Consider the following 53,678-nt stretch of genomic DNA (forward strand, 5'->3'; position numbering starts at 1 on the left):
CCCCCCCCCCCCCCCCCCCCACCAGGAGCGGCGCCCGAGTGCGCTCGTGTCTTCGCCGTCCTTCCGCCGCGGGGTCGCGGCTCCGACCGCGACCGCGGTCGCGACCGCGGGGACGGCCGCTTCGGCCGGTGGGTCCTGGATGGTGGTCATGCGACGACCTCCTCGTCGTTCGCGCGGTCCTGAACAGGGGATGGATCGGACGGGAGGCCCGTGGCGGGGCCGCAACGGGCCTCCCGTCCGATCACTGGTTCAGCTGGTCACTGCGTGCCGAGCTGGCCGGCGATGGAGGACATCGTCTCCTTGCCGGAGGTCTGCCCGTTCACCGCCTGCAGCGCGTACTGCGTGAACAGCTGGGAAAGCTGGTCGCTCTGCTTGTTCCCGAGGAGCGGCGAGGACTTCGCGAGCCCTGCCTTGAGCGCGGCCTCGGCGCCGTCGATGCCGGCGCTCGAGTACCACGCCGACTGGGCAGCGGTGCGGCCGGGGAAGGCTCGTCCCGCTTCGGCGAGCGAGGTCAGGACCTTCTCGCTGGTCATCGTCTGGACGGCCTTGAACGCCTGCTCCGGGTACTTGCACTGCTTCGAGACACCGAAGCCGGAGCCAGCGGCGAAGGTCGACGGACCGGACGTCCCCGCGGGGAGCGTCGTGACCCCGAGGTCGAACTTCACCTTGGCCTTCTGGCTGATGAGCGACCACGGACCGTCGGTGTACATCGCGACCTTGCCGGCGGCGAAGTCGTTGCCCGGCGTCGACGCATCCGACGACGCCTGCGTCGCGTAGCCCTTCTCCACCAGTGTCGAGAGCCAGTCGAGGCCGTCCGCGAACTTCGCGTTCGACGCGTCGAGCTCGCCGTCGGACGTGATCACCCGGCCACCGTTGTAGCCGTAGACCATCGACTCGAGGTTGAGGTCGCCCACCGTCGAACCGAACATGGTGACGCCCTTCGCCTTGAGCGCGGCGCCCGCCGCCTCGAAGTCGTCGACGGTCCATCCCGGCTTCGGCTCGGCCACGCCCGCCTTCGTGAAGACGTCCTTGTTGTAGAACATCATGATGGGCCCGGTGTCGTAGGGCAGGCCGTAGAGCTTCCCGTCGACCTTCATGCCGTCGAGCGCGGTGCTGTCGAACGCGGACAGGTCGGTGCCGTCCTTCTCGGCGAGGTCGTCGAGCGGCAGCAGCGACGACGTGTAGTTCGCGGTGCGGAGCGACTGCATGCTCACGACGCACTGGGCGCCGCCCGCGCTCAACTGCGTGCTGAGCTTCGTGAAGTAGTTCTCGAACGGCGCGCCCTGGATCGTCAGGGTGATGTCGTCCTCGCTCTTCACGGTGTCGGCGACCTTCTGCCAGGCGGCCTTGTCCTCCTTCCCGGCGATCCACATGGACCAGGTCAGGGCGTCCTTCGACTGGCTTCCGCCGGCACTGCTGCCGGAGGAACAGCCGGTGAGCACGAGGGCCGCGGCAGCTGCTGCCGCGAGCCCGGTGATGATGCGTCGTCGTTGCATCGGAGTCTCCACTTCGTCGTGGTGATGGGGTGTGTGGGGTGGATTGCTGGCTTGCTGGCTTGCTGGATCAGGCGACGCGGACCGCGTCGGGGACCGTCTCGGTGTCGACGACGACCCAGGCCGGGCCGTCCGGGAACGCGTAGGTGTCGAGGGAGTCGGCGAGCATCTCGGTGCCGGCTCCCGGAGCGGTCGGCGGCCAGTAGCGGCCGCCGTGGACGTCCACCGGGGTCACGAAGTGCTCGTGCAGGTGGTCGACGAACTCGATGCAGCGGGTGTCGAGGTCGCCCGTCAGCGCGACGGCGTCGAACATCGACAGGTGCTGCACCGCCTCGCACAGGCCGACCCCGCCGGCGTGCGGGCACACCCGGACGCCGTGCTTCGCGGCGAGCAGCAGGATCGCGAGGTTCTCGTTGACCCCCGCGACCCGGGTGGCATCGATCTGCAGCACCGACATCGACCCGGCCTGGATGAGCTGCTTCGCGATCACCCGGTTGGCCATGTGCTCGCCGGTCGCGACCGGGATCGGGGCGATGCGCCGGGCGATCTCGGCGTGCCCGAGGACGTCGTCGGGGCTCGTGGGTTCCTCGACCCAGGCAAGGTCGAACGGGCTCAGCCGTTCGATCCAGGTGACGGCCTCGTCGACGTCCCACCGCTGGTTGGCGTCGACCGCGATGCGGATGTCGGGGCCGACCGTGGCGCGGGCGATGCCCATCCGGCGGACGTCCTCGTCGAGGTCGCCGCCGACCTTGAGCTTGATCTGCTCGAAGCCCTCGTCGACGGCCTCGCGGCAGAGCCGAGCGAGCTTCTCGTCGTCGTAGCCGAGCCAGCCCGGGGTCGTCGTGTACGCCTGGTAGCCCTGCGCTTCGAGCCGGGCCCGACGGGTCGCGCGGTGCGGTTCGGCAGCCCGGAACAGCTCGAGCGCCTCGTCCGGGGTGATCGCGTCGGTGAGGTACCGGAAGTCCACCAGTTCGACGAGTTCCTCGGGGCTCAGGTCCGCCAGCAGCGCCCACAGCGGCTGTCCCGCGCGCTTGGCTCGGAGGTCCCAGAGCGCGTTCACCACGGCGCCGATCGCCATGTGCATGACGCCTTTCTCCGGGCCGAGCCAGCGCAGCTGCGAGTCGTGGACCATCGCGCGCCAGGTGCCGCCCATGTCGGCGAGGACCGCTTCGGCGTCGACGCCGACCACGTGCCCGCGCAGGGCGGCGATCGCGGCTTCCTGCACCTCGTTGCCGCGGCCGATCGTGAACACGAAGCCCGTGCCGACGTGTCCGTCCAGGGCGTCGGTCGTGATCTCGACGTACGCGGCGGAGTAGTCGGGCGCGGGGTTCATCGCGTCGGATCCGTCGTGCTCCCGAGAGGTCGGGAAACGGATGTCGCGCACGTGCAGACCGGTGATGCGGCTCATTCGTGTCTCCTGCCGTCCGGTCTCCGTCGACCGAACGAGGCAATCAAAACATCGGATGTCTCGCGCGTCAAGAGAACTCTTCGTCACGTTCTGGTCTCGAACGGGGCCGAGTCGTCGGATGGCTGCGCGGCTTGCGCTTGCGTGGCCGATCCGCCAAAGCGACAGATCCCCGCCAACTGTTCGCGGAGATCTGTCGCTTTCGCGGAACCGTCGACAGCGGAGCACGCGCATCTGTCGCTTCGGCGGGGCGACCGAACCACGGACGGGAGGCACGGTGTGGGTCGGACCCGCACCGCGCCTCCCGTCCGTGGTCGCGCTTCAGGCGGAGGCGAGCCGGCCCATCTCGGCCACCACGCCGCGGAGGCGGTCCGCCAGCTCGTCGCGCGAGCCGTCGGCGAAGCGGTGTGCCGACTCGATGAGCGCCGCCATGACGAGCGTCACCGCGGTCCGTGCGGAGTCCACGTCGGTGCGCTCGGCGGCGACCGTGAACACGGCGAGCCGGGCACGCGCCATCCACTGTAGCATCGCGGGCACCATCTCCGGTCGCGCCTGCACGAGTTCCTTCATGCGACGGCGGTCCGCCGGCAGTGTCACCGTCCGGGCGACGAGGTCGCAGAGGTCCGACACGAGCGGGCCCTCCGCGGTCAGGAACGCCTGTCGTGCCGCCTCGGGCACCGAGCTCTCGGGGAGCCCGAGTGCCGCCTCGCCCTTCGACGGGAAGTAGTTGAAGAAGGTGCGGGGCGAGACGCCGGCGTCGGCGCAGATCTCCTCGACCGTCACGCCGGCCAGGCCCCGGTCGGAGACCAACGCCAGCGCGGCCTGGTGGATCGCGTGCCGGGTCTGCTGCTTCTTGCGTTCCCGCAGGCCACTGTCGCCTGCCGGGTGCGATTCGATCGTGCTCACTGCTGCTCCTGGTGCGGGTCGGGGCCTCCCGTCTGGTGACGAGAGGCCCCGGTAGCCGGTCCTACGCGCGGTCCCGCTGCACGGGGATCGATCCGGTGACGGGCGCCGTGGGCGACCCCATCGTGTCGGCCGCCTTGACGGCCTGCACCTCGAGGTCGTCGGCGGTGCCGGCCTGGTCGGCCTGCTCCTGCAGGGCCGAGCTCTTGCGGAGCGGCGGCGCTTTGAAGAACCAGCTGAGGATGAACGCCAGCAGGATCACGGCGAAGCCGACCCAGTAGACGGTCACGGCCGACGCGTTGAAGCCGGTCATGAACGGCTTGGTCAGCGCCGGGGTCGCACCGTTGAGGTAGGACGTGTCGCTCGTCTCGCTGCTCGAGCTGCTGCCGTCGCCGGCCCCCTTGTCGATCTGCTTCGACAGTTCGGGGGCGAGCTCACCAACCCAGTACGAGCGCTGCGAGGCGTCGGACCAGTCGACCACGAGCTTGCCGTCCTGCACGCTGGCGTGCGCCTTGTCGGCTGCGGCGGTGAGGGCCTGCTGCTGCACGGCCTCCGGAGCGCCGGTCGTCGCAGCGGTGACCTGCGCGGTGGCCTGGTCGAGGCCGGACTGCACCTGCGACTTCACCGGGGTGACGATCGGGTTCCAGATCTGCTCCATGACGCCCGCGTTCGCCTTCGCCGTGGCGACGGTCGGGTTCAGAGCGGCGTCGAGCGCACCGGACAGGTTCTTCTGGTCCGCGGTGGCGTGCAGGATGTTCGCCGGCATGATCGAGAACAGGATGCTGAGCAGCACCGCCGTACCGAGCGTTCCACCGATCTGGCGGAAGAACGTGGCGGACGACGTCGCCACACCCATGTCCCGCGGCTGCACGGAGTTCTGCGAGGCGAGGGTGATGCTCTGCATGAGCTGCCCGAGGCCGAGGCCGATCAGGAACATGCCGATCATCAGGAACCAGAGCGGCTTGTCGATCGTCATGAACGTCAGGACGACGTAGCCGACCGAGACCAGGGCCGTGCCGATCACCGGGAAGATCCGGTAGCGACCGGTGCGGGCGACGATCTGCCCCGAGGCGATCGAGGCGATCATCAGACCACCGATCATCGGCAGGGTCGCGAAGCCGGACTCCGTCGGGGTCAGCCCCGTGACGATCTGCAGGTACAGCGGGATGGTCAGCATGGCGCCGAACATCGCGAAGCCGACCAGGAACCCGAGGATCGTGGCCATCGAGAAGGTGCCCGAGCGGAAGAGCTTGAGCGGGATGATCGCGTCGTCCTTCATCAGGGTCTCGATCACCAGGAAGGCGACGAGCCCGAGCGCACCGATCACGTAGCAGGCGATGGCGCCGGCCGAACCCCAACCCCAGGTGCGGCCCTGTTCGGCCACGAGCAGGAGCGGGACGAGCGTCGCGATCACCGAGGTGGCACCCCACCAGTCGATGCGCGGCTTCGCCTTGGCGTCACCGAACTTCGGCAGGTGCAGGAAGGTGATGACCATCAGGAGCGCCGCGACGCCGATCGGCACGTTGATCAGGAAGACCCAGCGCCAGCCGGTGACACCGAGGATCGTGCTCGCGCCGGCGAACAGGCCACCGATGAGCGGGCCGATCACGGACGAGATGCCGAAGACCGCGAGGAAGTAGCCCTGGTACTTGGCGCGCTCACGCGGGGCGAGGATGTCACCCATGATCGCGAGCGGCAGCGACATCAGCGCACCGGCACCGATGCCCTGGAAGGCACGGAACGCGGCGAGCATGATCATCGAGGTCGACATCGTCGAGAGCAGCGAGCCGAGGATGAAGACCGCGATGCCGAAGATGTACAGCGGCCGGCGGCCGAAGACGTCGGAGAGCTTGCCGTAGATCGGCGTCGTGATGGTCGACGCGATCAGGTACGCGGTCGTGACCCACGCCTGCTGGTCGAGGCCGTGCAGGTCGTCGCCGATGGTGCGGATAGCGGTGCCGACGATCGTCTGGTCGAGCGACGACAGGAACATGCCGGCCATGAGGCCGTAGATGACGAGCAGGATCTGACGGTGCGACATGATCGGCTTGCCCGGCGTGCTGGCCGGGGAGTCGTGTCGTCCGCGCGACACCTCGACGGGTGCGGTGGCAGTAGACATGAGGGTCCTTCAGGGGTGCGTGGTGGTCGTCGTGCGGGCAAGGGACGCCGGAGCGTGTGTGGCGGGCCGTCGAACGGCGGGTCAACCTTGCAGACGCTGCAACTTTACATCATCAGCACGTTTGCTGCCAACGCAAACTTGCCGTCCGTGCACGTTCGTGAACGGCTTCTCAGGTAGCGTCGTCGGCCATGGGGCGAACTGCGTGGACGGACGTGCCGGCGATCCTGCGCGACCGGGTGGAGCAGACCCTCGGCGGAGCGGTGACGACCACTGAGTCCCAGACGGCCGGGTGGTCGCCGGGGAGTGCCGACCGAGTGGTCACGGCGACGGGGCGACGGGCGTTCGTCAAGACGGTCTCGCGATCGCGGAACGCCGATTCCTTCGCCCTGCACCGCCGGGAAGCCCGGGTGGTGGCGCAGCTGCCGTCGACGGTGCAGGCACCACCCCTGCTGGACGCCTTCGACGCCACCGTGGACGGCGACGAGTGGGTCGTCCTGGTCCTCGACGACATCGAGGGCAAGCACCCCGGGGCAGCACTCGACGGCAGCGACACCGCGGCGGTGCTCGATGCGCTGGACACCCTGCCGCCGGCGACCGGCGACCTCGGCACGCTCCCCCGGATCGCCGACGACCTGCGCCACGAGTTCGGCGCCTGGGACCGGATGCTCGGCGACCCGACCCTGGCCGACCGGGTGGCCGAGGTCGTGCCGGCACACGTCCTCGCCGCCGGACCCGCGATCGCCCGAGCCGCCGACCGAGCAGCGGCACTCGTCGACGGCGACCACCTCGTGCACGCCGACTGCCGTGCCGACAACCTGCTCGTCGACGGTTCCGGGGTCGTCTGGGTCGTGGACTGGCCGTGGGCGAGCATCGGCGCGCACTGGCTCGACCCGCTGACCTACCTGATCGACACACTCGTCCGCGGCGAGGACAGCGACGTCGAGCACCACCTCGCCACCCACCCGGTGTTCGCCGGCCTGCCCGCCGCGACGGTCGACGCCGTCCTCGCTGGTCTCGCCGGACTGTTCTTCGAGCACGCGCTGCCGCCGGCACCGCCGAACATGCCGACCATCCGCGACTTCCAACGCCGCGAAGGTCTGGCCGCGGCGGAGTGGTTGCTCCGCCGGTGGGACACGACACCGCACTGACGACGGGCGACGAGCAACAGGCGTCGGGTACCCCGTCTGTCCAGCAAGCGCGGCGCCACGGAGCGTACGGTCCCCCGCATGACTGATGAGCACCGCACTCCGCGTCCCGAAGACGACGCCGCGCGCCTCGGTCTCGTCGTCGTCGGAGAGGCAGCAGCGCTGCACTCCGGTGACGAGGCGGCACTGGACGCGAGCGAGCAGAACATCCGCGACACCATCGACGAGATGATCGACGAGCCCCTGACCCCACGCCAGGAGCAGGTGATCGAACGTCTGGCATCCGCCGGCGGGACCCTCACCGCCGGACTCAGCGGTGCGCTCGCGGCGCAGACCGGACGGAGCGTCGACGACATCCTCGAGGGCGCGGCCCGCAGCGTCGTGTGGCAGCAGCGGCTCGCCGACCAGCGCGATGCCGCCGGTGCCGCGGACCCGCGCGGCGGCGGCCAGCGCGAGGACGCCGGTGGCCAGCAGCGCGAGCGCCGGGACGAGAACGGGCGCGACGAGGACTGATCCTCGCCACGCCCGCCCCGGGTACCGCTGAGGACTACTCGGTCGGCTCCGCGACAGCGGTGGACTGCTCACGCACGACGGCCCGAGCGGCAGCCTGCCCCGTCGTCGAACTCTTGACGATGTCACTCAGGGTGAACCCGGCGGTCGTCCCGAGCAGGGCGTCGACCTCGCTGAACTGGCTCACGATGCTCTTCGACAGGGCGCCGGCGCCGTCGGAGGACACCACGGTCAGCTTGTCGATGTTGCCCATCGGCGCCGCGAGCTCGCGGGCGATGCTCGGCAGGGTCTCGATGGCCTTGACGCGCAGGACGGCCTCGGAGTGCTGTGCGAGTGCGTCGGCCTGCGCCTTCGTGGCGTCTGCCTCGGCCTGACCCTTGGCGCGGATCGCATCGGCCGCTGCCTCACCTTCGGCACGGGAGGCGTCGGCGGCGAGCTTGCGCGCCTCGGACTCGGCCTTCGCCTCGGCGGCGATCGCTTCGGCGGAGATCCGACGGGCCTCGGCCTGGGCGCGGGCCGTCTCGACCTGGGCCCCGGCGGCCGCTTCGGCCTCGACGCGGGTCTTGCGCGCCTGCGCCTCGGCGACGGCGGAGACCTCGGACTCGAGCTCGGCACGGCGCAGCTCGGCACGCTTCTGCGCGGTGATCTGCTCCTGCTCGACGACGCCCTGCGCCGCACGGGCCTGGGCGAGCGGACCGGCGGCTGCGGCCTCGGCCGATGCCCGGTCGGCGTCGAGCTGCAGTGCGGCACGTCGGATCGCCAGGGTGTTCTCGGCTTCGGCGATGGCCTGGTCGGCGGTGGCACGGGCTTCTCGCGCTTCGCGGTCGGCCTGCGCCTCGGCGTTCTCCGCCTCGAGCCGGACTCGGGCGCGCTCGGCACGACCGAGGTCGCTGATGTACTCGTTGCGGTCCGAGATGCCCTTGATCTCGAAGGAGTCGACGTCGAGGCCCTGGCTGTGCAGGGCCTCCTTCGCCACGTCGAGCACCGCGACGGTGAGCTGGTCGCGGTTGCGGATGATCGTGGACACGTCGGTCGCACCGATCGACGCACGGAGCGATCCCGACAGGACCTCGCGCGCGAAGTCGTCGATCTTCTTCTCCTGCCCGAGGAACCGCTGCGCGGCCGCCCGGATCGAGGCGTCGGTCTCGCCGACCTTGACCAGCGCGACCGCTTCGACGTCGATCGTCACGCCGCGGGAGTCCTGCGCGTTGACGTTGATGTCGATCGCCCGGGAGCTGAGCGAGAGCTTCGCGACCTTCTCGAAGAACGGTCGGACGAGGACGCCGGCGCCGAGCACGACCTTGATGCCGGACTCGACGGTCTCGGTGCCGTCGTCGTTCTTGACCTTGCGCGAACGCTTGCCGGTGATGATGAGCGCTTCGTCGGCGCCGGCGTTGCGGTACACGACCTTCGCGTAGATCAGCGCGATCACGGCGAGGACGATGATCCCCACGATGATCAGCGGGATGGCTCCGAGCGCGAACAGGACTTCCATGACTCCCCCTCCGGACCAGGCGCCAGCCTGGATTCCGCATCTGTTGTTCCGTTGGGTCCCATCCTACGAGCCGTCGATGACGCGCGGCGGCCGGAGGAGCGTGTTTGGCAGCTTTTCCGGTCAATTTGACCTCTTTGTGACAGACTTCCCTGCCAGGAGGTCCCATGGTCCAGCGATCGTCACCCCGCCGCCGACAGCAGCTCGTGTCATTCGGTGAGAACATCCGCCGATGGCGGTCTGTCAACGGCATGTCCGCTGCGGAGTTGGCCGAACGGGCTGCGGTGACGCGCGACACGTTGCGAGCGATCGAGACCGGCACCGGTGGGCGCATCGATTCCCTCTTCGCAGTCCTCGGCGCACTCGGGATCGCAGACACCACGATCGAGGCGATCGACCCGTTCCGGAGCGAGACGGCGCGCGCTCGGATCGATGACATCCTCCGCAGCGGCGGTGCCCTGTGATTGACGAATCGGTCGAGGTCTGGACCGGCGAGTCCGCGGAACCACGTCGCGTGGGTACCTTGCGCCCTTCCTTCCAGGGCTTGCGGACGCTGGCCTCGTCGTCGTTCGAGTACGACGACGACTTCCTCCGACACGGTTGGCAGGTCTCCCCCGACCTCCCACTCCGCCCCGGTCGGACGTACACGGCCGACAGCCAGACCCTGCCCGGTGCGTTCAGCGACGCGGCTCCGGACGAGTGGGGACAGAAGCTGATCCGCGCAGACCACGCCGCGCGACGACAGCGAGACCCGTCACTTGCCGCTCGGCTCGGCGAGTTCGACTACCTCCTCGGCGTCGCGGACCACACCAGGATCGGAGCGCTCCGGTTCCGGGTGGGTGGCTCCTGGTCGTCTGCGGAGACCGGGGTCGCGAACCTCCACGACCTCGCCCGGATCCTCGCCGCTGCCGCTCGGTACGAGGACGACGAGGCAACCGACGAGGACATCGCGTACCTCGGTGACGTCGCGACCTCTCCCGGCGGCGCTCGGCCGAAGGCGAACGTCCTCACCCCGCGCGGGACGCTCGCGATCGCGAAGTTGCCGCACTCGAAGGACGGCCGCTTCGACGTCGAGCGCTGGGAAGGAGTCGCGCTCACCCTCGCGACGGATGCCGGGCTCAGGGCGCCGGTGTGGTCACTCGTGGGACCGGAGTCCGGACGTGCCGTCCTGCTCTCCGAGCGCTTCGACCGAGACGGCTCCGGGGACCGACTCGGGTACATGTCGGCGCGGACGGCGCTCGAGCTCGGCGCCCACGACGACGGGTCACGACTGACCTACGAGGACCTCACCGACGTCGTCGACCACTGGAGTTCGGCTCCCGCAGCGGACCTCCGCGAGATGTTCGGCCGGATCGCGTTGTCCGTCCTCGTGAACAACGTCGACGACCACTGGCGGAACCACGCCTTCCTCCACACGCCCACCGGGTGGCGGCTCTCGCCAGTCTTCGACGTCAACCCGAGTCGACAGCGCGGGGTGATCGACTCCCGGGCGATCTCCCCGTCGGACGACCCCAGGTCCCGCGACCTGCGGAACCTGCTCGACATCGCGGACGCCTTCCGGCTCCGGCGCCCGGACGCGGAGCAGGTGCTCCAGCGTGTCGCGGGCGCGGTGGCGGGGTGGGACCGGGTCGCGGCCGGCGTCGGGATCGGTGGGGACGAGCGGGAAGCGATGCGCGTGGCCTTCGACTCGCCCCAACTGGACTGGGCGCTGGGGCTCTAGACCAGGACGGACAGGAGGCGCGGTGCAGGATCACCTGCAGCGCGCCTCCTGTCGATGGTCGCGTCAGCGCCTACGCGCCCGGACGCCACCAGTCGTCGAACGGGGTCGCCGGCACCTGGCGCTTGTGCTCGGTCGCGCGGTACCGCGACTCGATCGCCTCGGCGACCTCGAGCGGCACGTCGTGCCCCTGCAGGTAGGCGTCGATCTCGGCGTAGGACAGCCCGAGGTTCGCTTCGTCGGTCTGGCCGGGCGTCTCGTCGAGCAGGTCCGCGGTGGGGGCCTTCTCGTACAGGCGGGCGGGCGCTCCGAGGTGCTCGAGCAGCTGCCGCCCCTGGCTCTTCGACAGGCCGGTGAGCGGCGTCAGGTCGACGCCGCCGTCGCCGTACTTCGTGAAGAAGCCGGTGACCGCCTCGGCCGCGTGGTCGGTCCCGACGACGAGCAGTCCGCGCTGGCCGGCGACGGCGTACTGGGCGACCATGCGCATCCGGGCCTTGACGTTGCCCTTCACGAAGTCGCTCAGCTCGACGCCCGAGGCAGCGGTGTCGAGCATGACGCCGTCGACGCCGTGCTCGATGTTGACGGTGATGCCCGGGTCGGCTGCGATGAACTGCAAGGCGAGCTGGGCGTCGTCCTCGTCGGCCTGCACGCGGTACGGCATGCGGACGGTCGTGAACTCGGCGGGGTGGCCCTCGGCACGGAGGGACTCGACCGCGAGCTGGGTCAGGCGCCCGGCGAGCGTGGAGTCCTGGCCGCCGCTGATCGCGAGCAGGAACCCCTTCGCGCCGGTCGTGAGCAGGTAGTCACGGAGGAACCCGACACGGCGGGCGATCTCCTGCTCCGGCTCGATGGTCGGCTGGACGTTGAGGTCCGCGGCGATGGCGGCTTGGAGTTCACGCACCACCCCAGTATCCCGCTGCACCCGCCGGAGTGCACAGCGTTCAGCGGACGGGTTCTGCGTGCACCGGCCGGATCGTGTTGTCGTGGTCGACGCCGATCGCGCAGGTGCAGACGACGCCGAGCGTCTCGGCGCTCTGCGTCAGTCGGAACCGCTCGACGTGCGGCGGGCCGACTCGACGGTCGAGCGGGTGGGTGTCGTGATCGTGCACGGTGGTCCTCACTGACTCGTGGTGGTGCGGATGTCCGGTGCGGTGGCGGTCCGAACCGCCACCGCACCGGAGGGCCCGAGGCGACCCGAACGCCGCGGCCCCGTGGAGACGCACGCCGGTACCCGCCGGCGCGCGTCGGAGTTCATGGACGCCGGCGGCGTCGCGCTCGGAGCGCAGTGCGAGTCATGGGTCCCTTTCCCGGGCGGAGGTCCGCCGCTGCTGATCCGTCCCCCGGCGGTTCGACGGGAGACCCGAACGGTCCGGCACCGGACCGAGGACGACGGCTGGTGAGGCCGTCTTCCTGTGCAAGCTACCAGCGCCACACCCCGAGGCCATACCCCCGTTCCGGGGCCGAGCCACGGGTCGGACCCTCGTTGACAGTTAGAGATCAAACAGTTAGAGTTCTGATCATGCAGGCACCGGATCTCACCACCCCGCTCGAACTCATGCGATGGATCGGATGGGCACAACGCAAGGCGGCTGACGAGTGGGTCCGTGATCGGGACCTCACCCGCGAGCAGAGCTTCGTGCTCGGGTACCTGCAGCAGAACCCCGGGGCGATCCAACGCGACATCGCCGAGATCACCCGGACCAGCGCGGCCAGCGTCTCGAGCCTCCTGCAGGGCCTCGAGCGGCGCGGCCTCGTCGAACGGCGATCCGATGCCACGAACGGTCGGACGAAGACGGTGCACGCCACCCCGGCGGGCATCGACCTCATCGCCGGCTTCACCGACGCGATGGTCGCCCTCGACGACACCCTGCTCGCACCACTCGACACGGACGAACGCGCCACCCTGCGGCACCTGCTGCAGAAGGTGACCGCGGAGCTCGCACCGCCGACGCGGTAGCGCCGCCCCGGCACCGACGTCACCGGCGCGCTCGACGCGCCACGGGCCTCCCGGCCCCACCCCCGCACGCGACGGCATCCCGTCGCGCCCTCAGCCCTGCCCACGAGGAGGCAGTCATGACCACCACCACCCCCGAGAACACCGCCGCGGCCACCAACCGCTGGTACCTCTCTGCCGCCCCGATCGCCCGGGCCCTCGTGCACCTGTGTGTGCCGATGGCCGCTGCGATGGTCGTCAGCGCCCTGTACAACGTCATCAACGCCGGCTTCATCGGCTCGCAGCATGACACGTCACTGCTCGCCGCGATCACCTTCGGCACCCCGCTGCTCGGCATCGTGATGGCCGTCGGCGGTGTGTTCGGCGTCGGTGGCAGCGCTCTGATGTCCCGTCTGCTCGGCGCCTCGGAGCACGACCCCGCCAAAGCGCGGGACATCAAGCACGTCGCCTCGTTCGCCCTCTGGGGTGCCGTCGTCACCGGCGCCGTCCTCGCCGTCGTCGGGCTCGTGTTCCTCCGCCCCCTCGTCGCCGTGCTCGGTGCCGACGCAGCAGCCGTCCCCGCCACGAGCGAGTACGTCGCCGTGATGCTCGCGTTCGTCCCGGTGCTCGCCTCGTCGTTCGCCCTCGAGCAGATCGTCCGCTCGGAGGGTGCCGCACGCCAGGCGATGATCGGCCTGGTCCTGTCCACCATCGGGAACCTGGTGTTCGACGTGCTCTTCATCCTCGTGCTGCACTGGGGCGTCGGCGGCGCAGCGCTGGCCGTCGGACTCGCGAACGTCGTGTCGATCGCCTACTGGGTGACCTGGCTGCAGCGGAACAGCGAGAACGTCAGCTTCGCGCCGAAGTGGTTCACGCTCCGTGCCGACATCCTGAAGCCCGTCTTCGGCATCGGCGTCGGCGAACTGCTGCAGTCCGCCTTCCTGATCGTCACGACGCTCGTGCTCAACAACCTCGCCGCCGCCTACGGCGACGACCCGCTCGCCGCCATGGGCGTCGCGGTCCGCATCGCGCAGGTGCCGGAGTTCCTGGTGATGGGCGTCACGATCGGTGTACTGCCGCTGCTCGCCTACGCATTCGGCAAGGGCGACGCCGCACGCCTCCGGGCCGCCCTCCGCGGAGCCGCCTTCACGGTCGGCGCGATCGTCCTCGTGTTCTCCGGCGCGGTCTTCACCTTCCGCGAGCAGGTGTTCACGATCTTCTCCGGCGACCACTCGGTCCTCGCGATCGGCCTGACGATCCTGACCGCGCAGCTCGTCGCCGCCATCGTGAACGGGTTCACGGGGTTGCTCACCTCGCTGTTCCAGGCGACCGGCATGGTGCTGCCCGCGATGGTGCTGTCGCTGGCGCAGGGCGTGCTGTTCATCCCGATCGTCATCGTCGGCAACCTGTGGTTCGGACTCGCCGGGATCATCTGGGCGCTGACCGTCACCGAGGTCATCGTCTTCGCCGCCGCGGTGGTGCTGTGGCTGGCGTCGCGCGGGAAGATCGCGCGCGGCCTGGCCGCCGGCAGCGTGGAGCGGGCGGATGCCGCGCTCGAGGAGGCGCCCGCCGCCGCGTAGCGCGGCGCGCGGCGCGCGGCGCGCGGCGCGCGGCGCGCGGCGCGCTCGCATCGTGAGCAGAAGAGGTCGGGTCCCGTTCCAGGACCCGACCTCTTCTGCTCACGAAGCGGGGGTGAACGTGGCCAGCGTCGGACGGGAGGCCCGTGGCGGCCGGGTGGCGGGCCTCCCGTCCGGTGCGTGGCCGGGTCGCGGGCGCGGCGCATGGTGAGCAGAAGAGGTCGCGTGGCGCTCGGCCACCCGACCATTTCTGCTCACGAAGTGCGTCGGGTGCGGCGCAGGAGGAGCACGACGACGGCCCCGGCGGCGAGCACCGTGCCGGTGCCGAGCGCGACCCAGACACCCGGGGCGATGCCGGGCGCCGAGTCGGGCGCACCGTCGGATGCCCCGGTGGCCGTCGCGGTCGACGTCGGAGTGGGGGTGACGGGGTCCGACGTCGGCACCGTGGTCGGCGGCGCTGTCGCGGACGGCGTCGTGACGGCGGCCCGGTACTCGAACCCGTACGAGCCGTCGATCGGGTGCCCGTCCGGCGACACGTACCGCCAGAGCGCCGTGTACGCGCCGTTCTCGAGGTCGACGGCCTTGCCCATCGTCATCCCGGAGACGGTCACCTCGCCCGTCGACACGTCGGTGCCGTCGGCGTCGGTGACCTGGATCCGCAGTCCGGCGTCGAGACCCGCGAGCGGTGCCTCGCTGAACGTCAGGTCGACCCGGTCGAGCGGTTCGGTGACGACCGCGCCGTCAGCGGGCGAGCTACCCGTGAGGGCCGAGTGCGCCGAGGCCGGCTGCACCCCGATGAGCGCCAAGAGCCCTCCGACGACGATCGCGAGGGAAGCTGCCGTCGTTCGTCCTGTCCGCATGCACAGACTCTACAAGCCGTAGAGCAGCGGACCGGGACGACTCAGATCTGCTCGCCGAGGAAGTCCGCGTAGGACGGCTCGCGCCGGGCGTCGCCCGTGCTGGTGGACGCGTGGCCCGTTCCTTCGAGGCGTTCGGCCACGAGGGCTTCGAGGTCCTCCGGCGACCGGAGACCGTGACGGTGCCAGTCGTGCTGCATTCTGGCGGCCATGATGACCAGCCCTTCGTCGAGATGATGCGCATCTCGGATTCGTCCGGATCGACCCGCTGTGCCAGACCCCACAAGCGTGTGGGGAGCATCGTGACGACGGGTCCCTGATGACCGATCCAGTTCCTCCACGGTAGGGGTTGCGTCCGACGCCGTCGAGCGCGGTGCGCTTCTCGGCCGATCGCACGCCGCCGCGCGGTTGGCCGTAGCGTCGGGGCATGGAGATCCTGTTCGTCCACGGCGCCCTGGTCCGCGACGGTGCCTGGTGGTGGCAGCCCACCGCCGACCTGCTGCACAGCCGCACCGGCATCCGCAGCCGAGCGGTCTCGTTGCCGTCCTGCGGCGAGGGCCCGGCGGGTCACCCCGACGGTGGGCTCGCCGAGGACGCAGCTGCCCTGCGCGCCGCCCTCGACGACGGCGATGGGGCGATCGTCGTCGGCCACTCCTACGGCGGCACCGTCATCGCCGAGGCCGGACGGCACGACGCCGTCGCACACCTGCTGTACGTGTCCTCGTACCTGCCCGACGTCGGCTCCGCGCAGGCCGGCATCATGGCCGACGAGCCCGATCCCGTGTCGATCGGCCCGGCCGGTGACGGTGCCCTCGCCGTCGCCGGGTACGACGCTGGGTCATTCGGTAGCCGCTTCCTGCAGGACGCCGGCACGAGCACCCAGCAGGCCGCCTGGGACCGGGTGACCGCCCAGTCGGCGGCGGCGTTCGTGACACCGACGACGGCAGCAGGGTGGCAGGGCGTCGACTCGACCTCCCTCGTCTGCACCGAGGACCGCAGCACCACCGTGGGGCTGCAGCGCGCGCACGCGGCGCGGGCGACGCGGAGCGTCGACGTGCCCACCGGGCACCACCCGTTCATCACGCGGCCCGACCTGGTCGTCGAGCAGCTGGAGCTGCTGCTCGGAAGTGCCACGGCCTGAGCCGGGGCAAGACGACGGACGGGAGGTGCGGTGCCAGCTGGCACCGCGCCTCCCGTCCGTCGGGTCCGTGCCATCAGGGCACGTGACCAGTCGCGTGGTCTCGCTCTGGTCAGTCGGTGCCGGAGTCGAAGGCTGCGCCCTCGGAAGCGAGGTCCGTCCGGCGTCCGAGTGCGTCCTCGGCGTCCGAGGCGATGACGGCGCCACCGAGGATCTCCTCGGACTCGCCCGCCTCGAGCTCGCCGACGAGCTCGGCCGTCGCACCGCCGATGAGACCGGCCGCTGCGTACTGCTCGAGCCTTGAGCGGGAGTCCGCGATGTCGAGGTTGCGCATCGTCAGCTGACCGATGCGGTCGTCCGGACCGAAGGCGGCGTCGCCGACCCGCTCCATCGAGAGCTTGTCGGGGTGGTACGACAGCGCCGGACCCGTGGTGTCGAGGATCGTGTAGTCGTCGCCGCGACGCAGGCGCAGCGTGACCTCGCCGGTGACGGCCGACGCGACCCAGCGCTGCAGGGACTCGCGGAGCATGAGCGACTGCGGGTCGAGCCAGCGGCCCTCGTACATCAGGCGCCCGAGTCGGCGGCCCTCGTTGTGGTACGACGCGACCGTGTCCTCGTTGTGGATCGCGTTGAGCAGACGCTCGTAGGCGATGTGCAGCAGGGCCATGCCCGGTGCCTCGTAGATGCCGCGGCTCTTCGCCTCGATGATGCGGTTCTCGATCTGGTCGGACGCGCCGAGGCCGTGACGACCGCCGATCGCGTTCGCCTCGTAGACGAGAGCAACGGCGTCCGTGTACTCCTCGCCGTTGATCGCGACGGGGCGTCCGGCCTCGAAGCGGATGCTGACGACCTCGGTGGTGACCTCGACGTCGTCACGCCAGGCGGCGACGCCCATGATCGGCTCGACGATGTCCAGGCCGCTCGAGAGCTCTTCGAGGCTCTTCGCCTCGTGCGTTGCACCCCAGATGTTGGCGTCGGTCGAGTACGCCTTCTCGGTGGAGTCGCGGTACGGGAAGCCGCGGGCGACGAGCCACTCGCTCATCTCCTTGCGACCGCCGAGCTCCTCGACGAACTCGGAGTCCAGCCACGGCTTGTAGACGCGCAGACGCGGGTTGGCCATCAGGCCGTAGCGGTAGAACCGCTCGATGTCGTTGCCCTTGTAGGTGGAGCCGTCGCCCCAGATGTCGACGCCGTCTTCCTTCATCGCGCGGACGAGCATCGTGCCCGTGACCGCACGACCGAGGGGCGTCGTGTTGAAGTACGTCTTGCCGCCGGAACGGATGTGGAAGGCGCCGGTCTGCAGGGCGACGAGGCCCTCTTCCACCAGGGCGCTCTTCGCGTCGACCAGGCGGGCGATCTCGGCACCGTACTCGTGGGCGCGGCTCGGGACGGCGTCGATGTCCGGCTCGTCGTACTGACCGATGTCGGCCGTGTACGTGCAGGGGATCGCCCCCTTCTCGCGCATCCAGGCAACGGCGCAGGAGGTGTCGAGACCCCCTGAGAACGCGATGCCGACTCGTTCGCCGACGGGGAGACTGCTCAGGACCTTGGACACGGGGTCAATCGTACGGGGAGTCCAAGCGGTACAACGACTGGTGCCCCTGGCAGGCGCTGCAGGGACTCGAACCCCGTCGACCTGCTGGTGCCCCTGGAGGGACTCGAACCCCCAACCGTTTCCTTAGGACGGAACTGCTCTTCCATTGAGCTACAGAGGCTGGCCCGTCCACTCTAGCGGCGGAACGGCTCCAGGAAGGTCGTCAGCTCGTCGACGTACAGCGCCGGTTGCTCGAACGGCGCGAAGTGCCCGCCGCGCGGCATCATCCGGTACGACACCAGGTTCGTCGTCCGCTCCAGCCACGCCCGCGGCGGCTCCACCAGGTCGCCGGGGAACAGCGAGAACCCGGAGGGCACCTCGACCCGTCGGGCCGACTGCTCCGGCGGGATCGCAGCGTTCGCGTGGTACATCCGCATCGCCGAGCCGATCGTGCCGGTGGCCCAGTACTCGGTCAGCAGCGCGAGTACCTCGTCCTGCGTGTAGACGGACCACAGGTCGCCGTCGCAGTCACTCCACGACCGGAGCTTCTCGACGATCCACGCGGCGAGCCCGGCGGGTGAGTCGTTCAGGCCGACCGCGGCGGTCTGCGGCTTGGTGCGGTGCATCATCGCGTAGGCGCCCTCGGCGTCGCGCCAGCGGGCGGTCGCGGCGACGAACCCGCGTTCCTCCGGCGACAACGTGTCGAGATCGATGCCGGGCCAGGCCAGCCCGCCGTCGATGCGGTGCACGGCGACCACCCGGTCGGCGTGGTCGAGCGCGAGGTAGCGGGCGACGTGCGTGCCGATGTCCCCGCCGGCGACGGCGAAGCGTTCGTAGCCGAGCTCGGTCATCAGCTCGGCCCACATGCCGGCGACCGCTCGGGCGTCGATGGGCTGCGGCGGGGCGTCGGAGAACCCGTACCCGGGCATGTCCGGCACGATCACGTCGAAGCCGGCCTCGACGAGCATCGGCAGGACCTTGCGGTACCGCCACCCGGAGTCCGGCCAGCCGTGCGCGAGCAGGAGCGGCAGCGCGTCGGGCGTGCCCGCTCGGGCGTGCAGCACGTGGATCCCGGTGCCGTCGATCGTAGGCCGTCGGCTGGGCAGTGCGGCGAGCGCCGCTCGGTGCGCGTCGAAGTCGAAGCCGTCGGCCCAGTACTCGATGAGCGACCGGAGCTCGTCGACGTCCGCCCCGAGGGACCAGCCAGCGCCGGCGGGTGCGTCCGGCCAGCGCGTGGCCCGCAGTCGCGCGCGGAGGTCCTCGATGGTCGCGTCGTCGATCTGCGGTGTCTCGCCCATGCCCGCGACGCTACTCAGCGGGACCGACACGTGGACGGCGGTCACCGCCCCCGAGCCCGCGTCAGCAGCAGTCGCAGGCGTCGGCCGCGCGCTCGCCGGTCAGGGCGGCGACCGGCTGCTTGCAGGCATCGCCCCGCCAGGCCTCGAGCCCCTCGCGCACCGCGAACACGACGACCACCAGGCCGGCCACCGGATCAGCCCACGACCAGCCGAACAGCGTGTTCAGGAGCAGCCCGACCAGCACCGCGGCGGACAGGTAGCTGCACACCAGGGTCTGCTTGGAGTCCGCGACCGCCGAGGCCGAACCGAGCTCCTTGCCGGCACGACGTTCGAGCAGGCTGAGGAACGGCATCACGGCCAGGCTGACCGCCGCCAGCACGATCCCGACGGTGCTGTGCTCCGGCTCGCGCAGCCCGGTCAGGGTCAACACCGCGTCGACACTGACGTACAGCGCCAGTGCGAAGAACGACACCGCGATGACCTTCAGTGCGACGCGCTCCCGCGCCTCGGGGTCCGGCCCGGCGAACTGCCACGCGACGGCAGCAGCGGACAGGACCTCGACGACGGAGTCGAGACCGAACCCGATCAGGGCGGTCGACGATGCCACCGAACCGGCTGCGATCGCGATGACGGCCTCGATGACGTTGTACGTGATCGTCGCGGCGACGATCCACCGGATCCGTCGCTGCAGCACCCGTCGACGATCGGGCACGACCGGAGCCATCACCCCGGTCATGCGCCGGGTCCGCAGCAGAGCGGGACGTCGCAGTCCTCGTCGGTGCACGCATCACCGTCGTCGCTGGCGAGCACGACCTCGAGGAGCGAGCGGATCGCAGCCCCGAGGTGCGGGTCGGCGATCTCGTAGCGGGTGGAGCGCCCCTCGGGCACCGCGACGACGATGCCGCATCCGCGCAGGCAGGCGAGGTGGTTCGAGACGTTCGAGCGGGTGAGCCCCAGGTCGGTCGCGAGCCGGCCCGGGTAGACCGGCGCTTCGAGCATCTCGAGCAGGATCCGGGAGCGCGTCCGATCCGCCATCGCCCGGCCGAGCCGGTGCATGACGTCGAGCCGCGGGGCTATGGTCAGCATGCGCTGACCATACAGCGTTCACTGACCTGTTGCGAGCGAACGGCGGACGGGAGGCCCGTGGCGGCCCCGCCACGTGCCTCCCGTCCGCTACGCGGCGACCAGGTACTCGTCCCACTCCGCCTGCGGACGCTCGATACCGCGCACGACCCACGACGAGCCGTGCGGGATCTTCGGACGGAAACGCAGCCGCCACCCCATCTCCTGCGGGGTGCGGTCACCCTTCTCGTTGTTGCACGCCAGGCAGCAGGCCACGAGGTTCTCCCACGAGTCCTGCCCACCACGCGACTTCGGCTGCACGTGGTCGATCGTCGTCGCGTGCCGGTCGCAGTACGCGCACCGGTTGGCGTCGCGGCGCAGGACCCCGCGGCGCGACACCGGCACGAGTCTCGAGTGCGGGATGCGCACGTACCGGGTGAGGATGATGACGGACGGCCGATCGAAGCTCGAGGTCGACCCGGTGACCGGGTGCTCGAGGTCGGCTGCGACGACGGAGGCCTTCTGGTTCATGACCAGCACGAGGGCTCGTCGGAACGAGATCACCGCGAGGGGCTCGTAACCGGCGTTGAGGACGAGAGTGCGCATTGGTTCCCTTCCGACGTGCCTGGACGGCTTCCAGGCGCTGCGGGTGCGTCGGACCGGGGTCCTTCGCAGGTGACCGTCGCTCGCGCACACGTCCCCTGAACCACGAAGAGCACCACCCGGATGGGCAGTGCTCTGGTCATGCAGGGGCGTGCTCGTGCACGCAGGCGGTGGTCGACCGTATGTCGATGCGCGCGCGCCGACCCATGGTGCGGGTCGTGCGGAACAACGACATGGGGTCTCCCTGCTCGGGGCCTTGCGGACCGGTGCAGCGCCAGGCTACGTCAGAAACCGGCCCGGCACGAGGGTGCACGGGCCGGTTTCGGCGATGTTCACGGGTTCGATGCCCCGCGGTCGGGTCTGATGCCTCAGATGCCGAAGCGGACGATGTGGTAGTCGCTGGTCCAGATCGGACGGATCGACACGGAGCCACCGGGCTTCGGGGCGTCCATGATCATGCCGTTGCCCATGTAGAAGCCGTCGTGCGCCTCGTTGTTGAAGATGACGACGTCGCCGGGCTGCGCCTCTGACTCGGGGATCGTGGTGCCGGCCTGGTCCTGCAGCGGCACCGAGTGCGCGAGGTTGATGCCGTACTGGGCGTAGACGAACATGACGTAGCCCGAGCAGTCGAAGCCGGACGGGTCGGCGCCGCCGAAGACGTACGGGGTGCCGATGTACTGCTTGGCGGTGGCGACCACGGCCGGCAGCGAGAACGGGGTGTCCGCGGCGCTGGAGCTGGCCACGTAGTCGGCGGCGGACGGGCCGGTGTACGAGGCGTACTGCTCGGCGGTCTGGGCACGCGCCGCCTGCGTGGCCGATGCTGCCTGCTCGGCCTGCTCAGCGGCTGCCTCGGTCGCTTCGGCCTGGTCGGCTGCAGCCTGCTTGGCCGCTGCGCGTGCGTCGAGCGTCGCGGTCGACGTGGCGCCGTAGCCGTCGCGGCTCGTGCCGGCCAGTGCGACGGCGTCGGACACCGAGAACTCCTGGCTCTCCGTCGCACGGACCTGGCGCTGCGCGTTCGCCGCCTCGGTGCCGGTGGAGGTCTGCGCGGCGAAGGCCGGCGCGACCGCCACGGTGCCGAACATGCCGGCGGCGACCGTCAGGACGATGGGGGCGAGGAACTTGCGCTTGCGCGACGACGAGCTCGCCTTGGCAGCGGTCGCGGTGGCTGCGGCCTGTGCGGCACGACGGCCGCCGGGGAGCGGGGCGGAGCGGACCGGGACGACCTTGCGTGTCGGTCGCGGCTCGGCCTGGCGGACGGACCGCCGGGTGAGCGGTGCGTCGGTGGCGTTCTCGGTGTTCGTCGGGTTGGCGGGCGTCTGGTCGTCCGCGGCGGAACCGGTCTGCGTCAAGGGTGTGGTCTCCGGCGTCTCGTCATCACGCTGCCGTGGGTGTCCGGCGACGTGCAACCCCATCCGTTCGTCATCGTTTCCGATCGAGGCAGGAGACGGGTTCGAGACGTCCTGCCACGGGTCTCCGGCTCAGGCGCAGCGCGGGGACTCGACGAGTGTACGGGGCCGTCGTTACCTTGTCGAGATGAAACGGGCCGTTTGTAACGAAACGGTAAAGAAGCCCTGGTCAGGGCCGTGAAATCAGTCCCGCTCGATGTACACGTGCTGCGCGACCTCGACGGGGAGCTCGATACCCGAGTCCTCACCCTCGACGCGGACGGCGACGTAGGCCCCGGCGCGCTGCACGCTCGCCAGACGACCGGGCATGACGCCGGCCGTGCGGAGCTGGTGCAGGAGCTCGGGCTCGAACTGCACGGGCTCGCCCAGACGACGGATCACACCGGTCGCGACGGCGTCGGTGCCCTCGGTCGCGGCGACGATGTTCTGCACGCCGTCGAGGAACCCCGCGGCCGCGGGGCCGCCGATCTCGGCCAGGCCGGGGATCGGGTTGCCGTAGGGCGACTCGGTCGGGTTGCCGAGCATCTCGAGCAGGCGGACCTCGACCTGCTCGCTCATGACGTGTTCCCACCGGCAGGCCTCGTCGTGGACGAACGCCCAGTCGAGTCCGATGACGTCGGCCAGCAGGCGCTCCGCTAGACGGTGCTTGCGCATGACGTGGGTGGCCCGGGAGCGCCCTTCGTCGGTGAGCTCGAGGTGGCGGTCGCCGGAGACGACGACCAGGCCGTCGCGCTCCATGCGGGCGATGGTCTGCGAGACCGTCGGGCCCGAGTGGCCGAGGCGCTCCGAGATGCGAGCGCGCAGCGGAACGATCGCCTCCTCCTCCAAGTCGAGGATGGTGCGAAGGTACATCTCCGTGGTGTCGACGAGATCGGTCACGGTCCGCCTCTCATGTCTGGGCCCAGCGGCCACCACCCTACTTGTTCGGACCGACGAACTCCGACCGACACTTGCACGGGGCAAGAAGAGGGCCGTGGCCACAGCGCTCCAGGCCTCCCCGTCCGGCCGGTACAGGCGCACCAGCACTGGGATCGCGCTCGGTAGGATCGGTGCATGGCAGACATCGTCATCCCCGCCGAACTCCTCCCCACCGACGGCCGCTTCGGCTGCGGACCGTCCAAGATCCGCGGCGCGCAGCTCGAGTCCCTCGTGACGCGCGGGGCCACGATCCTCGGCACGTCCCACCGCCAGAAGCCCGTGAAGGACCTGGTCGGCAGCGTCCGCTCCGGGCTCGCCGACCTGTTCCAGGTCCCCGAGGGCTACGAGGTCGTCCTCGGCAACGGCGGCTCGACCGCGTTCTGGGACGCCGCCGCGTTCGGCCTCATCGAGCGCCGCGCAGAGAACCTGTCCTTCGGCGAGTTCGGGTCGAAGTTCGCCAAGGCCGCCGGCGCCCCGTGGCTCGAGGCACCGCACGTCGTCGAGGCCCCCGGCGGATCGCTCGCCGCGCTCGAGCCCGTCGACGGCGTCGACGTCTACGCCTACCCGCACAACGAGACCTCGACCGGCGTCATGGCCCCGGTCGTCCGCGCCGCCGGTGACGCCGGAGCACTGACGGTCGTCGACGCCACGAGCGCCGCCGGTGGTGCCGCGTTCGACGTGGACGCCGCCGACGTCTACTACTTCGCCCCGCAGAAGAACTTCGCCTCCGACGGCGGCCTGTGGCTCGCGCTGTTCTCCCCCACCGCGATCGAGCGCGTCGAGCGCATCGCAGCGAGCGGTCGGTACATCCCCGAGTTCCTGTCGCTCAAGAACGCCGTCGACAACTCGCGCCTGAACCAGACGCTGAACACCCCGGCGATCTCGACGCTGCTGCTGCTCGACGACCAGGTCCGGTGGATCAACGAGTCGGGCGGCCTGGCCTGGGCGGACACCCGCACCAAGACCTCGTCGTCGACGCTGTACGACTGGGCCGAGTCGGTCGACTACGCGACGCCGTTCGTGACCGACCCCGCAGCCCGCTCGCAGGTCGTCGCCACGATCGACCTCGACGACTCGATCGACGCCAAGGCCGTCGCCGCGACCCTGCGCGCGAACGGCATCGTCGACACCGAGCCGTACCGGAAGCTCGGGCGCAACCAGCTGCGCGTCGCGACGTTCACCGCGATCGACCCGGACGACGTCGCGAAGCTCGTGCAGGCGATCGACTTCACGGTCGACGCCCTGCGCTGACCCGTCCGTCGCGCGGCGGGCCAGCGCCGGCGACGAACACCACGGAAACGACGAAGCACCACGGGATCCCGTGGTGCTTCGTCGTTGTTCGGGTGCGTGTCAGGAGCGGTGGAAGTCCGGGTCGACCTCACCGGCATCGAGCTGGGCGCCGTCGAGGTCGGCGTCCGGGTCGACGGGCTGCACGCGCTGTGCGCGACGACGGCGAGGGGGCTGCGGGGCGTCGTCGACGTCCTCGTCAGCGGTGTCGGCGAGCGCGTCGACGTCCACACCATCGATGTCGTCGTCGTCCGGTTCGTCGAGGTCGTCCTCGTCCGCTTCGAACTCGGAGTCCTCGTCGTCCTCGTCGTCATCCGACTCGTCGTCGGCTTCGTCGTCGTCCGAGTCGTCGTAGTCGGCGTCCTCGTCCGACTCGTCATCGAAGTCGTCGTCGTCCTCGTCATCCGACTCGTCGTCGTCGCCCTCGTCGTCGGACTCCTCGTCCGACTCGTGGTCCTGCGCCGCCCGGTACTCGGCCAGTCGCTCGGACCACGGCACCCACTCCGGCGCGACGAGCGAGCCGTCGCCGGGCATCAGCTCGACCTCGAGCACGGTGGGGTCCTCGTCGCCGACCTTCGCGACGCTGACGGTCCAGCGCCAGCCGGGGTAGCCCGGCATGCGGTTCGCGAACAGGACGGAGACGACGCCGTCGCCCTCGTCCACGGTGCCGACGGGCGCGCCGATGCTCGACTCGGGGGTCACCTCGAGCAGCGCGGTCCGCGCCAGGTCTGTGTAGTCAACGGGTACTGCGTCGCTGTCTGTCATGGCGTCACGCCTCCAACTGGTCTGCGACGTGCCGCAGGATGGCGGCGAGTCGATCGCCGTTCTTCGGGTAGCGGCCGTGGCGGAGGTCTCCGCTGATCCGATCGAGTTCCTTCACCAGGTCCTCGACGATCACGATCACGGCCATGTCGTCTGCGGAGCGACGGGTCATCCGGGACAACGACGGCTGCGGGTCGAGGAGCCGCACGGACAGTGCCTGCGACCCCTTCTTCCCCTGCACGACGCCGTACTCGAGCCGGGATCCCGCCTTCACGGTCACGACGCCGTCGGGCAGCGAGGACGCGTGCAGGAACACCTGGTCGCCGTCGTCTCCGGTGATGAAGCCGAAGCCCTTGTCGTCGTCGTAGAACTTGACCTTGCCGGTGGGCATGCGTGGACTCCTCGAGGTCGTGGTACGGCCGTGGTGCGTCGGATATCCTGGGTCGATGGCCAATCCGACCCGATCAACCGGGAACCCGCAGGATTCCGCAGAACCCCCGGTGACGTTCAATCGTACCGAACGCGCTCTGGCGTTCATGGTCGGTGGCATCTTCATCGCTGCGTTCCTCTGCATGGCGGCGATGATCGTCATGTGGCTGACGGTCCCGAGCGCGCAGGGCTCCATGCCGTGGCCGGTGATCATGGCGATCCCGCTCGTCGGTTTCCCGATCGGCATGGTCCTGGTCTTCACGCTCCTCGCCATCACTTGGACGCGCCGCGCACGAGCCAACCGGACGGCTCGCTGACGTCCGCCCCGGACGCTGGCACCGGACGATGACGACCACCGCCGACCTGGCCGCCCGACTCCGGGCGTTGCCGGACGACTCCCTCGAACGACTCGTCGCTGCGCGGAGCCTGCCCCCGGCCGCCCTCGGCGAGACCGGTCCGCAACGGATCACCGACTTCTTCGACCTGGCCGAGGCGCTCCGCACCGACGACGCGGTCGACGCCGCCGTCGAGCACCTGCCCCGCGCCACGATCCTGGCGCTCCGCGACGGCGGGGACGCCGACCGCCTCGGTCCGGCGATCACGCTCGGCCTGGCGGACGAGGACGGCGCCGTCGACGACGCGGTCGCCGCACGCGTGGCCGCCCACCCCGACCTCGTGGCACTGCGATCGACGGGAGGCCCGGATCGCCCCGACCGCGCCGCCCACGCCGACGACGTGGCCGGCCAGGACCGCGCGCGCACCACCGGCGCGGAGCAGGCGTTCTCGAGCATGACCGTGCTCGCCGAGCTGCTGCGTGCGGTGGACGCCGGCACCGTCCGCGAACTCGTCAAGGGCGGCATCGGCACGCCGCTCGCGAAGACCCTGGCCGAGCGCATCGGCACCGACGCCGACGTCGTGCCCGGCCGCCTCGCACTGCTCGACCGGGTCGGGTTCGCCGACCCGGGCTCCGGCCGGTGGACGGTCACCGACGCCGGACAGGACTGGCTCGTCGCCGGCTGGCCGGACCGCTGGGCGACGCTCGTGTCGGCCTGGGCGGACACCCTCGGCCCCGCGGTGCACGAGGTCCTCGCACTCGCCGACGACGACCTGCGCGACCTCGTGGCACTCGGCCGCTGGGCGTACCCGGCGGGCTCCCGCTGGCTCGACGCCGTGCTGCTCGAGGCGGCCGGCACCACCGCGTCGCTCGGACTCGCGGTCGACGGCATCGTCACGAGCACCGGCCGAGCACTGCTGGACGGTGACGCCAGGCCTGCAGCGGACGACCTGCCCGGCACCGTCAGCCAGGTGTACCTGCAGCACGACCTGACGGTGATCGCCCCCGGGCCCCTCGCCCCGGTCGACGACGCCGCTCTGCGCACGGTCGCCGTGCTCGAGGCACCCGGTCTGGCCGCCCGCTACCGCATCTCCGAGGACACCCTGCGCACGGCGTTCCGTGCCGGGCACTCCCGTGACGACGTCCTGGCGCTGCTCACCCGGCTGTCGTCGACCGGCGTCCCGCAGCCCCTCGCCTACCTGGTCGACCAGGTCGCCGGACGCGACGGCAGCATCGTCGTCGACCGCGGCGAGGGCGGGGTCGGCACCGTCGTCCGCGGCACCGCGGACCAGCTCGACCTGATCGGTGTCGACGCCGAACTCCGGCAGATGGCGTGGGAGCGCAGCGACCTGACGACGCTCACCACCCGCTACCCGGCGCACGTCGTGCACACCGCGCTCGAGGACCAGCGCTACCCGGCCGTGCTCGCGACCGGCGCCCGCCCCGAGACGCACCACGGGCCTCCCGGTCGGCGCAGCCCCACCGGACGCTCGCCGGAGCAGGCGGCGCACGCACTCGTGGAACGGCTCCGCCTGACCACCCAGCGCGGCGACGCCGAACCGGAGCAGGAGTGGCTCGGGCGGCAGATCGACCTGGCCGTGCGCGGTCGCACGCCGATCCGGCTGACGGTGCGGATGCCGGACGGCTCCGAACGGCCGTTCTCGATCATCCCGACCTCGGTCGCCGCCGGACGCGTCCGAGGGCGCGACACCAGCGTCGACGTCGAGCGCACGCTGCCGCTGTCGCTCGTCGTGGCGGTCGAGAGCGACGCCTGAGGTGCACGGTCACCCGAACGCAGGTGACGACGGCTAGGCTGGCAGGTCATGAACGGACCGCTGATCGTGCAGAGCGACCGCACCGTGCTCCTCGAGGTCGCACACCCCGACGCCGAGGACGCACGCCACGAGCTCGCGGCCTTCGCCGAACTCGAACGCGCCCCCGAGCACGTGCACACCTACCGCATCACCCGCCTCGGCCTGTGGAACGCACGGGCCGCCGGACACGACGCCGAGGCGATGATCGCCACCCTCGAGCGCTTCGCCAAGTTCCCGGTGCCGCAGAGCGTCACCGTGGACATCCGCGACACGGTGTCCCGCTACGGCCGACTCGTCATCCGGCGTGAGGAACGCGAGGACGCCCCGGTCATCGCGAACTCCCCCACCGAGGAACTCGAGCGCCTGCCCGTCCTGCTCCTGACCGCCGAGGACCCGTCCGTGCTGGCCGAGGTCATCCGGTCGAAGCGGATCAAGCCACTGCTCGGCGACATGCGGACGCCTTCCGAGGTCGAGCTGCAGCCGTGGGCACGCGGGCAGATCAAGCAGGAACTCGTGAAGCTCGGCTGGCCGGCCGAGGACCTGGCGGGCTACACCCCCGGGCAGCCGCACCCGATCGACCTCGACACGGCCGAGTGGCACATGCGCCCGTACCAGGAGCAGGCCGTCGACACCTTCTTCGCGCAGGGGTCCGGTGTCGTCGTGCTGCCCTGTGGCGCCGGCAAGACCCTGGTCGGCGCCGGGGCGATGGCAACCGTCAAGGCGACCACGCTCATCCTCGTGACGAACACCGTGTCCGCACGGCAGTGGCGCAGCGAGCTCCTCAAGCGCACGACCCTGAAGGCCGAGGACATCGGCGAGTACTCGGGCAGCGTCAAGGAGATCCGGCCGGTCACGATCGCGACCTACCAGATCCTCACGGCCCGCCGGAAGGGCGAGTACACGCACCTTTCGTTGCTCGACGCCCTCGACTGGGGCCTCATCGTCTACGACGAGGTCCACCTGCTGCCGGCCCCGGTGTTCAAGCTGACCGCCGACCTGCAGGCCCGCCGACGCCTGGGCCTGACCGCGACGCTCGTGCGCGAGGACGGCCGCGAGGGCGACGTGTTCTCGCTCATCGGCCCGAAGCGCTACGACGCTCCGTGGAAGGAGATCGAGGCCCAGGGCTACATCTCCCCGGCCGAGTGCTACGAGGTGCGCATCGACCTGCCGCACCAGGAGCGCCTGGAGTACGCGGCCTCGAGCGACGACGAACGGTACCGGCTCGCCGCCACCTCGCCCGCGAAGACCCCGGTCGTCCGCGAGCTCATCGAGAAGCACCGCGGCGAGCAGATCCTGGTGATCGGGCAGTACATCGACCAGCTCGACGCACTGGCCTCGTCCCTCGACGCAGCCGAGATCACCGGTGCGACGCCCGTCGACGAGCGCGAGCGGCTGTACGACGCGTTCCGAGCCGGCGAGGTGGACGTGCTCGTCGTGTCGAAGGTCGCGAACTTCTCCATCGACCTGCCCGACGCCACCGTCGCGATCCAGGTCTCCGGGTCGTTCGGGTCACGACAAGAAGAAGCGCAGCGCCTCGGTCGACTGCTCCGCCCGAACAAGGACGGCCTGCCCGCGTCGTTCTACACGCTCGTGGCGCGGGACACCGTCGACCAGGACTTCGCGCAGAACCGGCAGCGGTTCCTCGCCGAGCAGGGGTACTCCTACACGATCCTGGATGCCGACCAGGTCCAGGCGCCCGTGGGCTGACGTACGCACCGCTCTCAGGAAACCATTAGGGAACGGTCAGAAGATAGGACCATGAGCGATGGCCCCAAGATCCTGATCGTCGACGACGAGCCGAACATCCGCGACCTCCTGACGACCTCGTTGCGCTTCGCCGGGTTCGCCGTGCGTGCCGTCGGCAACGGCGCACAGGCGATCTCGGCCGTGCTCGAGGAAGAACCCGACCTGATCATCCTCGACGTGATGCTCCCCGACATGAACGGCTTCGGCGTCACCAAGCGCCTGCGGTCGTCCGGGTACACCTCGCCGATCCTGTTCCTCACCGCGAAGGACGACACCGAGGACAAGATCACCGGCCTCACCGTCGGCGGCGACGACTACGTCACCAAGCCGTTCTCGCTCGACGAGATCGTCGCTCGCATCAAGGCCATCCTCCGTCGCACCATGAACGACGAGGAAGACGCGATCATCCGCGCCGGCGAGCTCACCATGGACCAGGACACGCACGAGGTCACGATCGGTGACGCGCAGATCGAGCTCTCCCCAACCGAGTTCAAGCTGCTCCGCTACCTGATGCTCAACCCGAACCGCGTGCTGTCGAAGGCGCAGATCCTCGACCACGTCTGGGAGTACGACTTCAACGGCGACGCCGGCATCGTCGAGAGCTACATCTCGTACCTGCGTCGCAAGCTCGACCAGTACTCGGCCGAGCCGATCATCCAGACCAAGCGCGGCTTCGGGTACATGCTCAAGGCGTCCAAGGCCTCGTAGCACCTCCGTTCTTCACGGCGGTCGTCCGGTTTCACCGGGCGGCCGCTGTCTATCGTTGGGGCAGCATGCACACGCGAATGAGCCGCTGGTGGGACGGGATCTCCCTGCGCACCAAGATCACCGGGATCACGGTGCTCCTGGTGGCGCTCGGCCTGCTCGTGGCCGGACTCGGCACGATGACCGTCCTGTCGACGTACCTGATGGCGCAGCTCGACAACAACGTCAAGGGCACCACGGAGCAGCTCGAGGGCCAGAACATCAGCGACGGCGAGCAGTACTGCAAGCTGTCGGTCGTGCTGTCGCAGAGCGCCTACGTGGCCGCGTACGACGCCGACGGCGACCAGATCTGCCAGACGAAGGCATCGAGCCGCCCGGACATCCGCGAACTGGACTTCTCCGCAGCGGCGCAGAACGGTGCGCGCTTCTCGCTCTACGACAGCCAGCACAACCACGAGTGGCGTGCCCAGGTCATCCCGGCCTCACTGCAGAACCAGACGAGCGGCTCCACCGAGACGGGCTTCGTGCTCGTCGCGGTGTCGAGCGCCGACACCGACCAGACCATCGCCCGGTTCACCGTCATCTTCCTCGGCTTCGGCATCTCGGTGATCCTGCTCGGCGCCATGCTCACACGGCTGCTCGTCACCGCCACGTTCGACCCGTTGCGCGACGTCGAGGACACCGCCGCACGCTTCGCCGCCGGTGACTTCAACCAGCGCCTCGAGGCCGACACCCCGAACACCGAGGTCGGGCGACTGAACCGCTCCCTGAACGTCATGCTCGAGCGCATCGACACCGCGTTCGAGGACCGCCAGCGCACCATCGACCAGATGCGGCGGTTCGTCGGCGACGCCTCGCACGAACTCCGCACCCCGCTGGTGTCCCTGCGCGGGTACGCCGAGCTGTACCGGATGGGCGCCCTGCGCAAGGAAGAAGACGTCGCCCAGGCGATGGAGCGCATCGAGAAAGAGGCGAAGCGGATGGGCCTGCTCGTGCAGGACCTGCTCCAGCTCGCCCGCATCGACGAGTCCAAGCCGCTCGAGCTCGGCCCGGTCGACCTCGTCGCGATCGCCCGTGACTCGGCGCTCGACACCATGGCGTCCAACCCGGATCGCGAGATCCAGGTCCTGGTCGAGGACGCCATGACGGGCGAGAGCGTCCCCCAGGCAGTGCGGCCGCCCGCGTCGTCGTCCTCGCTCTCGTCGGGGTCGTCGGACTCGTCGGGCTCCTTGTCCGACACGGGCGAGGTCCCCCCGGCATCGCCCACGTCGGCGAACACCACGGGTCCCATCGCGTTCTCGCGGCAGACGATCGCGCGACTGCGTGCTCGGCGGACCCGGGCGATGGACATCGAAGCCGGTGCCGCCCCCACCGACGAGACGACGCCGCTGCCGACGGTCGTCATGCCCCAGCGTCCCCCGATCGTGCTGGCGGAGGAGAACAAGATCCGCCAGATCGTCACGAACCTGATGGGCAACGCCATGCGGTTCACCGAGCACGACGACCCGATCGAGATCGGCGTCGGGGTGGACGACGACCGCGGCATGGCCCACATCGACGTCATCGACCACGGTGAGGGGATCCCGGCGCAGCTGCGCGACAAGATCTTCCAGCGGTTCTGGCGTGCCGACACCTCGCGTGCGCGGGACACCGGTGGTTCGGGCCTCGGGCTCGCGATCGTGTCGGGCATCGTCGCGGCGCACCACGGCTCGGTCGAGGTCTTCGACACCGAGGGCGGCGGCGCGACCTTCCGCGTCTGGCTGCCCTTGCTCCCCCGCGACTACGCCGCCTGACGCGGGCGCTTGCCGACTGGTCACGAACCGTCGCCCCGCAACTGTCCGTGCGACGAGCCCTGACCACTCGACGTGCACCCGACAGCACGTTGCGACCACTCTGTGGCGCCGGACTGCCGGGAGTTCACGTCCGGCGGAGACGGATCGTGACCGTCCGCGCCTCGAAGGCCTGGCGAAGCCGCTCCAACAGCACCGCTGGCCGCCCCGCGTCGGCAGCCGTCGCGTGGATGATGAGCCAGTCGTTCACCACGAATCCGTTGTCGCGTCGCTGGTCGTGACGGAACGCGTCGCGCTCCCGGTGGTGGTCGCCGTCGTACTCGAGACCGATCCGGAGCGCCGGCCAGACGAGGTCGACGCGACCAAGGAACAGCCCGCTCGGGTCGTGCACGTCCAGGTTGAGTTCCGGCTCCGGGAACCCTGCGTCCTCGACAGCGAGCCGGAGCCAGGTCTCCATCGCGGACTCTGCCCCCACGCGGATCCGGTCAAGCGCGCTCCGCGCCCGGCGGACGTAGCGGCTGCCCGGCAACACCGCCGCCCGGAGGTCGTCGATCGTCGCCAATCCGGATCGGCCGACCAGGTGATCACCGACCGCAACGAGCGCGGGGACGTCGAGACTCGCAGCACACTCGAACCACATCGCGGACGGGGCACTGACCCGGTGGCCCCTGTGCTCCACCACCTCGGGCTCTGCCCGTCGGTGCCCGACGACGTTCGGACGGCGCATCCGCACCCCGTTCTCAACCGTCGTCACGTGGACGGCCGTCTCGGACCGCATCGACGCGGGAAGCGGCGCACCCCAGAGCCGAGCGGCCGTGGTGTGGCTGAAGTACTGATCAGGGCGCATCACCTGCGCGACGGCCTCGAAGAAGTCCGCCGACCCTGCCGGCGCGCGAACACCTCGGACCGGCGCGACGAGGTCACTCCGGCGGAGCCGCTCGGGATGCACACCCTTCCCCACGGCCTCGGCCACCGTGAAGGTGCGGACTTCGAGGGCTCGGGGCAGGCGGCGCGGCGTCGGCATCTGGCCAGCTTGAGCCGCTGGAAGGGGACGTGAGGCACGGGCGGACCGGACTGTGGAAGAGGAGGCGAGCCGGGCCTCCTGTGCAGGACTGGGCGCCGCCCGAGCCGGCACGCGTGTCCACCAACGGCCAGAACACCCCGTTCGCACGTCGGCGACCGGTCGACTGCTGTCGGTACGCGCTCGCGCTGCCGACGTCTGGTGACCGCTCGGCGAACCTGAGCGGCGCGCCCCGCAAGCCTTCCCCGCACGCGGAAGGGCCCCGCACGCGCAGCGTGCGGGGCCCTTCGAACAGGACTGCTTAGAAGTCCATGCCACCCGTCGGGTCGCCGGCCGGAGCGGCCGCGGCACGCTCGGGCTTGTCGGCGACGACGACCTCGGTCGTCAGGAACAGACCAGCGATCGACGCAGCGTTCTGCAGCGCCGAGCGCGTGACCTTGGCCGGGTCGATGATGCCCGCGGCGATGAGGTCGACGTACTCGCCGGTCGCGGCGTTGAGGCCCCAACCTGCTTCGAGCTCGCGGACCTTGGCGGCCACGACACCCGGCTCGAGACCGGCGTTCAGCGCGATCTGCTTGAGCGGTGCGTCGATGGCGACGCGGACGATGTTCGCACCGGTCGCCTCGTCACCCTCGAGGGTGAGTGCGTCGAGCGCGACCTTGCCGGCCTGGATGAGGGCGACGCCACCACCGGCGACGATGCCCTCTTCGACGGCAGCCTTCGCGTTGCGGACGGCGTCCTCGATGCGGTGCTTGCGCTCCTTGAGCTCGACCTCGGTCGCGGCACCCGCCTTGATGACGGCGACGCCACCGGCGAGCTTCGCGAGGCGCTCCTGGAGCTTCTCGCGGTCGTAGTCGGAGTCGGTCGCGTCGATCTCGGCGCGGATCTGACGGACACGGCCGGCGATCTGCTCGGCGTCGCCGGCACCCTCGACGATCGTGGTCTCGTCCTTGGTGATGACGACCTTGCGGGCACGACCGAGCAGGTCGAGCGTCGCGTTCTCGAGCTTGAGGCCGACCTCTTCCGAGATGACCTGGCCACCGGTCAGGATCGCGATGTCCTGCAGCATGGCCTTGCGGCGGTCACCGAAGCCCGGGGCCTTGACGGCGACGGACTTGAAGATGCCGCGGATCTTGTTCACGACGAGCGTGGCCAGGGCCTCGCCGTCGACGTCCTCGGCGATGATCAGGAGCTGCTTGCCCGCCTGGATCACCTTGTCGACGACCGGCAGGAGGTCCTTGATGTTCGAGATCTTCGAGTTGACGATCAGGATGTAAGCGTCCTCGAAGACGGCTTCCTGACGCTCGGGGTCGGTGACGAAGTACTGCGACAGGTAGCCCTTGTCGAAGCGCATGCCCTCGGTCAGCTCGAGCTCGGTGCCGAAGGTGTTCGACTCCTCGACGGTGACGACACCTTCCTTGCCGACCTTGTCGATGGCCTCGGCGATGAGCGCGCCGATGGTCGGGTCTGCAGCCGAGATCGACGCGGTCGCGGCGATCTGGTCCTTGGTCTCGATGTCCTTCGCGTTGGCGAGGAGCTGGTCGGAGACGGCGGAGACGGCCTTCTCGATGCCGCGCTTGAGCGACACGGGGTCGGCGCCAGCGGCGACGTTGCGGAGGCCCTCGCGGACGAGTGCCTGGGCGAGGACGGTCGCGGTGGTCGTACCGTCACCGGCGACGTCGTCGGTCTTCTTGGCGACCTCCTTGACGAGCTCCGCACCGATCTTCTCGTACGGGTCGTCGAGCTCGATCTCCTTGGCGATGGAGACACCGTCGTTCGTGATCGTGGGGGCGCCCCACTTCTTCTCGAGGACGACGTTGCGGCCGCGCGGGCCGAGCGTCACCTTCACGGCGTCGGCCAGCTGGTTCAGGCCGCGCTCGAGGCCACGGCGGGCCTCCTCGTCGAAAGCAATGATCTTAGCCATGTGAGTTCTCGTCCCTCCCGGACGTCGTGGGGTCGTGCTGGCACTCAACGTGAGCGAGTGCCAACGCCGATTCTGGCACTCGCCCGGTGCGAGTGCAACACGATCGGGAGGCTCGTCACGTCTTCCCAGGACACGCCCCGCCAACAGCGCACCCCGACCACCGCCGCGGACCGCCCGCCACGCACGTCACGCAGCAGGGGCCACGCACGACGAACGCGCCGCCCCTGACGGGACGGCGCGTTCGCGATGAGTGTCGTGCGCTCAGGCCGGTCGGACTGCCTCCGCCTGCGGGCCCTTCGACCCGGTGCCGACGTCGAACACCACTGCCTGGCCCTCCTCGAGGACCTTGTAACCCGACATGTCGATGGCCGAGTAGTGCACGAACACGTCCTGGCCTCCTCCATCGACGGTGATGAAGCCGAAGCCCTTTTCAGCGTTGAACCACTTCACGGTTCCGTTGGCCATGATCTCTTGCTCCCTGGTACTGCTGTGCGAACGACGTGTTCGTCGTCTGCAAGGGACTCTGCTCGAAGCGCGCCGATCAGGCAAGAGGTGTGACGTTGTTTCACGTCGATTCCGTCAGAAATCAACGTGCCCGAAACACGACCGTCACAAATGCGGGTGGAAATCGCCCGCGGAATGCGGATCAGCCGGTGTAGTCGGCCCCGAGCACGACGCTCACGTCGGCGTTCGGGAACGCTGCCGACTGCTGCACGGCGGTGACCCCGAGCTGCTTCGCGATGCCCTGCGCGACCGCCGCCTGTGCGGCCTGCTGGTAGTACACGACGGTCGAGGTCGACCCGGTCGTGCCGGCGTCCCCGGTCGAGGCGACCTGCCAGCCGGCACCGGTCAGCGTGGCGCTGGCGCGGGCGGCGAGACCGGTGGTCGTCGTGCCGTTCAGGACGACGACGGTGGTCGTGCCCTGCTGTGCCGGCGTCGCGGCAGCGGCTCCGGAGTCGGCACCCGACCCGGCCGACGACGATGCCGAGGGCTTCGAGGTGGCGGACGCGGACGGCTTCGACGTGGCCGACGAGCTCGTCGACGCCGAGGGTGAGTCCGAGCCGCTGAACGAGTAGCTGCCGTTCAGGAGCGCGAGGACGAGGACGCCGATGCCGACGAGCACACCGGTGGCGAGTGCCGCCCAGGCGAACGCGATCCAGCCACGGCCGCGGCGCTGGGCACCGCGGTGTGCGCCGACCCGAGGGCCGTCGGCGACGTCGTCGAACCGGTCACGGGGGAATCTGGTGCTCATCGTTCCTCTTCACGTCCTTCGGGAGCAGCACCGGGCGCGACGAAGCTGCGCGTCGCCCGGGCGCTGGTGCGCGCGTGGCGGAGCCGCTGCAGCCTGGTGACGAGCTGCGGGTCGTACGCGAGTGCCGCGGGCGAGTCGATCACGCGGTTCAGCACCTGGTAGTAGCGCGCCGCCGACATCTCGAACTCGACCCGGATCTCCGCTTCCTTCGTGCGGTCGTGCCGTGCCCGGTCGTGCTCGAACGACAGCACACGCTGCGCGAGCTCACTGAGCTGGTCAGCGCGGTGCTGGTCAGCGCGATGCTGGTCAGCGCGGTGCTCGTCAGCACGGTGCTCGTCGGTGGGGCTGGTCACGGCGGTTCCGATCACGGTCGGGTAACGGGTCTCGCACATCGTAGGGGCGGAGAGCATCCGGACCCTGGCACGGCGCTGGACTGTCGCGAACACCGGTCACAGGTTCAGGTCGCGGAACCAGCGCACACGCGTGCCGAACGGGTCCGAGACGGCGACCGCGGTGCCGTCGATCGAGGCCGTGGCGAAGGCGTCCGGATCCGCCGCGTCGACCTCGTCGGGCAGCGTCGCCGCCACACCGCGCAGGATCCCGGTGCGTTCGAGCGCGATCCAGTGCACGCCGCGTTCACGGACGCGGTCCACGAACCGCTGGCGCTCGGCACCCGGCACGTAGACCAGGGTGCCGGTGGTCAGCACGACCGGCTCCACGTCGTCCGGCAGGGCGTCCAGTGCACGGTCGAGATCGCCCGGCAGCGTGCCCCGGATCCGCACGGGAGGCACGGCGAGCGTTGCGCGCGCCGCCTCGCGCATCAGGGCGATCCGGTCCAGGGCCTCTGGGGGGACCGCTTCGACCAGACGGTCGAACGCGCCCGGTACGGCGATGTCGATCGGGTTCGGGTCGAGCAGCACCCGCGCACCGACGCGGATCGGCCTGCTCGCCGGAGCCGGCACCGTCCCCGAGGCCTCGACGACGAGCCGGATCGACGGGTCGTCGACCGCCGTGTGCATCCGGACGAGCTCGGTGCGCACCCCGCCGCGGTCGTCGCGCCCCGAGGAGTCGGGGCGCGACGACAGCACCGGGGCGCGATCCGCCGGCACCCGGGACTCCGACGTCCGGTGGTCGAGCGTGACCCGGTCCGGGATCGAGCAGAGCCCGGCGGCGCCCCCTGCGTCCACCAACCCGAGCGGCCGCGAGGCCCGCTCGGCGAGCGCCGCGAACAGCGGGACGACGGGACCGAGCCGCCGCGGGTCGTTGGCCTGCACCGTGGCGGAGGCGAGCGCTGCGACCAGGGCGGGGCGGGCCTCCCGACCGATCGCGCGCAGCGCACCGGGGTCCGACGGATCCGCGCCGAGCCGCCGCGCGACCGCGAAGAAGAGTTCCGGCTGCCGCTGCTGCTCGGCGACCTCGTCGAGGAGCGCGACCAACGCAGGGTCGAGCGACCGCGCCCAGGCGGCGTAGGACGGGGACACGGCCTCGATGCGGTCGGCGTAGGCGGCGTACCGGCCGAGGGTGTCCATCAGCGCCCCGGGCGGTGCATGCCGACGTGCCGGATGCCGGCTTCGTCGTAGGGCGTCCCGAACCGGACGAAGCCGTGGCGTTCGTAGAGCGCAGCGACGTACTCCTGGGCGTGCAGGACGACGGGTTCGTGCCCGTGGGCCGCGAGCACGGCGGCGACGAGCCGGCCGGCGATACCGTGCCCACGGTGGTCGGGGTGCGTCGCGACCCGGCCGATCACCCAGGACGGCGGCGGTGCGTCCGCCGGGTGCTCCTCGCCCGCAGCCGGTCGGATCAGGCGCAGGTACCCAACCGCTTCGGTGTCCGTACCGAACCACCAGTGCTCGGTCTCGGGCTCGCGGTCACGGCCGTCGAAGTCCTCGGCCGTCACCCGTTGTTCGAGTGCGAAGACGCGGTTCCGGAGCACCACGATGCCGTACAGTTCGTCCGTCGTCAGACGGGTCCAGCGGGCGTGGTGCACGGAATGCTCGGACATCGTCGCGAGTTTACTGAAGTGGTCGGGAGTGCCCGGAAGAACCCGACCGGAAGCAGGAGGAAACAATGGCATACAACGTCGACAAGTCCGACGCCCAGTGGCGCGAGGACCTCTCCCCGGACCAGTACGCCGTCCTGCGTCAGGCGGGGACCGAACGGCCGTGGACCGGTGAACTCCTCGACGAGGAGCGTGCCGGCGTCTACACCTGTGCGGCCTGCAACGCAGAGCTGTTCAAGAGCGGCACGAAGTTCGACTCCGGCTGCGGCTGGCCGTCGTTCTACGAGTCGGTGAACCCCGACGCCGTGCAGCTGATCGACGACAAGTCGCTCGGCATGGTGCGCACCGAGGTCCGTTGCGCGAACTGCGGTTCGCACCTGGGCCACGTGTTCCCCGACGGCTTCGGCACCCCCACCGGCGACCGGTACTGCATGAACTCGATCTCGCTGAACTTCGCGGAGAAGCCGGCCGAGTGAGACCCCGACGCCCTCACCGGTAAGATGAGCGGCGTCAGCCGGCATGGCGCAATTGGTAGCGCACCGTACTTGTAATACGGGGGTTGCGGGTTCAAGTCCCGCTGCCGGCCCCATATACTGGATTCGCAGGCCGCGACCTCTTCGCCGCCCGCACCGCCTTCAGCCCCGCCGCGAGCGGGGCTGTCGTGCGTCCGGGGCTTCTCCCACTCCGCACTCGTCAGGGCCAGACCCCCGCGCTGTACGCGCAGCTCTCGATGTCCGAGACGAGTGCAGAGAGGACCCGCGCCTGACGATGATCCCGTTCGTCGACGGTCTGGGACCGCACCCAGACGAACGCGACGAGATCAGCGACCTGCAGCATCCTCGAGTAGTGGCTCGGCGCGAAGTGCACCGTGTCGAGAAGCCGTTCAAGCCGGGTTTGCATGTACGTTCCCGGGGTCCCGTAGGCCTGGTACACCGCGAAGCGCTCACGATGACGGTCCCGATCCGACCGTTCGTCCGCGATGACCAGGGCGTGCATCTCCAGGTCGCCGGCCCTCCTGTCCACCCGTTGCAGCAGGTGCTGGAACGCAACCTGCTCCGGAGTGTGCCGATCGCGGAACCCACGCGTGTCCTGGTAACGGCGGAGTTGCTCCGGCCGAGCGCCGCGGAGCAACACGGTCGCGCCGGAGGCAACAACGGCTTCGACGACGTCGAGGAACACCTTCACGCGCACGCGCGGAGGCACCCCGCTCCATGCTCCCTTTCCGTGGAAGATCGGATGGGCGTGGAGCTCCGTCTGCGGCTCGACGCCGTACTCCTGGAGCGCGGCGACGATCTCGTGCATGCGTTGCGTGAGCCAACGGGTCTGCGAGGCATCCGCCATCACGGCGCCGAACCCGTAGAGGTCCGGTTTGAACGATTCGTCAACGAAACAGAGCAGCACGCTGGAATACTGCCGTACACGATGCGCGGCGGGGATCGCGACGCACTGCCGAGCACGAAGCGATGCCCCGGGTGATCACTCACCCGGGGCATCGGCGCGTGTGGAACACGGATCAGGGAGTGTTCCGGGCGCTGGACGCGGTAACCAGCCGGTCGTGCGACGAGGATGACACCTCACCGAACCGTGCGTCCACACCCGGAACCCACATCAGCGCGAATCCGCACGAACGTGCACGGATCCTCAGCGCCCGCCGGTGATCTTGCGCCCCCGCTGTGCGACACCCGCGGTGCCGTACGGGTAGTCGTCGATGCGCGGCGCGCTGGCGTCGGTGAGCTGCGTGAGCTCCGCGTCGGTCAGCACGAGGTCGGCCGCACCGAGGTTGTCCTCGAGCTGGGACACGGTCCGGGCGCCGAGGATCACGCTCGTCACCGCCGGCCGGGCGAGCAGCCAGGCGAGGGCGACCTGCGACCGCGAGGCGCCGTGCGCGTCGGCGACCGCGGACACCGCGTCGAGGACGGCCCAGGTGCGCTCGTCACCGTTCCGCGCTTCCCAGGCCTCCATGCCGCGTGCCGGGTTCTCGCCGAGGCGGGTGGAGCCGGTCGGGGCTTCGTCGCGCTGGTACTTGCCGGAAAGCCAGCCTCCGGCCAGGGGCGACCAGGGCAGCAGGCCGATCCCGGCGTCGAGGCTGGCGGGCACGATCTCGTGCTCGATGTCGCGGACGAGCAGGTTGTACTGCGGCTGCAGGGTGACCGGCGGCGCCCAACCGTGCGCCTTCGCCTCGTACACGGCCTTCGTGATCTGGTAGCCGAGGTAGTTCGAGAACCCGTAGGACCCGATCTTGCCGGCGGAGACCGCGTCGTCGAGGAACCGGAGCGTCTCCTCGATCGGCGTCAGGGCGTCCCAGGCGTGCATCTGGTACAGGTCGATGTGCTCGACGCCCAGGCGCTCGAGCGAGGCGTCGAGGGCGACTCGAAGGTGCCGGCGCGACAGGCCGACGTCGTTCGGTCCGTCACCCTGCGGGAAGCGGCCCTTGGTGGCGAGGACGACCTGCTGCGCCTCGGTGGGGTGCGCCGCCAGCCAGCGGCCGATGATCCGCTCGGACTCGTTGCCCGAGTAGACGTCGGCCGTGTCGATCAGGGTGCCGCCGGCCGCGACGAACGTGTCGATGATGGTGTGGGAGGTGGGTTCGTCGGCTTCGCTGCCGAACGTCATGGTGCCGAGGGTCAGCGTCGACACCGATGTCCCGCTGTTGCCGAGGAGTCTGTAGTCCATGGCGGGGACGGTACGCGCGGTGTCCGGCGACAGCGAGGACCTACGAGTACCCCTCAGCGCGGGGCGGACAACGCGCGCCGGTCAGGAGCGCAGGAACGCCAGCGCGGCTTCGCGGAACGCCCGCGACGTCGGCGCGTTGAAGTGGTTGCGCCCCGGGATCTCGAAGAACGACGCGTCCGGGGCCGCCTGCGCCAACCGCACGGCGCTGTCGCGGATGCCGTCCTCGCTGCCAGCGGCCATCAGGATCGGCTGCGCGGGGGCGTTGTCGGGCGTCGGCTCGATGCTGTTCCGCATCCCCTCGACCATCGCCACGAGCGCCGCGAGGTCGTTCCCCTCGACGTTCCCCGCCATGGTCAGGTAGCCGTTGGTCACGCGGTCCTCGATCGGGGTGCCGTCCGCCAGGTACGCCTTCGCCTGGTCGACCCGCACGCGGCGCATCGGGTCGGCGTCGGGGATCCCGCCGAACACCGCGCGGGTGATGCGGTCCGGCAGCCGTTCGGCGGTGTGCCACCCGACGCGTGCACCGAGCGAGTACCCGAGGAACGCGACCTCGTCGAGCAGGTACGTGTCGATCACGGTGGTGACGTCCGCCACGAGCAGGTCCATCGAGTACGCACCGGGGTCGCGCGGCTTCGCGCTCGCGCCGTGCCCGCGCTGGTCGAACGCCAGCACGCGGTACCCGGCGCGGACGAGGTCGCGGGTCCAGCCGGAGGCGTGCCAGTTCAGCACCGCACCGGAGGCGAACCCGTGCACCGCGACGACCGCAGGGGCGTCGGGATCGCCGAAGTCGTAGGTCGCGATCCGGAGGCCGTCGGGCGACATCACGATGCGGGGACGGGGCGCTTCGGGGACGAGTGACATGTCCCCTCCAGGGTACCGGGGCACTGTGGTCGCCATGGACGGCTACGGCGGTGACCAGATCCGGGCGGCAGAGCGGCCGCACCTCGATGCGGGTGAGCCCCTCATGCAACGAGCGGCCGACGGGCTGGCCCGCATCGTCGGCGACCTGCTCGACGATCCGGCCGTCCGGCCGGGCGACGGACCGGGGTCCGTCCTCCTGCTGGTGGGCAGCGGCGACAACGGTGGTGACGCCCTGTTCGCGGGTGCGCGGCTGGCGGCGGCCGGGAGGCACGTGGCAGTCTTGCGCGTCGGCTCACGCGTGCACGAGGCGGGCCTGGCAGCGGCGCTGGACACCGGGGCGCGCCTCCTCGATGATCCTGCCGGACCGGAGGCTGCGGTGACGGACGCGGCACTCGACGCCGACCTGGTGCTCGACGCGATCCTCGGGATCGGGGTGCAGGGGCCTGCGGCCCTCCGCTCCCCCGCCCGCGAGGTCGTCGACGCCATCCGTGAACTCGCCCGCGACCAGCGCGCACCGTTCGTCGTCGCCGTCGACGTGCCGAGCGGCATCGACGTCGACACCGGCGGGATCGCGGACGACCACGTCCTGCACGCCGACGTCACGGTCACGTTCGGCGGGGTGAAGGCCGGGTTGCTGACGGGGCCGGCCGCCACCCTCGCCGGACGGATCGAGCTGGTGGACGTCGGGATCGGTGCGGACCTGGCGACGATGGAGCCGCTGGTCCGCACCTGACCCCGATCCGTCAGCGCAGCCGTCCCTCAGTGGTGCTGGTACAGGACCGGCTCCGGCAGTCCGTGCTCGGCGCGGATGCTCCGCGCGATGCCCTCGACGGCGATGAGCGCGTCCACCACGAGCTCCGGCGTGACCGGGAACGGCATGTTGTGGATGGTCTCGCCCTCGACGGTCGCGGCCTCGGCCACGGCGCGGAGCTCCGTCGTGTCGTCGACGGTCAGGCCGATCTCGGTCAGGGTGTTCGGCAGGCCGACCTTCGTGGTGAAGACGACGAAGTCCTCGATCTCCTCGGCCGGTGCACCCTCGAGCACGAGCTGCGCGATCGTGCCGATGTTGACCTTCTGCCCGTGCGCCAAGCCGTGCGCCTGCGGAGCGGCGGTCAGTCCGTTGTGGATCGCGTGCGCTGCCGCCAGTCCGCCGGACTCGAACCCCAGGCCCGACAGCAGGGTGTTCGCCTCGACGACCTTCTCGAGCGCGGGCGTGACGACCCCGGCCTTCACGGCCTCGATGGCCTGCAGGGCGTTCTCGTGCAGCAGCTTCCAGGACAGCTCGGCGAGCGCGACGCCGGTCTCGGTCTGCAGCCCGCCGGCCATGGTGTCGGCGTTCGCACGCTTGGCGGCACGGGCCTCGACCCAGGTGGCCAGGGCGTCGCCGATGCCCGCGACCAGGAACTGGACGGGAGCGTTCGCGACGAGCTTCGTGTCGATGAGGACGAGGTCGGGGTTGTGCGGGAAGAACCGGTACTCGATGAACTCCCCTTCCTCGGAGTAGATCACCGCGAGCGCCGAGGTCGGGGCGTCGGTGCTCGCCGCCGTCGGGACACTCGCCCAGCGGATGCCGGCCAGGTGCCCGGAGGCCTTGGCCGCGTCGATCGCCGAACCGCCGCCGAGCCCGACGATGACGTCCGCGTCGGTCGACCGGATCTGCTCGACGAGGTCGTCGACCGCCTTCGGCGTCGCGAAGCGACCGAAGCCGACCCGCTCGACCCGCAGGTCGGCCGCCTGGAAGCTCTTCGTCACCGCGGCCTCGACGATGCCCCACACGACGTCGTCGGCGACGATCAGGGGGCGCTGGCCGATGGGGGCGATGAACTCGCCGACGCGGGTGATCGCGTCCTTGCCCTGCACGTAGCGGGCGGGGCTCATCACGGTGCTGATGGGAGTGGCCATGGTTGCGGTTCCTTCCGGTTGTACGACACGTGTCGGGGTCGCCGACGTCCCAGACGGTACGCGCGGGGCATGCATGCGGCGTGCGAGTCCCGTGGGCCGTACATTCGGGGGCATGACGTTCAACGACGATTCGCAGCTCAAGGGCGGCAGGGTGAAGCGCCGGGGTCGGACGGCAGCGGTCGGCGGCGGTGCCGTCGGCGTCACGGCGATCGTCGTCTTCCTGATCGCGCAGTTCACGGGCGTCGACCTCAGCGGGTTCGTCGACGGCGGCAGCGGCACGACGCAGATCCAGCAGCAGGACCAGCCGGTCGACGCCGCCCCTGAGTGCCGCACCGGGCGTGACGCCAACCTCAAGGTCGAGTGCCGGATGGAGGGCGCCGCCGAGTCACTCGACGGCTACTGGACGGCCGAGGCCCGGAAACTCGGGATCTCGTACACGGCGCCGGACTTCTTCCTGTTCGACGGCTCGACCGACACGTCGTGCGGTCAGGCGTCCGCCGCCACCGGGCCCTTCTACTGCCCGCCGGACCGCGCGATCTACCTCGACACCGCGTTCTACGACGACCTGCAGTCGAAGTACGGGTCGTCGGGCGGGCCGCTCGCGCAGATGTACGTCGTCGCGCACGAGTGGGGCCACCACATCCAGCAGCTGCAGGGTGCCTTCGCGAGCACGGACCGATCGGGCACCGGGGCGTCGTCCGGCAGTGTCCGCGTCGAGCTGCAGGCCGACTGCTACGCCGGCGCCTGGGTCGGCGACGCGGCGAACACCGAGGACGCGAACGGCGAGACCTTCTTCGAGCCGATCAGCCGGTCCGAGATCGCCGATGCCCTGTCCGCCGCGAGCGCCGTGGGCGACGACAGCATCCAGGAGCGCTCGAGCGGCCGGGTCGATCCGGACTCGTTCACGCACGGCTCGAGTGAGCAGCGCCAGAAGTGGTTCGTCCGCGGCTACCAGCAGGGCGCGACGAGCTGTGACACGTTCAGCGTCCCCGGGTCGTCGCTGTAGCGATCAGCCCTTCGTCGGCGTGGGCGTCGGTGTCGCGCTCCGCGTGCGGGCCGGCGTCGCGCTCGGCGTGGGGGTCGGGGTGGGCGTCGCCTCGGTGGCACCGGCCGCGGTGACCACGAAGGTGCGGAAGTCGTCGTTCGTGATCGGCGACGTGAGCTCGTACCGCTGCCCGTTGACGAGCACCAGTGGCGTGCCCGGGAAGTCGCTCAGTGTCGACCCGGGGATGTCCCCGCCGGACACCGCGGTGGTCTGCTCGTCGACCCACTTGCTGTAGTCCTGGTCGGCGATGCAGCTCGTGACGGCCCGGCGGTCCTGCAGGCCGGAGACCCCGGTGACGACCTTGGTGAGTTGCGCGTCGGTGAGCCCGGGTGTGCCTTCTTCCGGCTGCTCGGCGAAGAGCGCCTTGTTGACCGCGTAGAACTGGTCCGGCGAGTGCTCGGCGACGCAGGCCGCAGCGTTCGCCGCGCGGAGCGAGTACTTCGTGCCCTGCGAGCGGTTCGACAGGATCGCGACGGGGTGGATGTCGACGGTGGCGGCCCCGGAGTCGACGAGGCTCTCGATGTAGTCGCCGTTGGCCTGCTCGAACTCGCCGCAGGTCGGGCAGAGGTAGTCGACGTACAGCGTGATGCTCACCGTGCCCGCACCGGCCGTGGTCGAGGCGCTCGGCGATGCACTGCTCGACGCGGTCACAGGCTTGAGCCCCTCGCCGAGGGTGATGCCGCCCTGCGACATGGTCGAGGGTCCGGGGCCTGCCGGCTTCACGGAGTCGACCAGGACGAGCGTGACGACGGCGGCCGCTGCGAGCAGGACGACACCGAGTCCGATCTGGAGTCCGAGCCGGGTGCCGCGCTGGCGGCGCTTCTGCTGTGTCCTGTGGCGCTGCGCTCGCTGTCGGGCGGCTTCGCGGCGCTCGTTCCGCGCGGCGCGGGCGTCACCCTCGGGGCGGTTGGTCATCGGTGCGTCGTCCTCCTGATCGGCGTCCGCACGACCTACCCCCGCTCGGCGGACGGACCCGGCGATTGTAGTGGGCCGCTCTGGGAACCACCCAACCACGCTCTGGGAACCGACCGGCCAGGGGGAAAACACTGGCGCACCCGCGAGAACTCGTGTTGTATGAACCTCGATGGTCGACGACGACCATCCGGGGCCCTCGCGGGCTGACCGCTTCACTCGGATCGTCCGGCACGTACCTGCCGGTGAAGAAAGGACCGAACGCTCATGGCGTCCGTCACCTATGACAAGGCAACCCGTCTCTACCCCGGAGGCAACCGTCCCGCGGTCGACTCCCTCGACCTGGACGTCGCCGACGGCGAGTTCCTCGTCCTCGTCGGCCCCTCGGGTTGTGGCAAGTCCACCTCGCTCCGCATGCTGGCCGGCCTCGAAGAGGTCAACTCCGGTCAGATCCGCATCGGCGACCGCGACGTCACGGACGTCCCGCCGAAGGACCGCGACATCGCGATGGTGTTCCAGAACTACGCGCTGTACCCGCACATGACCGTCGCCGAGAACATGGGCTTCGCGCTCAAGATCGCCGGTGTCGGCAAGGACGAGCGCGCCACCCGCGTGCAGGAAGCCGCGAAGCTCCTCGACCTCGAGGACTACCTCGGCCGCAAGCCGAAGGCGCTCTCCGGTGGTCAGCGTCAGCGCGTCGCGATGGGCCGTGCGATCGTCCGTCAGCCGCAGGTGTTCCTCATGGACGAGCCGCTGTCGAACCTCGACGCCAAGCTCCGCGTCCAGACCCGTACGCAGATCGCGTCGCTCCAGCGTCGTCTCGGCGTCACCACGGTCTACGTCACGCACGACCAGACCGAGGCACTGACCATGGGTGACCGCATCGCGGTGCTCAAGGACGGCATCCTGCAGCAGGTCGGCACGCCGCGCGACCTGTACGAGAAGCCGAACAACGTCTTCGTCGCGGGCTTCATCGGCTCGCCGGCGATGAACCTGCTGCCGGCCGACGTCGTCGAGGGCGGCATCAAGTTCGGCACGCTCAACCACGCGATCGACCGCGACACGCTCTCCAACGCGCGTTCCGCCCAGATCACCGTGGGCATCCGCCCCGAGGACGTCGTCGTGGCGCAGTCGGGCGAAGGCCTGCCGGTCACGGTCGACGTGGTCGAGGAACTCGGCGCCGACGGCTACCTCTACGGTCACGCCGACGTCAAGGGCACGCGCGTCGACATCGTCGCCCGCGTGGACGGCCGTTCGCACCCGTCGATCGGTGACACCATCGTGGTGACGCCGAAGTCGGGCCACGTGCACGCCTTCGACACCGAGTCGGGCGAGCGCCTGGACGACAAGGCCGTCGTCAGCGCGTAACCGAAGCGCACTCCCCGAGAGCCCGCGCCGCCTCACAAGGGCGGGTCGCGGGCTCTCGGCTGTCCCCCACGACACCGAAGGATCCACCGTGCCCGACTCGATGTCCATCACCGCAGCAACCGTCGACCCCGGCCTGCTCGACCTGCCGTGGGACCTGCCGCTGGCGGACTGGCCGGACGAGACCATCGTGGCCCTGCCGAAGGGCATCTCACGGCACCTGGTGCGCTTCGTGCACCTGAGTGGGTACGTCGCCGCCGTGAAGGAGACGGGCGAGGAGATCGCGCGCTCCGAGTACGAGATGCTCCGCACGCTGCAGCGCATGGACGTGCCGTGCGTCGACCCCGTCGCCGTCATCACCGGTCGGGTCGACGCGGACGGCGAGCAGCTGCACCCCGTGCTCGTGACGCGGCACCTGCGCTTCTCGCTGCCGTACCGCGCGCTGTACTCGCAGACCCTGCGCCCGGAGACCGCGACCCGTCTCGTCGACGCCCTCGCGTTGCTGCTCGTCCGGCTGCACGTCATCGGCTTCTACTGGGGCGACGTGTCGCTCTCGAACACGCTGTTCCGTCGCGACGCGGGCTCGTTCGCCGCGTACCTGGTCGACGCCGAGACCGGCAAGCTCTACCCCGGCGGGCTGTCGAACGGGCAGCGCGAGAACGACCTCGAGGTCGCGCGCGTGAACATCGCCGGCGAGCTCCTCGACCTCGAGGCCGGCGGCCGTCTCGACGAGAACGCCGACCCCGTGGACGTCTCCAACCGGATCGTGGCGCAGTACCGGACGCTCTGGACCGAGCTCACGGGCACCGAGCAGTTCGACATCAAGGAACGCTGGCGCATCAACGACCGCGTCGAGCGGCTCAACGAGCTCGGCTTCGACATCGAGGAGCTCTCGATCCACACGACCGAGGGCGGTTCGCAGGTGCGGATCCAGCCGAAGGTCGTCGACGCCGGACACCACCAGCGACGCCTGCTGCGGCTGACCGGCCTGGACGCCGGCGAGAACCAGGCCCGACGCCTGCTCAACGACCTCGACTCGTACCGGGCACGCAACGGCCGCGACGAACTCGACGAGGAGATGGTGGCGCACGAGTGGGTCTCGCGGGTCTTCGAGCCCGTCGTCCGCTCGATCCCCCGTGACCTGCGCGGTCGCCTCGAACCCGCGGAGGTCTTCCACGAACTGCTCGAGCACCGCTGGTTCATGTCGCAGGAAGAGGAGCGGTCGGTCTCGCTGCCCGAGGCCACCACGGCGTACATCAACGACGTGCTGCGCCACCGCCGCGACGAGCGCCTGCTCATCAATCCGCCGACGTCGTCGATGACGCTGCCGATCCCCGTGGTCGACGACGCGGAACCCGCCGACGACGACGCCGACGTCCAGGACTGGCGCACCACCGTCTGACCCGGTCGCCGGTCGGTCACGACACTCCGCCGGGTGGGTGCCGACTGGTCACAGACCGTCGCCGGCGGCGTCGCGCAGCGACGACTCGCGACCACCCGGAGGACACCGGCCGACATGTCGTGACCGTTCGGGGCCCGTGAACGCGACCGCCTGGAGGCCCGGCGTGCGTCCCGGAGACCGGCGCCGGCCCTCCAGACCGTCACGCCTGCACCGCCGGTGATGCCGTTGGACGTCGAGCGGTCACGACACCCCGCCAGGTGCACGTCGGCCGGTCACGGACCGTTGCCTACGGCGTCGCGCGGCGACGACTCGTGACCACACGGCGGGCATCATCCGACGTGTCCTGACCCGTCCGGCCTGACCCGGCCGGCACCGCACGCAGGAACGAAGCGCCGGGGCTTACTCGGCGCGACGGCGCCGGGCGACCTCCCACAGGGTGACGCTCGCGGCGATGCCGGCGTTGAGGGACTCGGTCGCACTCGAGATCGGGATCGACACGATGGCGTCGCAGGTCTCGGTGACCAGGCGCGACAGGCCCTTGCCCTCGGAACCGACGACGATCACGATCGGGCGGTCGGCGAGCGCGAGGCCGTCGAGCTCCACGTCGCCGTCGCCGTCCAGACCGAGGACGAACAGGCCCATCGACTTGAGGGACTTCAGCGTCTGGGTGAGGTTCGGGGCCATCGCGACGGGCGTGCGGGCCGCGGCGCCGGCGGAGGTCTTCCACGCCGACGCGGTGACGCCGACCGAACGACGCTGCGGCACGATGACGCCGTGTCCGCCGAACGCGGCGGTCGAGCGGATGATCGCACCGAGGTTGCGCGGGTCGGTGATGCCGTCGAGCGCGACGAGCAGCGGGACCTGGTCGCGCGAGAAGGCCTGCTCGACGATGTCCTCGGACACGGCGTACTGGTACGCCGGCACCTTGAGCGCGACGCCCTGGTGCACGCTGTCGTGGCCGGTGATGCGGTCGAGCTCGGGGCGCATGAGCTCGATGATCGGCACGCTGCGGTGGTTCGCGAGCGTCAGGATCTCCTTGACGCGGTCGTCGACCTCGATGCGCGACGCGATGTAGAGCGTCGTCGACGGGGTCTTCGTGCGCAGCGCCTCGAGCACGGAGTTCCGTCCGGTCACGAGCTCGGAGTCATCGGTCTTCCGGGCCGGCGGACGACCGGTGCGGCCCTGCGGGGTGCTCGAGGAACCGTGACGGCCCTTGGCTGCCTCGAAGCGGTCCTTCGCCGCCTTGCGCTTGCCGGCGGGGTGGTACGGCCGGTCCTCGGCCTTCGGGGTCGGCTTGCGACCCTCGAGCGCCTGGGCACCCTGACCACCGGAACCGACCTGCTTGTTGCCCTTGCGACCGGTGCGGACGGCGCCGGGCCGACCTTTCTTGCTTCCCGAGACGTTCTTCATGCGTAGCTCCTGTTCGGCACTGCCGTGTTCAGGCGATGCTCCAGCGTGTTCCGGACGGCGTGTCCTCGATCGTGATGCCCGCGGCGGCGAGGTCGTCGCGCACGCGGTCGGCCGCAGCGAAGTCCCGTGCTGCCCTGGCGTCCGCGCGCTCCTGCACGAGGCGTTCGACGAGAGCGGCGAGCGGGCCTGCCGAGGTGTCCTGACCGCCCCCCGACCAGTGGGCGGCTCGCGGGTCGATGCCGAGGACCTCTACCATGGCGGCCACCTGATGGTACGCGACCCCGAGCGTTTCCGCATCGTCGGCGTCCAGGGCGGCATTGCCGGTGCGCACGGTCTCGTGCAGGACGGCCAGCGCCTGGGGTACCGCGAGGTCGTCGTCCATCGCGGCGGCGAAGGCGTCCGGCACAGCGGGGGCGTCGGCGAGGTGCACGCCTTCGAGCCGCACCTCGGCCCGCTGCAGGAACCCGTCGATGCGGTCGTAGGCGGCCTCGGCCTCGGCCAACGAGCCGTCGTGGTGGTCGATCGAGGATCGGTAGTGCGCGGCGCCGAGGAAGTACCGCACCACGGCCGGACGGGCAGCGGCCAGGAAGTCGGCGGCGAAGATCGAGTTGCCGAGCGACTTCGACATCTTCTGGCCCTCGACCGTGACGAGCCCGTTGTGCAACCAGTACGACGCGAACGGGTCGCCCGCCGCGGTGGACTGCGCGAGCTCGTTCTCGTGGTGCGGGAACCGCAGGTCGAGTCCGCCGCCGTGGATGTCGAACGCCGGACCGAGGTACCGCCGCGACATGGCGGAGCACTCGATGTGCCAGCCCGGACGACCGGGGCCCCACGGGGAGTCCCACGACGCGGTCGAGGGCTCGCCGGGCTTCGCACCCTTCCAGAGCGCGAAGTCGCGGGCGTCGCGCTTGCCACGGGGGTCGGCGTCGGCAGCCTCGACCATGTCCTCGCGACGCTGCCGGGTGAGCGCCCCGTAGGACTCCCAGCTGCCGGTGTCGAAGTAGACGTCGCCCGAGTCGTCGGCGGCGACGTAGGCGTGACCGCGGTCGATGAGCTTCGTGATGATGTCGTGCATCTGCGGCACGCTCGCTGTTGCCCGCGGCTCGTAGGTCGGGGGCAGGATGCCGAGGGCGTTGTACGCGGCGGTGAACTCGAGCTCGACGCGGTAGGCGCGGGCGAACCACGCTTCGTCGGTGCCGGCGGCCAGGTCGAGCACCTTGTCGTCGATGTCGGTGACGTTCCGCACGAGGGTGACGCGCAGACCGCGGTACGTCAGCCAGCGGCGCCAGATGTCGTAGACCAGGGCCGAGCGCAGGTGTCCGATGTGCGGCGACGACTGCACCGTCGGACCGCAGACGTAGACGCTGACCTGTCCGTCGACCAGGGGGACGAGGTCGACGACGGCTGCGGCGCGGGAGTCGTAGAGGCGAACGGTCACGATCCCAAGCCTAGGACGTCAGGCCGGTCGGGTGACGGCCGTGGCGATCGCGGCGAGCCCCTCGCCCCGGCCGGTGAACCCGAGGCCGTCGGTCGTCGTGCCGGACACCGCGACGGGGGCACCGACGACGGCGGACAGGGCGTCCTGCATCTCCGCACGACGGGCCCCGATGCGCGGCCGGTTCCCGATGACCTGCACCGTGACCGACACGGGGACGAGGCCGGCGTCGGCGAGCAGCCCGACTGCACCGCGGATGAAGACGTCCCCGGCGGCTCCGGCGTAGGCGGGGTCCGCGGTGCCGAACGTCCCACCGATGTCACCGAGGCCACCCGCGGAGAGCAGGGCATCGCACACCGCGTGCGCCACGGCGTCACCGTCGCTGTGCCCGGAGAGGCCGGGTTCGCCGGGGAAGTCGAGCAGGCCGACGCGGCACGGCGACTCGACGTCGAACGCGTGCACATCGACCCCGAGCCCGAGCCGGACCGCCGAGCCACCGGGGTCACCCGGGGCCGTGGCGCGCGACCGGACGATCGACTCTGCTCGTCCGAGGTCCCACGGCGTCGTGATCTTGAAGGCATCGGCGTCACCCGGCACGAAGCGCACCGTGCCACCGGCCGCCTGGAACACGCCGGCGTCGTCGGTCTCGGACTGCGTCGACACCGCGTACGCCCGTCGGAGTGCGTCGAGTGGGAAGCCCTGCGGCGTCTGGACCCCGACGAGCGCGGACCGGTCGACGGTCTCGACGACCACGTCGCCGGACACCCGCTTGACCGTGTCGGTGACGGGGAGCGCGGGGACGACGCCGTCACCGGTGCCGGTCGCGACCGAACCCTCGACCGCGTCGAACACCCGGTCGAACTGCGCGGCCGGCGTGAGGCACCGCGCCGCGTCGTGCACCAGCACCGCGGTGACGGAGTCCGGCAGCACGCCCAGGCCGGCCTGGACCGAGCCGTGGCGATCCGTGCCTCCCGGAACCACCGCCGTGTACGCGACCGCAGCGCCCGCGACCGAGGCGACCACCTGACGGCACTCCTCGAGCATGGTCGACGGCGCGACCACGACGACCAGCGTCGGAGCCGACAACGTGAAAAGCGGCTCGAGCGCCCGCGCGAGCATGAGCTGCCCCGCGACGGGCACGAACGCCTTCGCGGTACCGATGCCGAGCCGGGTTCCGGACCCGGCTGCAACGACGACGACCGCCCGGTCCACCCCTTTGGGGAACCGTGCGGTCGTCGTGGTGTGCAGTGCGCTCAGGACGCGAGGACTTCGTCGAGGACGGTCGATGCCTTGTCCTCGTCGGTCTTCTCGGCCAGGGCCAACTCGGAGATCAGGATCTGCCGCGCCTTGGCCAGCATCCGCTTCTCACCCGCGGACAAGCCGCGGTCCTGATCGCGTCGCCAGAGGTCGCGGACGACCTCGGAGACCTTGATGACGTCCCCGGAAGCGAGCTTCTCGAGGTTCGCCTTGTACCGGCGCGACCAGTTGGTGGGCTCTTCGGTGAACGGCGCCCGGAGGACCTCGAACACCTTGTCGAGCCCTTCCTTGCCGATCACGTCGCGGACTCCGACCAGGTCGACGTTGTCCGCCGGTACCTCGATCGTCAGGTCACCCTGCGTGACCCGCAGTTTCAGGTAGACCTTTTCCTCGCCCTTGATGACGCGCGTCTTGACTTCAGAGATGGTTGCCGCCCCGTGGTGGGGGTAGACGACGGTCTCGCCGACCTCGAATTGCATGTATCAGGCTCCGTTCCCAGACTTCCAGTTTACCACAAGGGGTGTTCGGGTAAGGGGACCCTCAGCACTGGGCCTTCCCGGTGATCGCTAAGATGGAGCGGGACCGTCTGGTCCTCATCGACTTACGGAGGAATCTCTTGCGAGCTCGGGTACTCGTGTCCGTCGCCGTTGCGGCAACCATCGCGCTGGGCGCCACCGGGTGCGAGTTCATGTCGCCCGCGCACACCGTCGACATCAAGCAGATCACCGACGGCGTCAACGTCTCGACCGGCAAGGTCGACGTGCGGAACGCCATCCTCATCTCGGACGACGGCGAGGGTGCGCGGTTCATCGGCACGCTGGTGAACAACTCCGACACCGACGGCATCACCGTGTCGGTCGAGATCGGTGGCGACACCGAGACCGTGCTGGTGCCGGCGAACTCGCACGTCGACCTGGCGAACGACTCGCAGCACGACACCCTCGACTTCGACAGCGCGGACGCGAAGCCCGGTTCGCTCGTCAAGGTGTACTTCTCCTACCCCGACGCCGAGGGCGTCTCGGCCAACGTGCCGGTGCTGACCACCGCGCAAGAGGAGTACGCAACCCTCGCGCCGACCTCGACCCCCGAGCCGTCCGGCCAGATCACGCTGCCGGTCGAGACCCCGTCGGCCACGCCGACGGACGGCGAGTAGCCGCACCGCGCAAGCGCCACCGCGTCAGACGCGCCAGCGCCACCGCTTCAGACAGGAGGCCCGGTGCGAGTCCCAGGGACTCGCACCGGG

The 53,678-nt window shown here is 70.4% G+C and carries 53 protein-coding genes and 2 tRNA genes; 20 read left to right on the forward strand and 35 right to left on the reverse strand.

Annotated features, from left to right (window positions below):
* Window positions 1–257: 257 nt before the first annotated feature.
* From ITJ69_RS16085 to ITJ69_RS16100, 4 genes are all read right to left on the reverse strand, one after another.
* Window positions 258–1,496, reverse strand: a complete 1,239-nt coding sequence (locus ITJ69_RS16085; protein ID WP_228505924.1) for an ABC transporter substrate-binding protein — start codon at window positions 1,494–1,496, stop codon at window positions 258–260.
* A 67-nt stretch (window positions 1,497–1,563) separates the two neighbouring features.
* Window positions 1,564–2,901: an enolase C-terminal domain-like protein gene (locus ITJ69_RS16090; protein ID WP_194673320.1), complete on the reverse strand. Its 1,338-nt coding sequence runs from the start codon at window positions 2,899–2,901 to the stop codon at window positions 1,564–1,566.
* Window positions 2,902–3,219: 318 nt separating this feature from the next.
* Window positions 3,220–3,804 (reverse strand): TetR/AcrR family transcriptional regulator, encoded by a 585-nt coding sequence (locus ITJ69_RS16095; protein ID WP_194673321.1) that lies wholly within the window; start codon window positions 3,802–3,804, stop codon window positions 3,220–3,222.
* A gap of 61 nt (window positions 3,805–3,865) precedes the next feature.
* Window positions 3,866–5,920, reverse strand: coding sequence for an MDR family MFS transporter (locus ITJ69_RS16100; RefSeq protein ID WP_194673322.1), 2,055 nt, complete (start codon window positions 5,918–5,920; stop codon window positions 3,866–3,868).
* A 188-nt stretch (window positions 5,921–6,108) separates the two neighbouring features.
* Here ITJ69_RS16100 and ITJ69_RS16105 point away from each other — a divergent pair, with 188 nt between their 5' ends.
* The gene (locus ITJ69_RS16105; RefSeq protein WP_194673323.1) at window positions 6,109–7,068 is read left to right on the forward strand and encodes a phosphotransferase; all 960 of its coding nucleotides are present in this window, start codon (window positions 6,109–6,111) and stop codon (window positions 7,066–7,068) included.
* A gap of 78 nt (window positions 7,069–7,146) precedes the next feature.
* Window positions 7,147–7,578, forward strand: coding sequence for a hypothetical protein (locus tag ITJ69_RS16110; RefSeq protein ID WP_194673324.1), 432 nt, complete (start codon window positions 7,147–7,149; stop codon window positions 7,576–7,578).
* A 34-nt stretch (window positions 7,579–7,612) separates the two neighbouring features.
* Here the strand turns inward: ITJ69_RS16110 and ITJ69_RS16115 are convergent, their stop codons facing one another.
* Window positions 7,613–9,070, reverse strand: a complete 1,458-nt coding sequence (locus tag ITJ69_RS16115) for an SPFH domain-containing protein (RefSeq protein WP_123936833.1) — start codon at window positions 9,068–9,070, stop codon at window positions 7,613–7,615.
* A 164-nt stretch (window positions 9,071–9,234) separates the two neighbouring features.
* On the opposite strand from ITJ69_RS16115, the gene ITJ69_RS16120 reads away from it, so the two are divergent.
* Complete coding sequence (locus ITJ69_RS16120; protein ID WP_123340833.1) at window positions 9,235–9,531, forward strand: helix-turn-helix domain-containing protein; 297 nt, start codon at window positions 9,235–9,237, stop codon at window positions 9,529–9,531.
* 50 nt (window positions 9,532–9,581) lie between these two features.
* On the forward strand, window positions 9,582–10,787 hold the full coding sequence (locus ITJ69_RS16125) for a type II toxin-antitoxin system HipA family toxin (RefSeq protein WP_323743129.1): 1,206 nt from the start codon (window positions 9,582–9,584) through the stop codon (window positions 10,785–10,787).
* A 70-nt stretch (window positions 10,788–10,857) separates the two neighbouring features.
* Here the strand turns inward: ITJ69_RS16125 and nadE are convergent, their stop codons facing one another.
* Together nadE and ITJ69_RS16135 are read right to left on the reverse strand one after the other, a co-directional pair.
* A complete protein-coding gene (gene nadE / locus ITJ69_RS16130; RefSeq protein ID WP_194673326.1) occupies window positions 10,858–11,685 on the reverse strand; it encodes an ammonia-dependent NAD(+) synthetase in 828 nt (275 codons plus the stop codon).
* A 40-nt stretch (window positions 11,686–11,725) separates the two neighbouring features.
* Window positions 11,726–11,893, reverse strand: coding sequence for a hypothetical protein (locus ITJ69_RS16135; protein ID WP_159570252.1), 168 nt, complete (start codon window positions 11,891–11,893; stop codon window positions 11,726–11,728).
* Window positions 11,894–12,303: 410 nt separating this feature from the next.
* On the opposite strand from ITJ69_RS16135, the gene ITJ69_RS16140 reads away from it, so the two are divergent.
* Window positions 12,304–12,741, forward strand: a complete 438-nt coding sequence (locus ITJ69_RS16140; protein WP_194673327.1) for a MarR family winged helix-turn-helix transcriptional regulator — start codon at window positions 12,304–12,306, stop codon at window positions 12,739–12,741.
* Window positions 12,742–12,857: 116 nt separating this feature from the next.
* Entirely contained in the window at window positions 12,858–14,297 is a 1,440-nt protein-coding gene (locus ITJ69_RS16145; protein WP_194673328.1) for an MATE family efflux transporter, read from the forward strand.
* A gap of 251 nt (window positions 14,298–14,548) precedes the next feature.
* Here the strand turns inward: ITJ69_RS16145 and ITJ69_RS16150 are convergent, their stop codons facing one another.
* Together ITJ69_RS16150 and ITJ69_RS16155 are read right to left on the reverse strand one after the other, a co-directional pair.
* Window positions 14,549–15,154: a copper resistance CopC family protein gene (locus tag ITJ69_RS16150; RefSeq protein ID WP_194673329.1), complete on the reverse strand. Its 606-nt coding sequence runs from the start codon at window positions 15,152–15,154 to the stop codon at window positions 14,549–14,551.
* 41 nt (window positions 15,155–15,195) lie between these two features.
* Entirely contained in the window at window positions 15,196–15,363 is a 168-nt protein-coding gene (locus ITJ69_RS16155; protein ID WP_181437521.1) for a hypothetical protein, read from the reverse strand.
* Window positions 15,364–15,578: 215 nt separating this feature from the next.
* Here ITJ69_RS16155 and ITJ69_RS16160 point away from each other — a divergent pair, with 215 nt between their 5' ends.
* Complete coding sequence (locus ITJ69_RS16160) at window positions 15,579–16,292, forward strand: alpha/beta hydrolase (protein WP_194673330.1); 714 nt, start codon at window positions 15,579–15,581, stop codon at window positions 16,290–16,292.
* 109 nt (window positions 16,293–16,401) lie between these two features.
* Here the strand turns inward: ITJ69_RS16160 and argG are convergent, their stop codons facing one another.
* The 8 genes from argG to ITJ69_RS16200 all read right to left on the reverse strand — a co-directional run bounded on the left by argG (window position 16,402) and on the right by ITJ69_RS16200 (window position 23,071).
* On the reverse strand, window positions 16,402–17,844 hold the full coding sequence (gene argG, locus ITJ69_RS16165; protein ID WP_194673331.1) for an argininosuccinate synthase: 1,443 nt from the start codon (window positions 17,842–17,844) through the stop codon (window positions 16,402–16,404).
* A gap of 85 nt (window positions 17,845–17,929) precedes the next feature.
* Window positions 17,930–18,004 (reverse strand) — tRNA-Arg (locus tag ITJ69_RS16170).
* Between the two features lie 13 nt (window positions 18,005–18,017).
* The gene (locus ITJ69_RS16175) at window positions 18,018–19,121 is read right to left on the reverse strand and encodes an epoxide hydrolase family protein (RefSeq protein WP_194673332.1); all 1,104 of its coding nucleotides are present in this window, start codon (window positions 19,119–19,121) and stop codon (window positions 18,018–18,020) included.
* 61 nt (window positions 19,122–19,182) lie between these two features.
* The gene (locus ITJ69_RS16180) at window positions 19,183–19,857 is read right to left on the reverse strand and encodes a cation diffusion facilitator family transporter (protein WP_194673333.1); all 675 of its coding nucleotides are present in this window, start codon (window positions 19,855–19,857) and stop codon (window positions 19,183–19,185) included.
* On the reverse strand, window positions 19,854–20,207 hold the full coding sequence (cmtR, locus tag ITJ69_RS16185; protein WP_194673334.1) for a Cd(II)/Pb(II)-sensing metalloregulatory transcriptional regulator CmtR: 354 nt from the start codon (window positions 20,205–20,207) through the stop codon (window positions 19,854–19,856). The genes ITJ69_RS16180 and cmtR overlap by 4 nt, the downstream gene beginning before the upstream one ends.
* 87 nt (window positions 20,208–20,294) lie before the next feature.
* Window positions 20,295–20,789: an HNH endonuclease gene (locus ITJ69_RS16190; protein WP_111085210.1), complete on the reverse strand. Its 495-nt coding sequence runs from the start codon at window positions 20,787–20,789 to the stop codon at window positions 20,295–20,297.
* 365 nt (window positions 20,790–21,154) lie between these two features.
* Window positions 21,155–22,198 (reverse strand): C40 family peptidase, encoded by a 1,044-nt coding sequence (locus ITJ69_RS21030; protein WP_194673335.1) that lies wholly within the window; start codon window positions 22,196–22,198, stop codon window positions 21,155–21,157.
* A gap of 177 nt (window positions 22,199–22,375) precedes the next feature.
* On the reverse strand, window positions 22,376–23,071 hold the full coding sequence (locus ITJ69_RS16200) for a metal-dependent transcriptional regulator (protein WP_111085212.1): 696 nt from the start codon (window positions 23,069–23,071) through the stop codon (window positions 22,376–22,378).
* Window positions 23,072–23,245: 174 nt separating this feature from the next.
* Between ITJ69_RS16200 and serC the strand changes: the two genes are divergently transcribed.
* Complete coding sequence (gene serC, locus ITJ69_RS16205) at window positions 23,246–24,361, forward strand: phosphoserine transaminase (RefSeq protein WP_131921907.1); 1,116 nt, start codon at window positions 23,246–23,248, stop codon at window positions 24,359–24,361.
* 99 nt (window positions 24,362–24,460) lie between these two features.
* On the opposite strand, the gene ITJ69_RS16210 is transcribed toward serC, so the two are convergent.
* Together ITJ69_RS16210 and ITJ69_RS16215 are read right to left on the reverse strand one after the other, a co-directional pair.
* Window positions 24,461–25,162 (reverse strand): DUF3027 domain-containing protein, encoded by a 702-nt coding sequence (locus tag ITJ69_RS16210; RefSeq protein WP_194673336.1) that lies wholly within the window; start codon window positions 25,160–25,162, stop codon window positions 24,461–24,463.
* A gap of 4 nt (window positions 25,163–25,166) precedes the next feature.
* Window positions 25,167–25,550: a cold-shock protein gene (locus ITJ69_RS16215; protein WP_194673337.1), complete on the reverse strand. Its 384-nt coding sequence runs from the start codon at window positions 25,548–25,550 to the stop codon at window positions 25,167–25,169.
* A gap of 109 nt (window positions 25,551–25,659) precedes the next feature.
* Here ITJ69_RS16215 and ITJ69_RS16220 point away from each other — a divergent pair, with 109 nt between their 5' ends.
* The 5 genes from ITJ69_RS16220 to ITJ69_RS16240 all read left to right on the forward strand — a co-directional run bounded on the left by ITJ69_RS16220 (window position 25,660) and on the right by ITJ69_RS16240 (window position 31,980).
* Window positions 25,660–25,905 (forward strand): hypothetical protein, encoded by a 246-nt coding sequence (locus ITJ69_RS16220; RefSeq protein ID WP_123340886.1) that lies wholly within the window; start codon window positions 25,660–25,662, stop codon window positions 25,903–25,905.
* A gap of 28 nt (window positions 25,906–25,933) precedes the next feature.
* Window positions 25,934–27,697, forward strand: coding sequence for a helicase-associated domain-containing protein (locus ITJ69_RS16225; RefSeq protein WP_194673338.1), 1,764 nt, complete (start codon window positions 25,934–25,936; stop codon window positions 27,695–27,697).
* A gap of 48 nt (window positions 27,698–27,745) precedes the next feature.
* Window positions 27,746–29,443, forward strand: a complete 1,698-nt coding sequence (locus ITJ69_RS16230; RefSeq protein WP_133938840.1) for a DNA repair helicase XPB — start codon at window positions 27,746–27,748, stop codon at window positions 29,441–29,443.
* Window positions 29,444–29,494: 51 nt separating this feature from the next.
* Window positions 29,495–30,190 carry a response regulator transcription factor gene (locus ITJ69_RS16235; RefSeq protein WP_017888045.1) on the forward strand — a complete coding sequence of 232 codons (696 nt, stop codon included), beginning with the start codon at window positions 29,495–29,497 and terminating at the stop codon, window positions 30,188–30,190.
* Between the two features lie 65 nt (window positions 30,191–30,255).
* The gene (locus ITJ69_RS16240; RefSeq protein ID WP_123671511.1) at window positions 30,256–31,980 is read left to right on the forward strand and encodes a sensor histidine kinase; all 1,725 of its coding nucleotides are present in this window, start codon (window positions 30,256–30,258) and stop codon (window positions 31,978–31,980) included.
* A gap of 124 nt (window positions 31,981–32,104) precedes the next feature.
* On the opposite strand, the gene ITJ69_RS16245 is transcribed toward ITJ69_RS16240, so the two are convergent.
* The 7 genes from ITJ69_RS16245 to ITJ69_RS16275 all read right to left on the reverse strand — a co-directional run bounded on the left by ITJ69_RS16245 (window position 32,105) and on the right by ITJ69_RS16275 (window position 38,176).
* Window positions 32,105–33,001 (reverse strand): hypothetical protein, encoded by an 897-nt coding sequence (locus ITJ69_RS16245; RefSeq protein WP_159570290.1) that lies wholly within the window; start codon window positions 32,999–33,001, stop codon window positions 32,105–32,107.
* 298 nt (window positions 33,002–33,299) lie between these two features.
* On the reverse strand, window positions 33,300–34,922 hold the full coding sequence (gene groL / locus ITJ69_RS16250; protein WP_111085221.1) for a chaperonin GroEL: 1,623 nt from the start codon (window positions 34,920–34,922) through the stop codon (window positions 33,300–33,302).
* A 261-nt stretch (window positions 34,923–35,183) separates the two neighbouring features.
* Complete coding sequence (locus ITJ69_RS16255) at window positions 35,184–35,387, reverse strand: cold-shock protein (RefSeq protein ID WP_111085222.1); 204 nt, start codon at window positions 35,385–35,387, stop codon at window positions 35,184–35,186.
* A gap of 181 nt (window positions 35,388–35,568) precedes the next feature.
* Entirely contained in the window at window positions 35,569–36,174 is a 606-nt protein-coding gene (locus tag ITJ69_RS16260; RefSeq protein ID WP_111085223.1) for a LytR C-terminal domain-containing protein, read from the reverse strand.
* On the reverse strand, window positions 36,171–36,527 hold the full coding sequence (locus tag ITJ69_RS16265; protein ID WP_248703981.1) for a DUF3263 domain-containing protein: 357 nt from the start codon (window positions 36,525–36,527) through the stop codon (window positions 36,171–36,173). The genes ITJ69_RS16260 and ITJ69_RS16265 overlap by 4 nt, the downstream gene beginning before the upstream one ends.
* 96 nt (window positions 36,528–36,623) lie before the next feature.
* Window positions 36,624–37,703: a DUF2332 family protein gene (locus ITJ69_RS16270; protein ID WP_194673339.1), complete on the reverse strand. Its 1,080-nt coding sequence runs from the start codon at window positions 37,701–37,703 to the stop codon at window positions 36,624–36,626.
* Window positions 37,703–38,176: a GNAT family N-acetyltransferase gene (locus tag ITJ69_RS16275; RefSeq protein ID WP_194673340.1), complete on the reverse strand. Its 474-nt coding sequence runs from the start codon at window positions 38,174–38,176 to the stop codon at window positions 37,703–37,705. The genes ITJ69_RS16270 and ITJ69_RS16275 overlap by 1 nt, the downstream gene beginning before the upstream one ends.
* A 65-nt stretch (window positions 38,177–38,241) precedes the next feature.
* Between ITJ69_RS16275 and msrB the strand changes: the two genes are divergently transcribed.
* Window positions 38,242–38,649: a peptide-methionine (R)-S-oxide reductase MsrB gene (msrB, locus tag ITJ69_RS16280; protein ID WP_123293306.1), complete on the forward strand. Its 408-nt coding sequence runs from the start codon at window positions 38,242–38,244 to the stop codon at window positions 38,647–38,649.
* A 37-nt stretch (window positions 38,650–38,686) separates the two neighbouring features.
* Window positions 38,687–38,762, forward strand: a tRNA-Thr gene (locus ITJ69_RS16285).
* Window positions 38,763–38,866: 104 nt separating this feature from the next.
* Here ITJ69_RS16285 and ITJ69_RS16290 read toward each other — a convergent pair.
* The 3 genes from ITJ69_RS16290 to ITJ69_RS16300 all read right to left on the reverse strand — a co-directional run bounded on the left by ITJ69_RS16290 (window position 38,867) and on the right by ITJ69_RS16300 (window position 41,707).
* Window positions 38,867–39,574, reverse strand: coding sequence for a DUF3800 domain-containing protein (locus ITJ69_RS16290; protein ID WP_159570302.1), 708 nt, complete (start codon window positions 39,572–39,574; stop codon window positions 38,867–38,869).
* A gap of 240 nt (window positions 39,575–39,814) precedes the next feature.
* Window positions 39,815–40,846, reverse strand: a complete 1,032-nt coding sequence (locus ITJ69_RS16295) for an aldo/keto reductase (RefSeq protein ID WP_111085228.1) — start codon at window positions 40,844–40,846, stop codon at window positions 39,815–39,817.
* 81 nt (window positions 40,847–40,927) lie between these two features.
* Window positions 40,928–41,707 (reverse strand): alpha/beta fold hydrolase, encoded by a 780-nt coding sequence (locus ITJ69_RS16300; protein ID WP_111085229.1) that lies wholly within the window; start codon window positions 41,705–41,707, stop codon window positions 40,928–40,930.
* A gap of 34 nt (window positions 41,708–41,741) precedes the next feature.
* On the opposite strand from ITJ69_RS16300, the gene ITJ69_RS16305 reads away from it, so the two are divergent.
* A complete protein-coding gene (locus tag ITJ69_RS16305; RefSeq protein WP_173168847.1) occupies window positions 41,742–42,440 on the forward strand; it encodes an NAD(P)H-hydrate epimerase in 699 nt (232 codons plus the stop codon).
* Between the two features lie 26 nt (window positions 42,441–42,466).
* Here ITJ69_RS16305 and ITJ69_RS16310 read toward each other — a convergent pair whose 3' ends face one another.
* Complete coding sequence (locus ITJ69_RS16310; RefSeq protein ID WP_194673341.1) at window positions 42,467–43,609, reverse strand: glycerol dehydrogenase; 1,143 nt, start codon at window positions 43,607–43,609, stop codon at window positions 42,467–42,469.
* Window positions 43,610–43,721: 112 nt separating this feature from the next.
* Here ITJ69_RS16310 and ITJ69_RS16315 point away from each other — a divergent pair, with 112 nt between their 5' ends.
* The gene (locus ITJ69_RS16315; protein ID WP_131846054.1) at window positions 43,722–44,615 is read left to right on the forward strand and encodes a neutral zinc metallopeptidase; all 894 of its coding nucleotides are present in this window, start codon (window positions 43,722–43,724) and stop codon (window positions 44,613–44,615) included.
* A gap of 3 nt (window positions 44,616–44,618) precedes the next feature.
* On the opposite strand, the gene ITJ69_RS16320 is transcribed toward ITJ69_RS16315, so the two are convergent.
* Window positions 44,619–45,569 (reverse strand): DsbA family protein, encoded by a 951-nt coding sequence (locus tag ITJ69_RS16320; RefSeq protein ID WP_194673342.1) that lies wholly within the window; start codon window positions 45,567–45,569, stop codon window positions 44,619–44,621.
* 264 nt (window positions 45,570–45,833) lie between these two features.
* Here ITJ69_RS16320 and ITJ69_RS16325 point away from each other — a divergent pair, with 264 nt between their 5' ends.
* On the forward strand, window positions 45,834–46,934 hold the full coding sequence (locus ITJ69_RS16325; RefSeq protein WP_123293301.1) for an ABC transporter ATP-binding protein: 1,101 nt from the start codon (window positions 45,834–45,836) through the stop codon (window positions 46,932–46,934).
* An 88-nt stretch (window positions 46,935–47,022) separates the two neighbouring features.
* The gene (locus ITJ69_RS16330; RefSeq protein ID WP_123293300.1) at window positions 47,023–48,333 is read left to right on the forward strand and encodes a DUF4032 domain-containing protein; all 1,311 of its coding nucleotides are present in this window, start codon (window positions 47,023–47,025) and stop codon (window positions 48,331–48,333) included.
* 399 nt (window positions 48,334–48,732) lie between these two features.
* Here the strand turns inward: ITJ69_RS16330 and rlmB are convergent, their stop codons facing one another.
* From rlmB to ITJ69_RS16350, 4 genes are read right to left on the reverse strand one after another with little or no spacing between them, the layout of a single operon-like run.
* A complete protein-coding gene (rlmB, locus tag ITJ69_RS16335) occupies window positions 48,733–49,743 on the reverse strand; it encodes a 23S rRNA (guanosine(2251)-2'-O)-methyltransferase RlmB (protein WP_123936859.1) in 1,011 nt (336 codons plus the stop codon).
* Between the two features lie 28 nt (window positions 49,744–49,771).
* Window positions 49,772–51,181, reverse strand: a complete 1,410-nt coding sequence (cysS, locus tag ITJ69_RS16340) for a cysteine--tRNA ligase (protein ID WP_123671505.1) — start codon at window positions 51,179–51,181, stop codon at window positions 49,772–49,774.
* 18 nt (window positions 51,182–51,199) lie between these two features.
* On the reverse strand, window positions 51,200–52,390 hold the full coding sequence (gene ispD / locus ITJ69_RS16345; RefSeq protein ID WP_194673343.1) for a 2-C-methyl-D-erythritol 4-phosphate cytidylyltransferase: 1,191 nt from the start codon (window positions 52,388–52,390) through the stop codon (window positions 51,200–51,202).
* Between the two features lie 41 nt (window positions 52,391–52,431).
* Entirely contained in the window at window positions 52,432–52,914 is a 483-nt protein-coding gene (locus ITJ69_RS16350; RefSeq protein ID WP_017888066.1) for a CarD family transcriptional regulator, read from the reverse strand.
* Between the two features lie 155 nt (window positions 52,915–53,069).
* On the opposite strand from ITJ69_RS16350, the gene ITJ69_RS16355 reads away from it, so the two are divergent.
* Complete coding sequence (locus ITJ69_RS16355) at window positions 53,070–53,588, forward strand: DNA modification methylase (protein WP_159570325.1); 519 nt, start codon at window positions 53,070–53,072, stop codon at window positions 53,586–53,588.
* Window positions 53,589–53,678: the final 90 nt, after the last annotated feature.

The sequence above is a fragment of the Curtobacterium sp. VKM Ac-2887 genome (assembly GCF_015350935.1).
Classification (GTDB): domain Bacteria; phylum Actinomycetota; class Actinomycetes; order Actinomycetales; family Microbacteriaceae; genus Curtobacterium.

Coding starts and splice junctions, on each gene's coding strand:
- ITJ69_RS16085 (WP_228505924.1), bottom strand. CDS start 1,496: ATGCAACGACGACGCATCATCACCGGGCTCGCGGCAGCAGCTGCCGCG.
- ITJ69_RS16090 (WP_194673320.1), bottom strand. CDS start 2,901: ATGAGCCGCATCACCGGTCTGCACGTGCGCGACATCCGTTTCCCGACC.
- ITJ69_RS16100 (WP_194673322.1), bottom strand. CDS start 5,920: ATGTCTACTGCCACCGCACCCGTCGAGGTGTCGCGCGGACGACACGAC.
- ITJ69_RS16105 (WP_194673323.1), top strand. CDS start 6,109: ATGGGGCGAACTGCGTGGACGGACGTGCCGGCGATCCTGCGCGACCGG.
- ITJ69_RS16110 (WP_194673324.1), top strand. CDS start 7,147: ATGACTGATGAGCACCGCACTCCGCGTCCCGAAGACGACGCCGCGCGC.
- ITJ69_RS16115 (WP_123936833.1), bottom strand. CDS start 9,070: ATGGAAGTCCTGTTCGCGCTCGGAGCCATCCCGCTGATCATCGTGGGG.
- ITJ69_RS16120 (WP_123340833.1), top strand. CDS start 9,235: ATGGTCCAGCGATCGTCACCCCGCCGCCGACAGCAGCTCGTGTCATTC.
- ITJ69_RS16140 (WP_194673327.1), top strand. CDS start 12,304: ATGCAGGCACCGGATCTCACCACCCCGCTCGAACTCATGCGATGGATC.
- ITJ69_RS16145 (WP_194673328.1), top strand. CDS start 12,858: ATGACCACCACCACCCCCGAGAACACCGCCGCGGCCACCAACCGCTGG.
- ITJ69_RS16150 (WP_194673329.1), bottom strand. CDS start 15,154: ATGCGGACAGGACGAACGACGGCAGCTTCCCTCGCGATCGTCGTCGGA.
- ITJ69_RS16155 (WP_181437521.1), bottom strand. CDS start 15,363: ATGGCCGCCAGAATGCAGCACGACTGGCACCGTCACGGTCTCCGGTCG.
- ITJ69_RS16160 (WP_194673330.1), top strand. CDS start 15,579: ATGGAGATCCTGTTCGTCCACGGCGCCCTGGTCCGCGACGGTGCCTGG.
- ITJ69_RS16175 (WP_194673332.1), bottom strand. CDS start 19,121: ATGGGCGAGACACCGCAGATCGACGACGCGACCATCGAGGACCTCCGC.
- ITJ69_RS16180 (WP_194673333.1), bottom strand. CDS start 19,857: ATGACCGGGGTGATGGCTCCGGTCGTGCCCGATCGTCGACGGGTGCTG.
- cmtR (WP_194673334.1), bottom strand. CDS start 20,207: ATGCTGACCATAGCCCCGCGGCTCGACGTCATGCACCGGCTCGGCCGG.
- ITJ69_RS16190 (WP_111085210.1), bottom strand. CDS start 20,789: ATGCGCACTCTCGTCCTCAACGCCGGTTACGAGCCCCTCGCGGTGATC.
- ITJ69_RS21030 (WP_194673335.1), bottom strand. CDS start 22,198: ATGGGGTTGCACGTCGCCGGACACCCACGGCAGCGTGATGACGAGACG.
- serC (WP_131921907.1), top strand. CDS start 23,246: ATGGCAGACATCGTCATCCCCGCCGAACTCCTCCCCACCGACGGCCGC.
- ITJ69_RS16210 (WP_194673336.1), bottom strand. CDS start 25,162: ATGACAGACAGCGACGCAGTACCCGTTGACTACACAGACCTGGCGCGG.
- ITJ69_RS16215 (WP_194673337.1), bottom strand. CDS start 25,550: ATGCCCACCGGCAAGGTCAAGTTCTACGACGACGACAAGGGCTTCGGC.
- ITJ69_RS16225 (WP_194673338.1), top strand. CDS start 25,934: ATGACGACCACCGCCGACCTGGCCGCCCGACTCCGGGCGTTGCCGGAC.
- ITJ69_RS16230 (WP_133938840.1), top strand. CDS start 27,746: ATGAACGGACCGCTGATCGTGCAGAGCGACCGCACCGTGCTCCTCGAG.
- ITJ69_RS16235 (WP_017888045.1), top strand. CDS start 29,495: ATGAGCGATGGCCCCAAGATCCTGATCGTCGACGACGAGCCGAACATC.
- ITJ69_RS16240 (WP_123671511.1), top strand. CDS start 30,256: ATGCACACGCGAATGAGCCGCTGGTGGGACGGGATCTCCCTGCGCACC.
- ITJ69_RS16245 (WP_159570290.1), bottom strand. CDS start 33,001: ATGCCGACGCCGCGCCGCCTGCCCCGAGCCCTCGAAGTCCGCACCTTC.
- groL (WP_111085221.1), bottom strand. CDS start 34,922: ATGGCTAAGATCATTGCTTTCGACGAGGAGGCCCGCCGTGGCCTCGAG.
- ITJ69_RS16255 (WP_111085222.1), bottom strand. CDS start 35,387: ATGGCCAACGGAACCGTGAAGTGGTTCAACGCTGAAAAGGGCTTCGGC.
- ITJ69_RS16260 (WP_111085223.1), bottom strand. CDS start 36,174: ATGAGCACCAGATTCCCCCGTGACCGGTTCGACGACGTCGCCGACGGC.
- ITJ69_RS16270 (WP_194673339.1), bottom strand. CDS start 37,703: ATGGACACCCTCGGCCGGTACGCCGCCTACGCCGACCGCATCGAGGCC.
- ITJ69_RS16275 (WP_194673340.1), bottom strand. CDS start 38,176: ATGTCCGAGCATTCCGTGCACCACGCCCGCTGGACCCGTCTGACGACG.
- msrB (WP_123293306.1), top strand. CDS start 38,242: ATGGCATACAACGTCGACAAGTCCGACGCCCAGTGGCGCGAGGACCTC.
- ITJ69_RS16295 (WP_111085228.1), bottom strand. CDS start 40,846: ATGGACTACAGACTCCTCGGCAACAGCGGGACATCGGTGTCGACGCTG.
- ITJ69_RS16300 (WP_111085229.1), bottom strand. CDS start 41,707: ATGTCACTCGTCCCCGAAGCGCCCCGTCCCCGCATCGTGATGTCGCCC.
- ITJ69_RS16305 (WP_173168847.1), top strand. CDS start 41,742: ATGGACGGCTACGGCGGTGACCAGATCCGGGCGGCAGAGCGGCCGCAC.
- ITJ69_RS16310 (WP_194673341.1), bottom strand. CDS start 43,609: ATGGCCACTCCCATCAGCACCGTGATGAGCCCCGCCCGCTACGTGCAG.
- ITJ69_RS16315 (WP_131846054.1), top strand. CDS start 43,722: ATGACGTTCAACGACGATTCGCAGCTCAAGGGCGGCAGGGTGAAGCGC.
- ITJ69_RS16320 (WP_194673342.1), bottom strand. CDS start 45,569: ATGACCAACCGCCCCGAGGGTGACGCCCGCGCCGCGCGGAACGAGCGC.
- ITJ69_RS16325 (WP_123293301.1), top strand. CDS start 45,834: ATGGCGTCCGTCACCTATGACAAGGCAACCCGTCTCTACCCCGGAGGC.
- rlmB (WP_123936859.1), bottom strand. CDS start 49,743: ATGAAGAACGTCTCGGGAAGCAAGAAAGGTCGGCCCGGCGCCGTCCGC.
- ITJ69_RS16350 (WP_017888066.1), bottom strand. CDS start 52,914: ATGCAATTCGAGGTCGGCGAGACCGTCGTCTACCCCCACCACGGGGCG.